This is a genomic window from Ruegeria sp. HKCCD4315, from assembly GCF_013112245.1.
Taxonomy (GTDB): Bacteria; Pseudomonadota; Alphaproteobacteria; order Rhodobacterales; family Rhodobacteraceae; genus Ruegeria.
The window spans coordinates 1-54,730 of the sequence record NZ_WVRN01000003.1 but is presented as its reverse complement, the minus strand read 5'-3'; the positions used below and the strand labels follow the sequence as shown (position 1 = coordinate 54,730).

Below are 54,730 nucleotides of genomic sequence, written 5' to 3'. Positions count from 1 at the left end.
TGTCCAGACACGCGCCCAAGCGCCAAGAAGCGATCGTGGACGTCAAAGTGCAGCTCAATCTCAAGTTCAATTACGCCCGCGAAGTTGATGAGCTCCGTCAGCCGGTCCTTGGCTCGTAGACCCAAAGCTCTCTCAGCATCGCACTGAGCCCGGAATGTCTCAGGCGTATCAAACCCAATAAGCCGGTATCGGTCGTCACCATGGTCGATCGTGTCACCGTCAACGGCAATCACCTCGGATGCGCCGAGAGTCTTTGTTTTCCTAGCTGGTTCAATCCAAACTGCAGCAATGAACAAGGACGCGAGTGCAGCGCTGAGAAACAAGAGCCGTTTCATGCGCCCTGCCCCAGCATTTTGATGAGCCGGGTTCTCGAACGTGACCGATCAGGTTTTGGATTTCGCGTCCAGGGCCTGAGCTGCTTCGAGACCCTCTGGGGTAATCGACTCGATCGTATAGTCTGATTTGACGCAGAGAATGCGCCCATCACCAAATTCCTGATGATGCTTGAAGAGGCCCGGCCAAAGATCGAACTCTCTGGGCTCAGCGCCCGCTCGAGAGATCTTCGACTTGCACAAGGCCCCGACATAGTTCGGCGAGCTGTAAATGCAGTGGTACTTAGGTCGTCCAAGGGAAGCGAGTCCGATAAATTCGTAGCGGCATGTAAAGGGAACCTGATCCTCTTTCAGGCCCCGGACCATCTCGATGGTTACCACAGTGTATTGTCTCTTGTTGTCCGCCATGACGACCCCCTATGGGCCGTCTTCTACATCCAAAAGTTGTGGACTAAAACACAATCTACGTCAATATAAGAAAACCCGCCAATATACGATATTGGATTGTCAGAAATATATTGGCCGGATATTGCTTAGGCGATTCGCAAGCAGGAGAGACCATCTTGAAACACTCAAAATCCGGAAATCGAACTCGCGCGAAGGCCCTTGCAGTTGCACTCGCTGCACTGCCAGCCACGCAGGCTCGTGCCTATCCAATTGACTGTGCCATATTCCTTTGCCTCGCCGGGGGTTGGCCAAGTTCGGCTGATTGCGTCGCAGCCAAGGCGGAGTTCATTCGGCGCATCACACCCTACCCGGTCGAACCGCCGCTTCAACTCTGGCGCTGTCCGATGAATACGTCACACAGCCCCTCGGACTTGGGTCCTATGGAACGGTTGGAAGCCATCAAGCGCACCAGTGCTAGCCCAGTTCCAGAGCTTCCATCGGATGACACCGCTAAGCCAATACTGGTAGACGCAGCGATCTCGATAGGAAGGATCGATGCACATCACGGCCAATACGGTGACGGTTTCCAAGCCACCCCGATCAGCGTCGATCTTTCTTCTTCCGATTTCGACGTTGTGAGATCCATCAGGGTTTGGGATGTGCGCCACTACAGCTATCGCCGTCGTTCAAGGGAGGGAGATTGCGAGCGTTCGCTTGATCTTGTGGTTGGCACCTACGACGATAATACGAATTTTCGCTGGTCCGAGCGCGCTCCTGCCCCAATCCCTTACTGGCTGCCACTGGGCAATCGCTGTGAACCTCCCAGCTACTTCCGCGGCGTTGGCGTCGAGTGGACCGACACATTCGGGTTCAGCGACTACGAACTCATCCGATATTGAGGTGCTGACCTGCGGTACAACGCGTTGCTCCTGGCTATGCCACCAAAAATCGCCAGCTGCATTTTTAAACCAGGCCGATTGGCCCGGAGGAAAAACTTAATCCCAGAAACAAAAACCCCCGCAAGGCGGGGCCTCAGCGGGGATCTTCTTAAGTCACGTTTGATCACCTGATTTATAGGAAACTCCAAAATTACTGACAAGGACAAACGCATCTGTGCGAACGGTTTTTCTGTGTCTTTTTGCTGAGGTTCGAGCCGCCTTGCTTCCCCAATGAGAAGCAGACCATGAGACCGTTGAACCATTCCGAACACCCTGCCCCGCGAAGCCGCGATATCAACACTGACCTTTGCCAAATGAGGCCAAATCCATGAGCTTTCGGCAGATCGCATCCGCCCATCACCACGATAATATTCGCTTTCACAACGGCCTTCCTGAGGGCTGGAACCGTGACAGGTTACGTCAGCTCTGCGTGGGATATGCGCAGATCAGAGGCGCATCAGCCCAGTGTATTCGCACCTTAGAGATCATCATCGATATGATTACGCCATGTGCTTTTCGAGACCCGTCTCAGGAACCCTTTTGCTACGCGCGCCAGGAAACCCTCATTGCCGGGCGAGGCGTGACAGATCGGACAATCCACAATCACGAACGTGAGCTGGAAAGGATTGGTCTGATCGAACGCAGGCTTGGCGCAAATGGCGCGCGCTGTAAGCGCAAGAAGCTTGGACTCTTCCTGACCCCTGCCCTGAACCTCATTCCCGAGATGCGCGATGCGGACGTGCGCAGCAAGGCCGAGAAGAAAGAACAGGACGAGCTGCGCGGGGATCGATCACGGCTTTACCGATATGTGAAACATAGTCTGGCCGTGCTTCTCTTACTCCCCTGCCCTCCTGAAAGTCTGGAAGGCATGAAGGAGGAACTTCGATCCTGGCCGCGCGCCGACAAGTTGAAATACATGACGCTGGAGGCGCTCAAGCTACATGTTCAGGCGGCTTACGACCTTTGGAGCCGGATCGAAGAGCATGTCGCAAAACCCGGTGAAATTTCGGGTGAACCCGAAGCTTGTTTCGGGTGCCATATACAAGACCAAATTGAAGAAACAATTCTGTCCTGTAACGCCGATGGCGAGAGTTCAATGTCCTCGGCAAAAGCCTCGGAACCAGATTGTTCCGGCTCCGGGCCTGACGGCCCTCCGCATTGCTTAGAAAGCAATCATCCGACAGATACGGCATCGCGCAAGGCCCAAAAACTACCGCGGGTGAATAACCGCATCCTATATGAACTGGCCTCACCCGAGCTGCGCATGCATATCGATATCGCGGGTGGCGGAGATCAGAATTCCAGCCCGTCGCTCTACGCGATTGAGACCGGCGTTTGGTCGCGATTGTCGGAGATCGGCGCCAATGCCTCGGCTTGGCGTACGGCGATTGACCGATTGACCGTGATGGGTGCAATCCTGGCCGGGTTGATCACAGACGCGAGGCTGAGCGATCCACGGTTGCCGCCAGTGGTTAATCCGGGCGGATATCTGCGCGGTATGGTGCACGCAGATGAGCGCGGTGAACTGAACCTGATTTCCAGTTTCATGGGGCTTTTGGCGCGTAGAGCCCGAGAGGAGGAAGACGGGCTTCCGCAAGATCACTGCAGCGGGTTTTAGCCGTGCCGGGTTATGAGCCGCCAGCTTCTCCAATTCATGTGTCTCATCGGCAGGTTTTCGCTCCGTTTCCGCCTCCAGAACAGAACTGTATTCAAATGCATGATTGGCTACGGGAATTCCCGAGTGGTTTGTTCAGCTTTAGGTTGCTAAGCGGCCTCGACGGCAACGCGGAACAGAAAGACGATCTATGAAAATCGCGGACATTGGCAATTCTGAACTGGATTTCAGGCAGACCGGGGAGGCGCGCCTTCAGGAAATTTGTTCGAGGTTCGGACTGGAGAATGCGTCCTACGCCCATATCGACAAGCATCACAACGTTGTCCACGGCTGCACCACGTTCCCGGCCGAATGGGTCAGGCACTACGTCGACAACGACATGGTCCTGGTCGATCCCCTCATCCGGTTTGGCGCCGCAATGATCGCACCAATTGATTGGGCTGTGTTTGATGATCAGCGTGAACACGCACCGCTATTCGATGCAGCGAGAAAATTTGGTGTGGGTCAGCACGGACTATCCATTCCGGTTATCAATCCGTTTGGGGAGCGTGGTGTCTTTACGGTTACCTCCAACCTGCGCCGATCCGACTGGGACGCCTTGGTCGGGAGTATGCTCCCTGCCCTTCGCCACGAAGCGCAGGTCCTGCATCTACTCGCGCTCGATGTGATTGATACAGTTTTCAACTTTCCTACGGATGCGTTGTCCGATCAGGAGATGGATGTTCTGAAGATGCTCGCATCAGGATTGATCCCATCCGTAGTTGCTGGCCAGACGGGGCTCTCCTCCAGGATGGTGCATGCTTTGACGTCTTCGATCGTCACAAAACTCAAGTGCCGGACAACGGAACAAGCAGTGGCGAGAGCTGTCAGCACAGGTATTCTTAAATGGACCGATTTCTTTGCCGACCCGGTCGCCGAACTTGCGGATGTTGAAGGACAGACCCTTTGCGGCGGGATCGTGCGTTGGTCTGGAAGATCACACGAGTTGATCACCTTTGAAGATGGTCGAACGGTGCGGAACTTGGATAGCTTTCAGGCGGTTCAGGTCCAGGAAATTGCCAAAGACTTCAATCTGGATGCTGAAAGGATCCTCGAAGAACTTGGACCCAACCGGGATCAATGCGTGTGGATCAGGCATCTCTGAGTTCGGCCCACGTGCACCGCTTGATTTGCAAAATTGTGAGCAGGGGCAAGTTTCACATAATTTCACTTCTGCGTTTTTGGTTTGAAGCAGGGGGTGCGTGCTATTTCCAAGTGCGACTTCTGTTAGAAACCAATGGGTTATCTAATGAGGAGAAAATGGCACAGGCGCAGTGTATTCGCAACTCGGCATTTAGAAACGGCGTAGGATTGAGCGCTGGAGGCATGCGAAGGTCCCTGTTCGAGAGATGGCACATGTGTTGAAACGCTCGAAGGCAACTATCCATCGCGAGATCAAATAAACGTCTTCTCAGAACCCTGTCATCTGAACGCGATGGTTACTACGGCGCGTCTGCGCACCGGAAAGCTGCAGATCGGTGATGGGACACCTCATGTCCTACTTCTCACCTGTTGGAGCATGAGACTTGCGGTCTGGCGACGGCAGAATTACGCGAGTTGATGTCGGAAAAGGATACAAATAACGTCCTTTATTGGACTCGTCGGCGGTGTTCATTCGTCCTGTCATCAATTTGCTTGCCCATAAGCATGTCATCCCACCGATGCTCGGCGCTGGTGGGATTGGGTTCTCAATCCAGACCTATATCCGTTTATCCGTTCGTCGAAACAGCGAGTGTGGCGTTGGCCGTGAAAGCTCTAGTAATAGCTTCTGCCCCCATCAACGTAGCGCTAAGGCAAATCCGCAATCGTTGTCTATTCGGAACCTGTCCCTCTATGAGTAGATTTCGATTGGCGTCCCGTCTTTGACCATAGCGTAGATCTCTTCAATCTCCTGATCTGTGACAGCGACGCACCCTGCAGTCCAGTCACGCTTGTTCGTGGGATCAATTCCAGGGCGAGGGCCGCCATGGATAAAAATATCACCGCCCGGAGAACGACCCCGAGCTCGGGCAAACGCAGAATCCGCCTCGTTCGGATAAGAGATTCCGATTGAAAGATGGAAAAGGCTCTCGGGATTGCGACGGTCAATTACATAGGAGCCTTCAGGTGTTCGCCCGTCTCCTTCGAATTGCTTGTGACCTTCGGGGGCAAATCCGAGTCCAATTGGAAAAGCCCGCAAGACACGCTCACTACCATCGAGGATAAGTAGGCGCTGCGCTTTGTATAGCCGAAGCCGAGTCACAACCGGCCCATTGTAAGTACGGAACTTGCTTGCACAGCCGGACAAAAAGGCGGCTATGAAGCCAGAGAGAAACAGACGTCTTTTCATAGGAACTGCTCGGCTCATTTTGATTTTTTCAAAAAAATATCACTAAAGGCCAGTTGAACAAAGGTATATTGGATCTCGCTAGGACAGGAACCGAAAACAAAGTGATCAGTTGTGGCCACCTCGTCAGAAGTGCAATGAGTAACTCTATGATTTCGACATATGTTATTCTTAAGCAATCTTTCAGTTTTCGCCTATTCAGTACGGAGATCGCTGCTGTAGTCAGGTTTTTTGCCGCTGGAAATCTTGACGCCGATTACTAAGTGAGCCAGATCATCTACCGAATTGGATTCTTGTTCTAAGGGCTCGTTCACTACGTCTGCACCTGTATCGATTTTCAGGTACCCACGTAGTTTCGCGCCGGGCCACCCACCCTCAGATAGCGTCACTGTCTAGCTGCAACTTAGGACAATCTCTGTCTATGTGAAATTAGATCTACCAAATTTCGCAACCATATTTGAGGCTCTTTTTGTTTCTACTTTGCTTCATCGGCCCGCCCAACGAACCGTTCAAACACTGCAAGAGTTTCTTCGCTTACATGATGCTCAATACCTTCAGCGTCATGCTCTGCCACTTCTGGTGAAACGCCCAAGGCGATCAGGAACTCCACGACAATCCGGTGACGCCTTCTACAAGCTTCCGCCAATTGACGCCCGGCATCGGTCAGCTGAAGTGAGCGGTAGGGTATTTGCTCAATGAAACCCTCTCGTTTCAAACGAGCCAAATTCTTGGAAACCGTAGGTTGGGTCACGCCCAATCGCTCGGCTATTTCGACCGGGCGCGCCGTGCCATTCTGATGGATCAGCTCCGCGATAAGTTCAACGTAGTCTTCAACCATTTCGCTTTGGTGGGCCTGTCGCACAGCCTCAAACCCACTCGCCTGGGTATCAATGCTACGATCTGAATTTACCGGTTTTGTTTCGGTCATCGGCTCACGATTACGTCGCTGGTCTAGTCTCCAGTGTATGCACCTGAAAGCCGAGCTTGACAATGAGCATGCCTTCATCATTAAATTAGACAAGGCTAACTTTGATAGACAGTGCTATGAAACACCTGATAGCGTCCACACTACTTTGCGCATTGCCCGTGATCGCGGATGCCACGGCGATTGAAGAATCTCCTTGGGCTCCGCGCGCTGCCGCGTATCGACTGACCTTGTTCATGGGAAATCTAACCCCGGTTCCCTGGGATGAAATTGAGAGGAGTTGGACTTCGCCCGCACCTGGCAGTGACATTCAGGTCGCTCCCTTGTCACGCGTCTCCGGCAACGAAGCGATTGCGATCAACCAAGCTATGAAAGCCGAAGATCGGCAGGCGCTGTTTGAAGCAAGCACAACTGCCATTGCTGAGGGAATTCTGCGCCATCTGGATGTCGCAAAGACCGCGCTGGGTCAGCCTGAAGCGGCACGCGAGGTCGCGCAAGCGGCTGCTCTGTTCCGCGCATTCGAGGATGGTATCAAGGCTGCAGACACGTCGGCGTCTCGCGATCTGGGCCGGGCATGGTTGGTTCTGAACTCCACCCTTGGCAGCGCAGGAGTACTGGGCAATGGCGCACAAACAGTGGATGTCGACCAATTTGCAGAAGCTCAGGCCACTATTGTTGCCTATATTCGTGCCAACTATCTGCCATCCGAGTATGCCCAACGCGACAAGTTAACACCGCTGCCTGAAACAGTAGTTCTTTCAGGCGAACAAATCACAATGCCCGCCACGCTGCCGCCAGGGTCGAACATCGGAGATCAGGCGCAGCTGCCGCGGCTGGTTCTTCAATTTGAAGAGGCGGGTGAGGATGAGGCCAATCTACCGCTGGTGGCCTATGGAGATATGCTGTTCGACAGCCCTGAAATCTTCGGCGGCCCGGCGCGCGAGTTGGGCATCGCCTGCTCGACCTGCCACAACCGCTCCGACGTGAACCGGGATTTCTTCATTCCGGGCCTTTCATCCCATCCAGGTGGGATGGATGTGGACGGTTCGTTCTTCAATCCAATGTTCAATGACCGGACCGATGATCACTTGGACACGCCTTCCATGCGTGGCATCCGCTTTACCGCACCTTATGGCCGCGACGGGCGCGAACCAAGCCTGCGCCGGTTCATCCGAAATGTGATTGTGACCGAGTTCGCGGGAAAGGAACCAACGCCGTTCCAGCTGGATGCGCTGGAAGCCTATGTCAAACAGTTCGACTTCCTTCCCAACCCAAAGATCGACCGGTACGGCAAGCTGACCGATCTGGCTTCGGACGACGCCAAGCGCGGAGAGGTGCTGTTCAACACCAAATTTGCCGGACTTGGTGACAAATCCTGCGCTTCGTGTCACACGCCTGACCGTCAGTTCCGCGATGGTCTGACCTACGACATGGGCAGCGCTGAACAACCATTCCCCGGGGGCACGGCTACGGCGTTCGAAACCCCGACACTGCTCAACGTCAATTTCACTGCACCTTACATGCATGACGGATCGCTGCCGACGCTGGCCAGCGTTGTTGACTGGTTCAATGACACCAAGAATTTGGGGTTGGACGAAGCACAGCGCGCAGACCTGACTGCCTATGTCGAAGCCGTTGGCGACGGTGAAGACCCCTATCAAGTATTCGAAGGCCGTGACAGCGTATTCCGCTTGTCCTGGGAAGAACTGACAACATTCGCCAGCACGCTCGATACCCTGCTGCCTATGCAGGATGCTGAAAACATAGCGGTTCTGATCGACACGGTAGCTCCTGATCTGGCGACGGATGCCAGTGTCATGGTCAATCAGAACGCCAAGCCCGAAATCTACGAATTCGCTGCCATCCTGCGAGCGGTTGGCGATGCCAGCGCCGAAGGAAACTGGACCGAAGCCACCCGCCAATGGGAGCTGTTCAAGGCCATGCAGGCCGAAATTGACGAGAGGATGTTCTGATGCTGTCGCGCCGCAATTTTCTGGTCGCTGCAGCCGCATCTGTAGCCCTGCCCGTAATGGCCGCAACTGATCAGGGGCTGAAGCTGGCCTTCATCCCGCAGGAGAACCCCGAAAAGCTGTTGGGTGATATCAACATCATCACAGGCTGGCTTTCCGAGCAGATGGGTGTTCCGGTCACGGGGTTTGTGACGTTTGACCACGCAGCCGCCGTCGAGGCGCTGCGCAACGGTGATGCCGATATCTCGTTCATGGGAGCGTTGCCCTTTGTGTTGGCCGAGGACCAGATCGGTGCCGTACCGCTCTTGTCCGAGGTTTATCGCGGGCAACCCAGCTATTCGGGCCGCGTCTTCGTGCGACGTGACAGCGGTATCGAAACGCTGGCCGATCTCCGGGGACGTGACATTGCCTTTTCCGATCCGGTCTCGGAATCCGGTTACATCTATCCGCTTGATCTGTTTGTGCGCGCCGGGCTGTTCTCGGGCACAGGCGATGCTGACAGTTTTTTCGGGCAGAAGTTCTTTGCCGGTGGTTATCAGCAAGCGATGCAGGCCATGGCCAACGGACTGGTCGATGCGGCAGGCGCAAGCCAGTATGCCGATCTCTATCTGACACCGGATCAGCAGGCCGAGGTCAAGGTGCTGGCGGAATCAGAACAAATTCCCAGCCACGCAATCATTGCCCGCCCTGACCTGGACGCTGGGCTGCAGGCGAAGTTCATTGAAACCATGCTGCGCCTCAACGAGAGTGAGAACCGTCACCTGCTCACCTACCTCTATGGCCCGGACGGCTATCTCCCTGCTGATCCATCGGTTTACGAAGGCGTACGCGAGACTGCGCGGCGGTATGGGTTTCTGAAATGAACCCTGTGATTTCACTCAACGCGGTATCGCAGCACTTTGCCAGTGCGGCAGCTCTTGCAGATGTTTCACTGTCGGTGCAGCCGGGTGAAAGTGTCGCGCTACTCGGTCCTTCGGGAGCGGGCAAATCAACGTTGCTGGCGTTGTTGGATGGTCGTTCGAGCGGTTGGCAGGGCGAGGCCCAGGTGCTGGGCAAGTCACTTTTGGCAACAGGAATTCCATCCCGCGAGGACCGTGCCAATATCGGCTTTGTCTTCCAGGAATTCGCATTGGTTGATCGGCAGAGTGTCTATCAGAATGTGATGAACGGTCGGATGGGCCGGATGAATATCTGGTCCTCACTCTGGGGGCGGTTCCGGGAAGAGGACCATATGTGCGTGACACGGGCGCTTCAGGATACGGGGCTGTCCGATCTGGCAAGCCGCCGTGCCGATCAGTTGTCGGGTGGACAACGGCAGCGCGTTGCGATTGCCAGATGTCTGGCACAAGAACCCGAGTTGATCCTTGCGGATGAGCCCGTCAGCAATTTGGACCCTGCTCACGCAGAACGCATTCTGAGCCTGATCACCAGCTCTGCACGTAGCCGCGAAATCGGCGTCATTTTCAGCTCGCATCAGCCCGACCTGTCACGCCGCTTTGCTGAGCGCATCATAGGCCTGCGAGATGGCGTGGTATTGTTCGACAAACCGTCGGCTCAGTTGACCAGCGGGGACATCGATGAACTGTATCACGGTGCCGGTGTCACATCGGGGCTGCGTGTAGTCAGTTGATGGGTCGATCCGTCATTTGGGTCATGCTGGTGCTGGCGATCCTGTGGTCGCTGACCAGCGGAGATATGGGATTGGGCAAGCTGCCAGGCGCGGGACCCCGTCTGGCAGAGTTTTTGGGGCGTATGATCCCACCTGACCTGTCCGTTTGGCGCGAGGTTCTGACCGGGCTGGCGGAGACTCTGAGGATCGCCATTCTGGGAACATTGTTCGCCGTGATCCTGTCGGTGGGACTGGCCGTTTTGGCCTCTGAAACTATGGTACCACCAGCGATCTGGCGTCCCGTCCGTGCCTTGCTTGCGGTTATCCGGTCGATCCCGCTGATCCTGGTCGCTATGCTAATGGTGGGCGCTGTTGGGTTGGGTCCGCTTCCCGGTATACTGGCAATCACATTTCACGCGACCGGCATGTTGGCAAAGTTCTATGCAGAAGCCATCGACAATGTTGCCACCGCTCCTGTGGCGGCGCTTGAAAGCGCAGGGGCCAACAGAATTCAACAGTTGCGTTGGGCAATCTGGCCGCAGATGGCGCCTGTGATCATGCGCGATACCGTATTTCGGTTTGAGCTAAATCTGCGCGAAAGCCTGATACTGGGCATTGTCGGTGCAGGTGGCATTGGGTTGTATGTGCAAACCTATGTACGGTCGTTTCAGTATGAAAAGGCTGCGACCGTGACGTTGGCAATCATTGTTCTGGTTTTATTGTCAGAGGCGCTGAATATGGCCTTGCAAAAACGGTTCAACTAAGCCGGAATTTCCCAATTCTCTAAAGAAAAGGCTCGTGTCTTTCCTTTTCTTCCATCGCGGTTGAAGGTTGGATGCTTCGCTTGAAACCGGGCCGGTGTAGCCTGCTACACACGCCCTCGCGCTGGTTTGTTAAGGCCTCAAGCTTGCTAGATTGAAAATCGCCTGCGTTGAGGAAAATTCTTGGTGCCAATCTAGCGTTCAAACGGATTCACCAGAGTTGCCATGGGAATGTGTTGCCGAAACATTTGCCACCAGCCTGCCAGTGCGTAGTGCTCTTACACGTGCGTTCATCCAATGCCTCACGACGACTCGGTACATCAGTTCACGAAAAAAGCCAAAGTTCTGCCTGTGACGGACATAAAAGGAGTCAGGTGAGTCAAAGTCCCCAAAATCCTGCACGATGCCGTTTCTTTGAATGTATGTGTCACGGCCTTCCCATTCGACCTGGGGATCGCTCAGGCAATCCGTCCCCACACCATACCCACACAGGCTTTCTGTTTTGGGAAATGTCTGCTGCAACACGCGTAAGAAAAGCTCATCCAGAATAAAGCCTTCCAGCTTTAGCCACGTACCCTCTGCTTCGACTTCAACCCATGAATGCACAATCTCCGTCGGCGCCATCGGATAGAAAAGCTCGGGAACCACACCCCTCTGCAACTCTTTGTGGATCGTAAAGCCATGCAAACGGCATCGGATACCGCTGCCGCGAAACAGTGCCATCAGAAGAGTGCCCTTGGTATTGCATTGCCCATAGCCATTGGCGAGTACCTCTGATGCCGGGATATCGTCTGCACGGTTGTAACCAAAGGCAATCTCGTTACGCACGAAATCATAAATAGCGCCAATTCGATCCAAGACAGGCAGATCGGGCCAGCGCCGTTCCGTTATGAGTCCCAAAATTGCGGGTGTTTCAAAATCAAGCAGAGGTGTGGCGGTTAGCAACGGGTCTCGGTTCAGCATTTGGTCTCTCGTCGAATCAACTCAGAAAGACTTGTAATTGCTACAGTGACTATAGCTTCAAGGGGCTAATTCCAGTTCGCAACGACGCTGCCCAGGGTTACGCGCCGATTTCTTCGTGATCAGTAAGACATTCGGAATGATCGCGCAGAACTTCGAGTACACGACAATCCGAGGTGTTGCCGCCACTGCATTCATGCACCATGCGCTCCAGCTCGGTCCGCAACGCTTCCAGCCGCGCCATTCTTTGCTCAATCTGTTTGAGTTGCCGGCGCGCGATACTGTCGGCTTCATGACAGGGGCGATCCGGATCGTCGGACAAATCAAGCAGTTCGCGTATCGCCTCAAGCGAAAACCCCAGTTGGCGGGCGTGACGGATAAAAGCCAGGCGATCCAATTCGGTATGGCCATAACGCCGCTGGCCACCTTCGGTGCGCCCCGGTTCCGGCATAAGTCCGATCTGCTCGTAGTAGCGGATCGTCTGAACCTTGGTTCCGGTCTTTTTTCCAAGCGTTCCGATCGTCAGCATCTGGGTCTCCTTGCAAAGTTACAGCTTATGTAGGTTCAGGTCAGCACCGCACAATAGCACCTTCCAGCCGGTGGACCTGTGACACCCAGCCGCAGGCTCGAAATCACCTTTGAACCTCTAGCAGGTAGAGGGTGTACACGCCGTTCTGAACCAAGAATCGCAGGCGGACGGCTAACTTTGAAACTGACTGTATTTCAGAAAATCTTATGGGTGCTGGCTGGTGTCGCAACGGCGGCATTTGCCTATCTGATGTTGTGGTCAGATAACAGATCCGTACGGACCGAAGAAGGTTCTGTCCCGTTCGAGGCCAGGTTCGAACTGACAGATCACTCTGGTGTTGTCCGTACTCAGAACGACTTTGCGGGCAAGTGGATGTTGGTGTTTTTTGGGTTCACCAACTGCCCGGACGTTTGCCCTACAACACTGTCCGAGGTGGCAGCAGTGCAGGAAGGCCTGGGAACCCAATCAAACCAAGTGCAACCCATCTTCATTTCAATTGACCCCGAACGCGACACTCCGGCCGTCTTGGCCGAGTATGTACCACTTTTCGATGCGGGGATCATTGGACTTACAGGCACGTCAGAACAGATAGCGCAAACGTCCAAGACTTTTCCGATATTCTACGAACGGATCGAACAAGCCGCTGCACCGGACGGATACACGATGGGGCATACCTCTCATCTGTTTCTGTTCAATGAGGACGCTGGATTCGTTCAGTCCTGGTCATATGGCACGCCTCCCGAAGAAATTCTTGCGGATCTGAAACAGAGACTCTGAGCACCATGTCCTGGTTTTCCAAAGATACACTTCTCGGCCTGGCCTGGGCGATTGCCCTGGTTGCTTCTCTTTCTGTTCTGTTCATTGGAGAGATCCTGGGGCAGACGCCCTGTGTGCTTTGCTGGTTCCAGCGCGCGTTCATGTTCCCATTGGCGATCGTACTGGGGCTTGGCCTGTGGTGGCAGGACCAGAACGTGGGCCGTTACGGGATAGCACTGGCATTGGGGGGCGCTGCTGTCGCCTTGTGGCACATGGGCCTGTATGCCGGTCTGATCCCCGAAAAAATCCAACCATGCTCAGCTAGCGGTCCGTCCTGCACGGACGCAAATCAAACTGTTTTGGGCGTCCCGATTCCGCTGATGGCGCTCGTTTCATTCGCGCTAATCGGCGTTCTGTGCGCCCTTTCACTCAAGGAGAAACAAGTATGAACAGACGAGGCCTGATTTTGTCCGTTCTCGCATTTGGTGGCGCTGGTTTTGGAGCCGCCTCCTGGTACGTGAACCGCCCGGCTGCTTCAGGCAACACCGAGCCTGTCGCACCCGAAATCGCTGAAACACTTATCCGTTCTTACTCGCCTGTTCTCGGCCCTAAAGACGCACCGGTTACAATTGTCGAATTTTTCGATCCGGCTTGTGAAGCCTGCCGTGCCTTTCATCCGGTCGTGAAGGACATCATGGCACAGCATGGAGACGCCGTGCGCGTTGTGATCCGGTACACCCCTTTCCATGGCGAAGGCTCAGAGGAGGCGATCCGCGTGCTTGAAGCGGCACGCATGCAGGGGGTCTTTGAACCGGTCCTGGAAGCCGTGCTGCGAGAGCAGCCCAAATGGGCCGCGCATGGTGCGCCTGAGCCTGGTCTTATTATTCGAATTGCAGCAGCGGCGGGACTGGATGCCGATGCAGCGCAGGCACAAATGCTCGCGCCCCAGACAGTCGGTGTTCTTAATCAGGATCGCGCTGATGTCGAAGCGGTCGGTATACGGCAAACTCCGACATTCTTCGTCAATGGCAAATCTCTGGATCCGTTTGGTGAGGCTGAATTGAGACGTCTGGTCGCTGCAGAAGTTGCAGCACTGCAAAGCTGAGCAGTAGCGAGAGGTACTATGAGACTCACTACAAAAAATACACTTCTGGCAGGTGTGCTTGCCGCATTCGGCACCACTGCCATTCTATCGGCACCGGTACTGGCAGGGGGCGACGATGTTGTCGTTGAAGATGCCTGGTCGCGGGCCTCTATCGGCACCAACCGGCCGGGTGCCGCGTACATGACGATCCGCAACACCAGTGATGAGGTCGTCACACTGACCTCTATCCGCACCGATCTTGCGATGATGCCCGAGATCCACCAGACATCGACCAATGCAGAGGGCGTCAGTTCCATGGCACCAGCTGGCGAGCTGGAAATTGCGCCCGGTGGTTCCGTCGCGCTTGAGCCCGGCGGGCTGCATGCAATGCTTATGCGGCTGCAACGCCCGATGACTGAAGGCGAGAGTTTTGCGCTGACCCTGATCTTTGCCGATGGAGCAGAAAAGACCGTCAACATACCGATATTCGGTATTGCTGCACGAGGCCCAGAGAACTGATGCAGCGGCGACGTGTTCTCACATTTGGGGCTGCTGGAATTGGCGCAATCGGCCTGACACTCTTTGTCGGATGGTGGCAAGTGGATGGGCCGGGAGCGGCTCAATCAGTTCGCCTTCGTCCCCTTGCGTTGTCGGGCATGAACTTTCGCATGGTTGATCACGAAGGGACCCCCGTCACCCCGCAATCGCTGGTCGGACGTGCAACAATGGTGTTCTTCGGCTTTACCTACTGCCCGGATGTTTGCCCGACGACTCTTTCGGATATTTCCCTCTGGCTGGATGATCTGGGCAATGACGCGGACGAATTGAACGTCGTGTTCATAACCGTAGACCCTGAAAGGGACACGGTCGATGCCATGACCGATTATGTCAGCTACTTTCATCCAGCTATTCGCGGTTGGGTCGGCGTTTCGGACCAAATCGCGCAAGCCGCAGACGACTTTCGCGCCACTTATGAAAAAGTTCCTATGGAAGATGGCGACTACACAATGAACCACACCGCAAGTGTTTTTCTGTTTAACCCCACAGGCGAATTTGTCAGCACCATCGACTATCATGAGCAGAGAGAGTTTGCTGTACCCAAGATCCGCCGCGCTTTGAAAAGTGGAGCGGATACAACATCATGAGCGCACGGTTTCTAGCAACCTCGGCGATCGCGATCAGCAGCGTCTCGATTGCTGCGATCATGTTCATTGCCTCGAACAGGTCTGAAATGACGGTGCCTGCGCCCACGGTCTTTCAGGTGCCCAAACTTCCTGCGGAACCGCAGACCACATCGGCTCTGTTGCTGAACGTACCATCGGCAGAACTCGCTCCAAGCCCCGTTTCGTTTCGACCTGTTCAGCCGGAACCCATTCAGGCAGAGGAACCTTTGCCTCCTGTTGAACCACCTTCACGAACATGGACGCGCGAGCTTGCGGTGGGTGACACACTCGACAGTATGCTGTCTGACGCGGGGATTGACGCAACCGATCGCGCTGAAATCGCACTTGCACTTGGCGCTGAATACGACTTGCGGCGCTTGCGGCCGGGTCACTCGATAACAGTCGTTGCAACGGCAGCGGATCAACTGCGGAGTGTGGAGCTCGCCGTGGAAGATGGCGTGAGAATTGAAGTGACACTTAGCGAGACATTGTCCACGCGCGTGGTCTCACCGGAACCCGACACTGTCATTCTGGCCCGCAAAACAGAGATCGAAACTTCGATCTCAAATGCTCTGAGCACCGCAAAGATCCCGGTTCGTTTTGCGGTGGATCTCGCTCAGATGCTGAGCGGCACAGTGGATTTTCGACGCGATCTGACCGGTGGCGAAAAACTCCGTCTTCTCTGGCGCGAAGAAAGTATCGACGGCGAGAAGGTAGGCCAGCCGCAACTCATTTTTGCAGCACTGGAAGTGGATGACCAACTTTACGAAATAGCATGGCCAGACGCCGAAATTGGCCGCGCCGCAATCTATGTCGATGGTGAGCTTCTTCGCGTCTTCTCGCAACCAGTTGAGGGCGCGCGCCTGAGTTCTGTCTTTGGTCGGCGGAAACATCCGGTCTACGGCAATGTGCGGATGCACACCGGTGTCGATTTCGCTGCCGCACGTGGTACTCCGGTACATGCGACGGCTCCGGGGCGCGTGTCTTATGTAGGTTGGCGCGGGGGGTATGGGCGTGTGGTGGAAATCGCTCATGGATCGGACACGGTCACGCGATATACGCATCTTAGCGCAACCGCCGATGGTCTGGCCAAAGGTCAGCGCGTGGAGGCTGGCGAGGTGGTTGGTCGTGTCGGGTCGAGCGGCACCGCGACCGGCCCCAATCTTCATTATGAAGTATTGGTCGACGGGCGACCAACGGACCCGCTTTCTGACGACCGACTTGCTGCCGCTGCGAACAACGAGGTTGAAAACGAAGCAGCGCGAAAACGCTTAAGAAATGCTCGAGCACAGCTTGAGAAACAGCTGGGCAATCCCGTCGCCAAAAAACGCGAATCTAGTTCGTGAGAGTTTCTTAAAACGGCTTCAGGTGCGCGGCTATCAGTTTGCGGGTATGCGCGCCTGAAGCGGACTGCACTCCAGAAGAACCAAATCAGAGGATGTAAAATGATGGCAATCGCGGGGGCCTTGGTTGGCGCCGTTTGGGGTGGGGTCTTGGCAAAGCGCCGGAATGGCAACAGCCTTGATATTCTTCAATACGCTAAAGGATATGCCATCGCTTTTGGCCTGGTGGCGTTTTTTCTTTCAATCGCAGTTGTGCGCCTGATGTAACGCGCCAGTAAGCAAGGCGAAAGCCGGACACCTTGAAGTCCGGCTTCCACTCTTATGTGGTCGCAGCGCCTATTCCTTGCGAGCCAAGGGTATTTGCCTTAGTCTGGGCGCTATGATCTTCCGGAGCTTTCAGAAGCCGTAAGGCATTGGCCACGACCAGCAAGGACACTCCGACATCCGCGGCGATTGCACCCCACATGGATGCCAGCCCAAAACCCGTCAGAGTGACAAACAATGCTTTGGTCGCAAGTGAGAAGCCGATGTTCTGACGGATGATCGACATGGTTCGACGTGAATGGTCGATCAGCCAGGGTACTTTACCGATGTCGTCGGTCATCAGAGCAATATCTGCGGTCTCGATAGCAGCGTCGGACCCAACTGCACCCATCGCAACCGCATAATGTGCCCGAGCCATCGCAGGTGCGTCGTTGACGCCATCGCCGATCATCGCAACCATCTCGTGCTGTTCTGCCAGTTCCTCAATCGCAGCGACTTTGTCTTCCGGCAGAAGCTGGGCCCGGACTTCGTCGATACCGACTTCGGCTGCTACCGCTCTCGCGGTTTGTTCGTTGTCACCCGTCAGCATGATGATCGACTTCACGCCCTGCGCGTGAAGCCGGGCAACGATGCTTCGGGCTTCGGGTCGAATGCGGTCCCGCAGCTCAAGCAAACCGGCGACTCCGTTCTCATCCCCGACAACCACAAGTGTGCTTCCCGCGCTCTCGATTTGGTTGCGCAATTCGGCAGGGATGGACGCGCCAAAGCCCTTTTCTTCAGCGAAGCGGTCGGAGCCAAGCCAGATATCTCCGCGCTCGATGCGGCCTTCAAGACCCCGACCGGGAACGGTTCGGATGTCTTCAGCCGCAGATATCGAAATGTCGGTCTGTTCTGCCCGGGTCAAAATGGCGCGGGCCAGCGGGTGTGAAGACCGAACCTCGAGGCTGGCAGCGCTCGCCAACAGCTCCTGCTCGGATGGGTCGCCCAGCGGATACACATTGGCGACTTCAGGCTCTCCCATGGTGATCGTGCCGGTCTTGTCCATGGCCAGTGCGGTGGTACGCCCGGGAGCCTCGATATATGCGCCGCCCTTAATCAGAACCCCAGCCCGGGCCGAAGCGGTCAAAGCCGCAACGATTGAAACCGGTGTGGAAATGACGAGCGCACAGGGGCAGGCGATAACCAGAAGAACAAGTGCATTGTAAAACCAGAAACCCGACGATGCGCCAAATGCAAGCGGCGGGATCAGGGCGATAGCCACTGCGACGACCATAACGATGGGCGTAAAGATCCGCGCAAATTTTGTAACCCACTGCTCAACCGGCGCACGGCGAGCATGAGCATCACCGACCATCCGGATGATCTTGGCAAGCACGGTATCGGACGCTGTTTTCGTCGCACGTATTTTGAGGGTGCCTTCACCATTGATTGTGCCGGCATAGACCTCATCATCCAGCTCTTTGGGAATCAACGCGCTTTCACCTGTGATTGGAGCCTGGTCAACGGCACCGGCCCCTTCGATGACTTCCCCGTCAAGTGGAATGCGATCCCCACCCCGAACGATGAAGCTGTCACCGACAAAGACATCCGCCGCCGGGACCGTTGCCTCTGAGCCGTCAGCACGAACCAGCCGAACCGTCGGGGGGGCCAGATCAAGCAGCGCGGATACCGCGTTCCGAGCCCGTCCGACACTCCAGCTTTCCAGATAAAGCGAGAGCGAAAAGAAGAATGCCACCGTTGCCGCTTCGAAGAACTCGCCCAAAGCGATAGCGCCACAGACGGCAACCACCATCAGCAGGTTCATATCCGGTGAAAGGCGTCGCGCCGAAGACCAGGCCTTGGGCGCCACCAGCCAGACGCCAAACAAGATCGCGACCGCGAACAAAGCTGCCTCGGGCAAAGGCATCGGAACCTCACCATGTCCCGAAAACAGCCCGAGCGCACCGCCCATGCCTGTTTCGAAAATGTGCCAGCCAAAACCCGCTGCCCAAAACCCTCCGCTGAGGATGGTGAACCGCCGCTGACGTGCAATATGCGCCGCCTGGTCCTGAGCGGCATTTCCGTCATCCCATGGTTTGGCGGTCATACCAGTACTGGCAACCAGCAGCATGACATCTTCGTCAGACATCTTGGCAGCACTTTCAAGAAGCGTCATTCGACCGTTGATGACATCAAAAGCGAGATGCTCTTCACCACCAACTTTCGGGCCGATAACCCGGTTCAGGATCGCAACCTCTTCGGCGCAATCAAGGCCAGAGACCTGAAAGCTTCTGCCACCTTCGGGAATCGGACCGACGGGCGCGATGTCACCACACCCGCTACTGCCGCACGCGTTGTGACCTTGTCTATTTTCGTGGTCATGGTCGTGGTTGTGGGTATCGGATGACATAGTTAGACCTCAAGAATCTCTGCGGTCCTTTGCAAATAGTTCCTACAGCAACTAGAGCTTCAATACCTTTTTCAATTTTTTTTCAATCCGGTTCGTTGCCCGCGATATTGATGCTTCATTCCTTCTTGCGGGCTGGCCGCGTGAATGCAATCTAGTCGCAGAAGACGTAAAAAATTTGGAACAGGTCAATGCAGAAACGGATCGCAATTACCATCACGTTAGTCTCGATTACTGCCGGTTGCTCAGCCCAGTTCACAGGGGGCAAAAGCAAAGCATTCGAACCAGGTAACCTGCCAGATTCGGTCGTTGCACTGGCAGGGCCGGGGCAGGATCTGGCTACGGCACGCCTTTTACCAGATGACAATTGCTTCTGGTATGAGCACAGCGGACCTGTCGAGACGACATTGGTACCATTGCGCGCGACGAATGGCGCTCCGATCTGCGCCGCGCGCGACGCCTGATAAAAAAAGAGGGCAGCGACGTCCACCTACGCTGCCCAAAATTTATGAGCGGGCTGTGACGCTATCTTCGGCCGAGTATAAGTATGCGGTCGAGCCGATTTTTACATGTGGGTAGAGATCATTGATATGGGCCATGATCATTCTAACACATCCAGAACTTGCGCGACCACCGATGCTTCTGGGCTGAGGTGTACCGTGGATTCTGAGATAAGTATCTCGATCCCCAACGTATAGATAAAGGGCTCGAGAGCCGAGAGCATTACTTGGCCCGGGTTCCATGCCATCCCGAAATTCCGCGTATTCGGGGTTGCGCTCGATCATTGAAGCCGTTGGTGTCCAATGTGGCCACTCGACCTTGCGCCGGATAGCATAGGTACCGGGCTCGTAAAGGTTCCCACGCGCGATCGCTACGCCATAGCGCATTGCTGTCCCGCCTTCCTCGATATGGTAAAGATAGCGCGCGACGGCATCGACATGGATGTCACCAGGAACCAAACCATCATTTGCTACGACACGTCGTGGTAAAAAACGGTCATGAACGCCCCATGGATTTGAGGTCGCTGGATCGTAATCAAATGGCGTGACCTGGCTGTCCCAATAGGTCTTTTGCGACGAGGTTGGCCATGTTTTGGCGATCAATGGACTGGCCGCAGACGCGGAGAACAGCGCAGTGGTTGATTGAATGAAATGGCGCCTTGTCAGCATAGATCTCGTCCTGGTTCACAAGTTTAATGTATTTGCATCGCATTTTCGCGATCAAATTCGAGTCTTAAAGCCTCTAGCAGCTAGAGCTTCAAGAGGCTTCAGGTAACACTTGGTTTACCTAGTCGACCATGTCGCCGGTTGCGTGAACCCTACTTCGGTCGAGTCTACTTCGGACTAGGTCGCAAAGACAATTGACAGAAACGAAGCCGCCATTGTAGCGGTGAATTGTTTTCGGTTCCTGATGGCGGAAGCCAAAAGGATTAAATGGGAATACGGTTCGGTGTTTTTAACGGCGCCAATTCCGTAACTGCCCCCGCAACTGTGAGCGGAGAGCGATGCCAAGACACCACTGGTTCGTAATGGAACCGGGAAGGTTGGCGGAGCGAGCACCCGCGAGTCAGGAGACCTGCCGTAAAACGCCGGGCTATGCCCAGACTGTATCTGTCGGCCTTACGGCCGATTCAACCTGACAAGCCGCCGGGTGAGGCGGTAGGGAGAAATAAAATGCACATCGAACCGGGCATCGTGAATGGTGCCAAAATCGCGCTTTCCTATGTTACCGCCGCAGGCGCGGCTACTTACGCAGCGAAAGAAACGTTTTCCACATTGCGTGCGAATGGACCTGCATCTTTTGTCATGCGCTCGGTGCTCGCCACCGTTGGTGTCTTCCTTTTCTTTGAAGTCCTGCCACACTTCCCGGTTGGTGTCTCTGAAGTCCACTTCATTCTGGGGTCGACGCTGTTCCTGCTTCTCGGTGCTGCACCCGCGGCTTTTGGATTGGCAGCCGGTCTGCTGATTCAGGGGGTGTTTTTTGCCCCGTTCGATCTTCCGCAGTACTTCATCAACCTAACCACTCTGCTGGTGCCGCTATTTGCGCTACAAGCATTGGCCAGCCGCATCATTGCACCCGGTACAGCATATGTTGACCTCAAATATGGCCAAGCTCTTGCCCTGAGTGCGATGTATCAGGGGGGAGTAGTCGCATGGGTTGCGTTCTGGGCTTTCTACGGCCAGGGATTTGGTGCTGAAACTATGGCGTCGGTTCTGTCCTTTGGCGGTGCCTATATGCTGGTAATAGTCATCGAGCCGATTGCTGATCTAGCAGTGCTTGCGGCAGCCAAGGCGATGCGCGGTTTGAACAGCACAGGTCTGGTGACTCCGCGCTTGTACAACGCTGCGGAAGCTTGACCAAAGTTTGAAGCGGTGCCCTAAACTGGGGTTGCCGCGAAACAACTGGTAGTCGCAGGACCAAAGCTTATCGTGGCGCGTCTCGAGGGCGCGCCACATTTGCTTTTAGCCGCTAAAAACCTGCACCCAACGGTCAGGGTGTAGTGGGTCCTGTATTCTTAGGAATAGATACCTGGTTTCCTTCCACGTTTTGATCCTGTTGGTAACATTGTCCAGAACCAAGTCGCCTTCACTCGAGCGATAGACAAGAACAGCATGGCCATTGCGATTGGTGTCCAAGACAGTCGCAATTAGTAGCTTCGTAGGATCCAAACCATTCTGCACAAGTTCAAACTTCTTTTGCAAAGCGAAGTCTTCGCAATCTCCTGACCCTTGCGTCGGCAGTGTCCAGTACTCCTTTGTCCCATATTGGCTTTGATCCGAAACGGCACGAATCCTTCGATTGACGCGCGTGTTGATCGTTTTAACGATCTGATTTTCTTGCGCCACGGAGAGACCAGAACTACGAGCGCTCGCGCACGCCCACGAATAATCTTTGCATAGTGTTTTGGCACCCGATGGCGCTTCAATCTTTCTATCAAGACCGATCGAGGGAAGCTCAGATGCTTGCGACGCAGCGGCAGACACAAAAAAGCTGCATATAAAACAGACCATTGGGAGATAACCCAGCAGGTTTTTCGATAACACTCCCTGAACTAAAGTGGGATTTGTCATATCTGCCTTCTCCATGCTCGTTCCTCTAAAGTATCCAAACTTCCCCGGCCAATGTGTTTTATTCCAAGCCTTCATGTGCTTAGGGGAATTGCAACAGCTTCTTAGCCTCTAGGGGTAAAGCGGCAAAAATTTGCAGATTCTTTGGTATTTCTTCCTTAGTTGACAGCATCAGAGCATCCACGCCATCACCAGCCCGGCATAGCTAACAGAGCGAATTAGAGGGTAAGCTGATCGCAATTCTCTCATTCAACAAAAATACAACAGAGATCGGCCGTCATCGCTGAGGGTTACGGAATACCGGGACAATGAAGCCGCTCCTCCGCAAGCTGAGATAGCCAGTTTCGGTTTTCCAGGCGCTGCAATTAGTGGCCGCTAATGACATCTTTGACGAAAGGCTCGTTGAGCAACGCCGTTAGCAGGGGGCATGAGGCCGCACCCTCGGTGCAGGTCTGCACAAGTTCTGCCAGTGCTTGCTCCAACCGTTGGAGGGCGGCGATTTTTGACCTGACGTTGTCGAGATGTCTTGTTGCAACGTCTTCGACGTCACGACAAGCTTGCTCGGGCGCTTTGGACAATTCGCGAAGTGCGCATGCATCCTGAATGGTAAAGCCAAGATCGCGGCAGCGTTTGATGAATCTGAGCTCGGAGATTTCCCGTTCCGTGTATGCGCGGCGTCCCGAGGCGGTTCGACCGGCTTTCTCGACTATGCCTTCCCGTTCGTAATAGCGGATCGTCTCGACCGACAGACCGATCAATCTCGCCGCTTCGCCAATCGCAATCATGTGATGACCTTTCCCTTGAACCTGTAGCTACTACAGGATGCATGTTGTCGGTCATGATGTCGAATTTCACAAACCGCGCGAAGCAAGAATCGAGGAAGTCGAACCGGCTTCCGTTCGAGTTCGTCAAAGCCGGAGAAAGCTGACCATGAGCAAGTTTGTTGGCGCGAGTTTTATTGGATCGTTTACCGCACTTGGCGTTGCGACCTGCTGCATCTTGCCGATGGCCTTGATTTTACTTGGCTTGGGAGGGAGCTGGCTGGCCGTATTCGGCAAGATCGCCGCCGCGAGTTATTACGTGCTCGGCGGTTCGACGGCCCTGCTGTTTCTCTCTGGCATCGTCGCGTATCGCCGTGGTTCGCTCGACCGCCTCAAATGGTGGCTGACAGGCAGTTTTGCGTTGACGGCCATCGCTTGGGTTATCGTGCTCAACGAAATCCGAATAAATGATTTCCTGATAACCTTGATGTGACGCCATGAGTGAAAAGCGCCCGAACCTTGTCAGCACGATCATCTGCCCGGAATGTGGACATTCAAGGCCTGAAACGATGCCAACAGACGCGTGCCAGTGGTTCTACGAATGCACATCTTGCGGAAAAGTCCTGAAGCCACTTCCCGGCGATTGCTGCGTCTACTGTTCCTACGGATCGGCTCCATGCCCGCCAATTCAGGCGGGCTACAAATGCTGCGGTTGATACGGCGGCCGGGATGTCGGTTTTGTCCGCAAAGCCGGTCATCAGGCTTTGCGGACGCGGGTATTTTTTCACCGTAAGCTGGAACTTGCCCGGTAGGACAAGGCAGGCGTGAAGTCACGGATCAACTGGTTTGCCGTGAAGAATGTCACGTAAACCGGGCAGAAGAAGCGAGCGCCGCGTTTTTCAGGATCTTGCCAGCGCCATCGGAACTTCATGCGGCCGGGTATCTGGCGAACACCTCTGTGGTTCCATCCTTGCGGATCAGGAAGACGTCAAAAGCTTCGCGTTCGCTTTCCGGCCCCATGCCTGGCGAGCCGAAAGGCATTCCCGGAACCGACAGTCCGACGGCATCCGGGTGTTCGCCCAGCAGGCGCCGAATGTCAGCGGGCGGGACGTGTCCTTCGATCATGTAGCCCTCCACGCGGCCCGTGTGGCATGACATCATGCCCTCCGGAATCCCATTGGCAGTTTTGTAAGCGTTCAAGGCCTCCCAAGCACTGTTTTCCACGCCTACTTCAAAACCTTCCGCCCGCATGATTTTGATCCACGATCCGCAGCACCCGCAATTCGGATCCTTCAGGACATGGATTGAGGGACCGATTTTCGCTAAGGCGGGAAGCGCCGCGCTGCACGCAATTGCCGCGGCTCCTTGCATCAAGCGGCGGCGGCTCAGGTTATTCATTGTCATGTTCCCTCTTGGGTAAACTTGTTTTAAACCGACATAAAATCGCACCGGTAGGATTAAAGCTGGACCGCATTTACAGGGCCGACTTGTCCGTCACCCTCCGATACTCATCAGATATGGCTTTCTGGGCGACGCAGGGATTTCTCACAATGATCTGACGCAAACTCTGCTCGGAAACGGAACCCTCGCTCTCCTTTTTTCGCTGCACCTGCCGCTCTGGGTCCTGCTTGGCAATAACCCGGTTCGCAAGCAACTCCGCTACCCTCCGTTCAAGGCCGGAATTGCGCCTATTTCTCACTGCTGCGTTCTATGGCACCCACGATCGAACAGTTCTGAATTCCACCACGCCCCGGACACGCCGCGATCAGCTCGTCCAGATTGTTCCTCAACCGTGCAAGCCCGTCGATCCGTTCCTGAATTTCGTCCCGCTTTTTGCGCGCTCTGGCCTGCATCGCGACGCACTCGGTATTTGGTGCCGTGCGCAACTCCAGAATTTCCGCGATTTCTGCCAGCGAAAATCCGAGCTTCTTAGCGCCGGATATGAATTTCAGCCGCCAAAGCGTGTCACCACCATAGTCCCGCGCGCCGCCGTCAATTGGGCGCGGCGGCTGAGTGACAAGGCCCTTCCTTTCATAAAATCGGATCGTCTCGACGCCTATCCCGGTCTCGCGCGCGGCCTGGCCGATCTTGAGTGGTTGCATCGCGGTCTCCCTCCGTCACCGTCATCTTGACACCGTATCATGATACGGAGGTTAAAACATTGGGGTCTTGGTAGTTGCGAGGATGTCAAATGCGGACCTTCCTGAAACGGTGGCTGCTGCCGATATTCGGCTCCGCCCTGGCGCTCTATCTGGTGTTTGCGCTCTACGGCAGCCTCGATTTTGCGCTGTTTCTGCAGGGCCTGCGCGGAGCCAACATGTTCTGGATCGCGATTCTTGCCGCCACCATCCTGCTGGAGCAGCTGATGAGCGGCTGGAAGTGGCGGCAGATCCTGTTCGACGTGAAACCGGTCGGCACCCTGCGGCTGACGGGGGCGCTACTGGCAGGTTATGGCGCAAATGTCCTTGTCCCGCTCGGCATCAGCCCGCTGGTCCGGGCCTGGCTGGTTGCCCGGCTCGACCGCCTGAAGATGGCGACCGTGCTTGCAACCGCGATCATCGCCCGGTTCCTCGACGGCGTCGTTTTCGCCCTTTTTGCCGGAGCGGTGGCCGCCGCCGGCCAGATTCCACAGATCGAGGGTGACCTGCGGCTGGGATTGAGCGTTGCGGGCCTGTTGAACCTGATGCTTTTCGGCAGCCTGCTTTGGGTTCTGTTCCGGTTCCGCGCGTCACTTCTCAGCGAGGACCCTCTGGTCTGCCGACTCTTCGACTGGGCTGCCGCCCGCATCGGGGCCGATGGCGCGTATCTGCGCACCGCGCTCGGTGAAGGGATCGTCTGGCCACAGGCACGGGCCCGCCGCATCGCCGCCATTGCCGCAGCCATTGCGGGTAAGCTGGTGGCGACAACCCATTTCCTGTGGGCCGGGCTGGCGGTTGGCGTGGTGCTGAGCGCGTGGGATTACCTGTTCTTGATGGTGTTTGCCGGGTTCGCCATGGTTCTGGGTCGTTTCGTGCGCATCCCGGCGAGCTTTGTCTTTGGGGCGGGGTTCGCGCTCAAGGTGCTTGGCGTTCCGGACGAAACCGCCCTTCTGATGATCCTGTTCAACTATGTGCTGACGATCCTTCTGGTGGTCGGGATCGGCCTGACGGTGTTGTGGCAGAGCGGCATCGACATCCGCCGCGCCCGGGCGGAGGCAGAGGCGGCGAATGGCAAGGCGTAATCCCGAAGACACGAGATTTTGGCGCATCGCCGGTGCTGGTGCGGTGTTTCAGGGCGGGTCGGCGGCGGTGGACAGCGCGACGGTGGTGGCCAGTCTGGTGCATATGCTGACCGGTAGCGCGCTGGCCGTGGGCTATGCCAGCACGGTCCTGCGTCTTGGCTGGCTGCTGCCCCAGTTCGCGGTGGGCTACCTCGCCGAGCGCACCGATCGGCGCATGCCGTTCTACGCCCTTGGTGCCTATGGGCGGGCGATCACGGTCGCGATGATCGGTATGCTTCTGTGGTGGGGGGCCGACTGGCCGCAGGTCGATTGGCCTCCGGTTCCGCTGGCGCTCGGGATGCTGGGGCTGTGGACAATCTACGCCTTTGTCAGCGGCGTGGTCGCGGTGCCCTACAACGACATCGTCGGCCGGGCGATCCCGTCCGAGCGCCGCAGCCGTATGTTGGCCTGGCGCTTTTTCGGCGGCGGTGTTCTGGCGGTTCTGGTGGCGGGCGTTCTGCGACTTGCGCTCGACGTGATGCTGCCGCTCAGGGCCTATGCGCTGATCTTCTGGCTCGGCGCGGTGCTGATGATCGTCTCTGCGACGCTTTTTGTCGCCGCGGGTGAGCCCGCTACCGCTGCAAGGGCGCCACGGGACCGCCCGGCCAATCTGTCTGGATTTCTGCGCGAAGGGGTCTCGACACTACAACAGGATCGCCGGTTCCGGCTGTTCCTGATCTTCCAATGGCTTGGCGCAGCGACGCTGATGGCGTTGCCGTTCTATGTCGTTGCCGCCAGCCGCAGCGGCCTCGGGGCGGCGGATGTCGGAACGCTGTTGGCGGCGCAGACCGTCGGCGCGCTGGCCTCGAATCCGGTCTGGGGCCGTATCGGCGACCGGATGGGCAAATTGCGCCTGCTGGGGATAGTGGCACTGGTGCGTCTCGGACCTCCGGTGCTGGTGTTGCTGCTTGTGGTCTCGAGTTCGGGGCTGACCGGTTTCGCGGCGCTGTTCTTCCTGATCGGCGTGATGATGAACGGGGTGACCATCGGCTATCTCGGCTACCTGCTGGAGATCTCGCCCGACGACCGCCGTCCGGCCTATTCCGCGTGGTTTAACAGCTTTGCGGCCCCGGCGGCGCTGGCGCCACTTGTGGGCGGCGTGGTGGTCAGCATAATCGCCATCGAAGCCGTGTTCATCGCTGCGATCCTGGCCGCGCTGGGTCAGGTCGTGATCGCGGCGCGGCTGTCCCAAGTTTGATATAGCACTTTGTTTCACCACGGTCGCACAATTCGCTGTTCCTCTGTGGGGAACTTAAGATGGGTCAAGGCGAACTTTCTGTTTCTGGCCTAATATTTTGGCATCGTGAATGGAGGCAATAATGGCCAATGCAGAATCAACAGCGCGCGTGAAAACCAAGATTTCTGGTAGGGCCATGGCTGTGTTCGGTGTGACCTTTTCCTTTTTGGCCATGCTGGTCAGCGGAGGCATTTTGTTTTTCGCTCCAATAGGTAAAATCTCCAATGCCACCGACTGGCAGGTGTTGGGCCTTGACCGGCAAGGGTGGGATGACGTCCACATCGCCTTGGCGTTGCTGTTTGTCGGATTCTCCCTGTGGCACGCGGCGCTGCATATTCGAACCTTCAAAACGCTGATCCTCGGCAACAGGATGTGTCCACAGGGGCATCGGATCGAAGCGATGATCGGAGCCGCTTTCGTGATCGCTTTGGTCACATTGACGGTGTTTGGGCTTCCGCCCGCGAATTGGCTGCTCGATCTCAATGAGTTCTTCAAGCACGAGTTCTGGGCAGGCTGACCCAGAATGAACGCCCCCACAGCGAGGCTTCGCCGTGGGGGTCAAATCATCACAAGAAGTTTCGATTAGTCGTCGCCTTTCTCGCTGTAGTCGTCATTCGTATCGGACATGTGGGGAACCGGTTCGCCAGTCGCTGCGTCCAGGTAGGCTTCGACTTCGTATCCATATACGTCGCGCATTTCGACTTCGTAGTAGCGGTCGTCATCGCGCTCAATTTCCAGAATTTGGTAGCCCTGCGCTTCAAGCTTGGCGGCAACCTCGCCAACGGGCATCCAAGTGACGGTCTCAGGTGACGCCGACGTGACCGTATCGGTGGCGGCGTTGACAGCAAAGGCCGCAGCGGTGGCGGTAAGCAGGGTGGCGGCAAAGAGGATTACTTTCATGTAGGTCTCCAAGATGAATTGGGCGGGATTGCCCTGTCGATATTCCTTTTTCTCAAATGTCGCCTGATGCCGGTCTGACAGCCCGTGTCAGTGAACTGTCAGTGGAAAGACGGTAGTTTGCCTACATGAAACACGCTTTGATCGTTCTGATATGCACACTTGCCAGCACTGTCCTCGCATCCGAGGACCACGATGCGGCACGTGATGCAGTGCGCCAACATAAGGTCATTCCGCTCTCGAAGATTGTTCCGGACGTTTTAGAGAGATTCGATGCGTCGCTGCTCGAAGCAGAGTTCGAACGCGAGCATGGCGCGTATGTCTATGAACTGGAGTTGATCACGGGCTCGGGCCGAATGATCGAAGTCATGGTGGATGCCACCACGGGTGCGATACTCGAAGTTGAGCAGGAAGGCTGGCAGGAAAGGGACGAATAATGCGGCTTCTCGCGGTCGAAGACGACCCGATCATTCGCAAGGACGTGCAATCTGCTTTGGAAGCCTCTGGATTCCGCGTGGAAATCGGCGAGGACGGCGAGGACGCATGGTTTCTGGGGGATACCGAAGATTATGACCTCGTCGTTCTTGATCTCGGATTGCCGCACATGGACGGATTGAGCGTGTTGAAACGCTGGCGCGCCAACGGCCGGCAGATGCCCGTTCTGGTCCTGACAGCGCGCGGGGCTTGGCACGAACGGGTCGAAGGGATCGAAGCTGGGGCCGACGACTATCTGCCCAAACCGTTCCGGATGGAAGAACTTGTGACCAGGGCTCGGGCGCTGGTGCGCCGGTCTGCCGGGCATAGTGCTCCTGTGCAGACGTTGGGCGATTTGACCATCGACACGAACAGGATGTCCGTAGCTGTTCGAGGAGTGCCGATAACGGTGACCTCCCTGGAATACCGGCTTTTGTCCTACCTCATGCTGCACCGAGACCGCGTGGTGCCGCCAACCGAGCTCTTGGAGCATCTATATGGTGATGACGACGCCCGTGAGGCCAATGCGGTGGAGGCCATTCTCACCCGACTTCGCAAGAAGCTTGGGGCCGGCATTATCGGCACCAGACGCGGGTTTGGATACTTTCTGGAGGCAGTGGAGGGCGATGGGTGAAAACGGGCTCTCTCCGCTTTCGGTTGTTCGTAGCCACTGCGCTGTCGGTTTCCATCGCGCTGATGCTGGCGTTCTGGGGGCTGGGGCTGCTCTTTGCCTCGCATGTGGAACGGCGTGCAATTGATGACCTCTCCGTCCAGCTCGACCAGATACTCGCAGGAGTGGAGCGGGATGAAAAAGGGAAAATTCGGATTGGATCGGCTCCGGCAGATGCCCGTTTCTCAAAGCCTTTTGGGGGCCTCTACTGGCAGATCGAAGTTGAGGGGCTTCAGTTACGCTCAAGATCGCTATGGGATTTCGCTCTCGATCTTCCTCCGGATCATCTGAAGAGCGGGACCGTCCATGTGCACTATCTCTCCGGGCCCGGGGAAAACCAGCTGCTTGTCATGGAGCGGAGCATTGTGCTTTCCACACGCCTTGGAGGCGTTCCGATGCGCGCTGCCGTGGCCATGGATGCCTCTCAGCTTGAGAAAAGCACCGAAGAATTCCGGGAAGATCTTGTGCCTTTTACGCTTCTTCTGGCGCTTTTTATTGTCTTCGCTGGGGCGGTTCAAGTCATTGTCGGTCTTCGACCGCTAAATTCCGTCGAGCGGCGGATATCAAGGATCCGAACGGGAGACGTGAACCGGGTGGGCGAGGATTTCCCTACGGAAATTCGTCCCCTTGCAGCCGAAGTGGATGCCCTGCTCCTACAAAGGGAAAAGGACATCGAGCAGGCAAGGCACAGAGCGGGCGATCTCGCTCATGGCCTGAAAACCCCACTTCAAGCATTACTTGGAGATGCGCGCCGTGTTCGCGAGGCCGGATTGACTGATACCGCAGCGTCAATCGAAAGCACCGTCAAAAGCATGCATCGCCATGTCGAGCGTGAATTGAACAGGGTTCGTATTGCGACGCGAGCCGCCACGTCGAAGGCCGATCTCACCGAGGCTGCAAGTCGCGTTATTGCAGTAGTTCAGAAAGCCAGTTTGAACGACGCATTGAAATGGGATTTGGACGCGCCAGCGAATCTCGTGGTTGCGGCAGATATGGAAGATTTATCCGCAATTCTGGGTGCGATTACGGAAAACGCATCTCGCCATGCGAGGCGGCAAGTCAGGATATCAGCACGCAAACAGGCGACGCATGCAGTTCTGAGCGTTCTTGACGACGGTCCGGGCATTCCACCAGACAAGATCGATACTCTCATGCGCCGGGGCGTGCGCGAGGACGAAACAGGAACCGGGCTTGGCCTGGCGATCGCGCGGGAATTGACCGAGGCACTGGGCGGATCGCTGGAATTGATCTCCCGCGATCCGGGACTGATGGTTCGGATCACTTTGCCTCTGGCTGCTACCTGACAATCACCTGACAGTCCCCATCAGGCTGACATCAGTGCGCTTCTGACAAACTTCTGGTGAGATTGATGAGAGGCAGAAGCGATGAGAGAAGTTCCCGCGCCATTTGATGGGCTGGCCTATGACGGACATCTCGTCTGGGATCGATTCACTCGTGTATTTCATTGGGGGCTGGTAGCGTGCGTTTCCACCGCGTTGGTGTCTGGGTTCCTGCTGGACGCATCTTGGATTCGCCTACACCTGGTTTCCGGTTCCCTTGCCATTGCATTGGTTACTGCCAGAACTGTCTGGGGATTTACCGGCCCTACCTACGCGCGGTTTTCGCAGTTCTTACCAAGCTACCGGCAGGCTATCAGCCATCTGAGGGCCGGAGCGGCTCATGCGCGCCACATCGGGCACAATCCACTTGCTGCCTTGATGGTCTTTGTATTGCTTACCCTGATCGTCGGGCTTGGTTTGACAGGTGTCGCCAGCTTGGGCAGCGGTCTAAAATCAGGGCCGATGGCTGCCTTTTTGCCAGCATCACAGGGCCACATCTGGAGCAAAATTCACGAGTTGGCCGCTTTCGCGCTGTTGAGCTTCATTGCCCTGCATATCGGCGGTGTCGTTCTGGAAAGCCGCCGCAGCCGAGAGAACCTGGCCAGGTCGATGATAAACGGGCGCAAGGAGATGCGCGCCGGGGATTTGACTGCGCCGCCACGGCCTGCGCAGCGGGCGCTTGCCGCCCTTTTCATCTCGGGTCTTGTCATCATCGCCACCGGCGCGATCAACAGGATGTCACAGAGCCCACTGCCGCTCCCGCCGGTTGGGAGTATGGCACTGGTCTACAGCGATGAATGCGCCGCCTGCCACATGGCTTATCACCCGTCCCTGCGTCCTGCCGCATCCTGGCAATTGATGATGGACAAGCTGGACAGTCATTTCGGTGAGGACGCCACTCTGCCAAAGGAGACCGGTGACGAGATTACCGTTTGGCTGGTCAAGCACTCCGCGGAAACTGTGGACAGCAAGCCCGCGACCCTCTGGACGGGTTTGCAAGAAACCCTGCCGGTTGCCCTACCGAACACAGACATCTGGCAACGTCTTCACGGGTCGCTCGCCGATGGCACATTCACCCGCCGCACCATCCATAGCCGCTCGAACTGTTTCGCTTGTCACAGGGATGCCGAGAGCGGCTGGTTCAGCCCTTTTCAGATTTCCGTTCCGAAGGAGCCTAAGCAATGAAACCAGTTCTTGTTCTTTCCGCCATCCTGTTGTCCCAGCCTGTCTTGGCGCAAGACACTTCCCCGCAGGCCTTGGTCGATCAATACAGTGCCGAGGCGGGTGCTGCCCCATCACCGAAAAACGGACGGGCGCTGTTCACGGTCAACCATGCAAGCGGAAAACCCCATACGCCCTCCTGCGTCACCTGTCATTCGGCAGACCCTACAAAAGGCGGTCAGGCCCGCACCGGAAAGCCGATCGACCCCCTGGTTCCGCGCGTGAATTCAGAACGGTTCACCGACATGAAATTTGTCGAAAAATGGTTTGGGCGAAACTGCAACTCTGTTCTCGGCCGCGACTGCAGCGCGCAGGAAAAAGCCGACATCATTTCTTGGTTCATGAGCCTCTGAGGAAAGGACACCACCATGAAACGAATTCTTGCTGTAGCTGCAATAGCTCTGATTTCGGCGCCGGTTCTTGCCAGCGAAGGTGAGTTTATGCGGCCCGTAACTCACGCCGCAACCAAGGCCGAATGCAGCGAATGCCACATGGCCTATCCGGCAGGATTCCTGCCCAGCCGGTCGTGGACAAAGATCATGACCACGCTTGATGACCATTTTGGCGAAAACGCCATGCTGGACGACGCAACTCGCACAGAGATCGAGGCTTACCTGACCCAGAATGCCGCCGACGTCGGAGGGCGTTCGTCCAGCCTCCTCTACCGGATTGCGCCAGAGGATACGCCTCTGCGGATTTCCGAAATGCCCTGGTTCCGCTCGGAACATGACGGCGAGGTCTCGTCCCGAAAACTCCAGAAAGCAGGTTCCATGTCGAACTGCGCCGCATGTCATCGCGGCGCTGATCGAGGGATATTCGAGGACTGACAAACGAGCTTGGCGGGCATTTGCCTTTGGACAGAGTTAACCGCGCCGTCACCCAATTTTGACCCGCGTGTCGGTGACGAACTCGTAGGGGGGCAGATCGAGGTTGCGGGGCGCCGGGCCTTTCCGAATTCTGCCCGACGTGTCGTAATGTGAACCGTGACACGGACAGAACCAACCGTCCCAGTCTCCGGTGGGTTCGCTGCCGCCCTGCCCGAGTGGTATGCATCCCAGATGGGTGCAAACGCCAATAACTACCAGCCATTCCGGTCGCTGTACGCGCTCGGCGTCAGGTTGCGGGTCGATCATTGGTGCATCGTCTTCTGCTATCGCCAGCGCGATCCGCTCTTTAGTCCGGTGGTCTATAAAGATCGGCTTGCCTTTCCATTTGACAGTGATCCTCGTTCCTGGTCCGACACCTTCAAGATCTATGTCGACAACGGCTTGGGCGGAGATGTCTGCACTGGGGTTCATGCTGTTAACAAGTGGCCAGACCGCAGCACCCGTGGCCACTATGGCTGCACTGCCGGTGACATAATACAAGAAATCGCGCCGAGATTCGGGCTCTGAAGGTACCTTTCTTTCAGAAAAATCAGACATTTTGTTCCTCCCGTGCGTCAGTACCGGGCTCATCGAATGATAGGACTCGGACGAGGTGGATCAGTCGCCCTGGTCCTCTTCTTCTTCATCGCGATGCCCCATTCCCTATTCATCAGAGTGATCTTCGTCGGTGTCACCGTGCGAAGCCATTACAGGCAGTGCACCGGCCGTCAGGGGCAGTGCAATTGCGGCTATCCGTATTGGAGCTGCTAACATGGCAATTTCCCTTCCTTCTTGGATTACGTATTTGCTCTGCTCAGTTGGCCGTTCCTACTCCTTGTTGCGCAGTGTTCTTGCCGCAAAGCCGCCAGCTATACAGGGCGCCGTTCTCAGTGTTTGCCGTGGCCGCGATGCATTAAGAAATGCATGCCCACGCAGACCAGCAAGAACAGCAACGGAGAACTGAGCAAAGGATAGAGTGTCTCGCGGTATTCCCAGCCCAGAACAGCGGCGCCCAACGCGATCGCAATGACAACCGGGAGCCAATTACGCTTGGCACCGTTGGCCGTCTGATCTTCGGTTTTGGGCGCTTCGGGCGTTTCGTCAGAGCTGACCCTTTCGGTCGTCTCCTGTGTGGCGCGAGTTTCGTCGAAATTTGATTGGGTCATAGCTGATTTGCCTCCTTTTCGATGATCCATTGTTTGAGAAAGATGCGCTCGTAGGCGAAGACCAAGCCGACGCCAGCAAGGGCATATACCACGATCATCGGGTCGGAGCGCAGCTTGAGTATTGTGAACGCGGTCAGGACTACGCAGTCCAGCGCCAGGGCAGTTAACAAGACCCAACCCCGAGCGTTGATCTGACTGCGCAGCCGGTGCCAAACGCCCCAATGCACGGCCATATCCATCACCAGATAAAAGAAAGCACCAAGCGAGGCGATGCGCGACAGGTCGAACAACACCGCAAGCAGACCCGCAATCACGACCGTGTAGATCAGCGTGTGAGACTGGATGCTGCCCGTCATGCCGAAATGGCTGTGCGGGATCATTTTCATGTCGGTCAGCATTGCCAGCATCCGTGATACGGCGAACACACTGGCAATCAGTCCTGAGGCGGTGGCAACCATCGCCAGCGCAACGGTCAGGTAGAAACCACCCTGCCCCAAGACTGGTCGGGCGGCTTCTGCCAAGGCATAGTCCTGTGCGGCACGGATCTGGTCGGGTGGCAGGCTGGCACCCACGGCGAAGGCGACCAACAGATAGATCACTGCGCAGATCGCGATCGAGATCATGATGGTGCGCCCGACATTGCGGTGTGGGTCGACGATCTCGGCACCGCTATTAGTGATTGTGGTAAATCCCTTGAACGCAAGGATCGAAAGAGCCACGGACGCGATGAAACCCAGCGGCCCGGCGGGGGCGGTGCCTTGCGCCTGCCAGTCGCCGCCCGCGGCCCACAGCGCGGCAACGCCAAACACTGCGATCCCACCGATCTTGAGCACAGACATGACAATGGACCACAACCCCACCGAGCGGTTCCCCGACCGGTTGACCGCGTAGGCGAAGACGATCAGCGAAACCGCGACCATCGGCACCAACGGCCCATCTTCGATGTTGAATGGGCGGAGCGCGTAGGTTGCGAAGGTGCGTGCGACGAGGCTTTCGTTGATCACCATCGACAGCGCCATCAACAACGAAGCCGCTGCCGCTACAGCACCCGGACCATATGCTTTTGTCAGGATCATCGCGATCCCGCCCGAAGACGGCCAGGCGTTGGACATGGCAATATAGGTGTAGGCGCTGAACGCCGTCACGATGGCTCCGACTACGAAAGACAGCGGAAACCATGGCCCAGCAAGCCCAGCGATCTGGCCTGTCAGCGCAAATATCCCCGCACCGATCATGACACCGGTGCCCATGGCGACCGCACCCGTCAGCGATATCGAACCTGATTTCAAGTTGCCTACGCCCTCGTGCGTCATATGCTTGTGCGCGCTCATACCTTCGTCCCCCTCAGGCGCAGCGCATTCAACACCACTGAAATCGACGAAGCACTCATGGCGAAGGCGGCGAACATCGGACTTATCAAGATGCCGAAGAGCGGAAACAGAAGACCTGCCGCCACCGGAACGCCCGAGGCGTTGTAGACCAGGGCAAAGAATAGGTTCTGCCGGATATTGCGCATGGTAGCGCGGGCCAGCCTACGGGCGCGCACGATGCCATCGAGGCTACCGTTGACCAGCGTGAAGCCTGCGCTTTCGATCGCCACGTCGGCACCGGTCCCCATTGCAATGCCCACATCGGCCTGCGCTAATGCGGGTGCGTCGTTCACCCCGTCACCGGCCATGGCGACCTTGGCGCCTTTCTCCTGCAGTTCGCGAATTATGCGGGCCTTGTCCTCGGGTAGAACGTCGGCTCGAATCTCATCGATACCCAGACGTTCGGCCACCGCCTTTGCAGTGCGTTCGTTGTCACCAGTCGCCATGATGATTCGGAAACCCAGCTCGTGCAGCGCCTTGAGGGCGGCGGGTGTTGTTTCCTTGACCGGGTCGGCGACGCTGACCAACCCCGCCACTGAACCATCAAGCATCACGAACATCACCGTTTCGCCGTCATCCCGACGCGCATTGGCCTTGACCGTTAGTTCGGTCGCCTCGAGTCCGAGATCGGTGACCAGTTTCAGGTTGCCGAGCGCGACGGGGCGGCCATCCACCGTGCCTTTCACGCCTTTACCAGTCACCGCCTCGAAGTCACTGGCGTCGGACAGGGCCACGCCACGTTCCTCGGCTCCTGTGACGATTGCCTCAGCTAACGGGTGCTCCGAGCCCTTCTCCAGCGTTGCGGCCAGCCGCAGCACCTCGACTTCGTCATGGCCAGGTTCGGGTATTACGGCCACAAGCTTTGGCTTGCCCATGGTCAGGGTGCCGGTTTTGTCGACGATCAAAGTATCGATCTTCTCGAACCGCTCCAGCGCTTCGGCATTTTTGATCAGCACTCCGGCCTGCGCCCCGCGCCCCGTGGCCGTCATGATCGACATCGGAGTGGCCAGACCAAGCGCGCACGGGCAAGCTATGATCAGTACCGACACCGCTGCGATCAAGGCGTAGGAGAGTGCCGGAGCCGGTCCCCAAACCGCCCATGCAATGAAGGCCAATACAGCGATGCCAATGACCGCTGGCACGAACCATCCGGCAACTTTGTCGGCGTATTTCTGGATCGGTGCGCGCGAGCGTTGCGCGTTGGCCACCATTTCGACAATCTGGGACAGCATTGTGTCAGAGCCCACTCGGGTTGCTTCGATTACAAGACTACCGGTGCCGTTGATTGTGGCCCCTGTGACCGGCTCGCCTTGTACCTTTTCGACCGGAACCGGTTCGCCAGAGATCATGCTTTCGTCAACAGATGAGCGCCCGTCGAGTACAATGCCGTCTACTGGCACCTTGTCGCCGGGGCGTACGCGAAGGCGGTCACCTACCTGTACTTCTTCAAGCGGAATTTCCTCTTCACTGCTGTCAGGGCGGATAATGCGGGCGGTCTTTGCGGCCATGTCCAGCAAAGCGCGGATTGCCTTTCCTGTGCCTTCGCGTGCCCGCAGTTCCATCACCTGCCCGAGCAGAACAAGTGTAACGATAACTGCGGCAGCCTCGAAATAGACCCCAACATGGCCTTCTGAATCTCGAAAACCGTCCGGAAATATGTGGGGCATCAATACGGCGACAACGCTGAACAGCCACGCGGCCGAAACCCCCATGGCAATCAACGAGAACATGTTCAGGTTCATGGTGCGAAACGAATTCCACCCTCGTTCCAGAAATGGCCAACCGCACCAAAGAACGACCGGAGTGCCAAGTATCAGTTCAATCCATAGGGTTGTTCGCTCACCAAAAATCTCTCGCACACCAGACAGCCCAACGTAGGGGCCCATCGTGAAAACCAAAAGTGGAAGCGTCAGAACCGCACCTACCCATAGGCGCCGGGTGAAATCCACCAGTTCCGGGTTCGGCCCCTCGTCCACCATCGCCGCGCTTTCCAGCTCCAACCCCATGCCGCAGAGTGGACAGGACCCGGGATGGGTTTGCCGCACCTGCGGATGCATCGGGCAGGTATATACGGGTCCGTCATAGCCTGTCGGAACGATGTCATATTCACCGTTCTCGTCCGCCGCGCCATGATGCGCGGAATGGTGGTGATGCGCATGCGCATCCACCTCGCCCTCGGGCACAAGGTGCATCCCGCATTTGGGACAGTCGCCGGGCCCAGATTGACGCACGTCAGAATGCATGGGGCAGACGTAAGCGACCTCGGTCGGGCCGTTCGCGTGGATTCTGATGTCGTGGTCTTCTGTCATGTTCTGCTCCCTGGTTTAAGCTTTGGTCGTAGAGCCGTTTAATTACACAATGCCGGGCACAGTCCTTCAGGGCAGAACAACCATCTGGTGGCCCTCACCCAGTATCGGCATTTCGGTAATAGCCGTCAGGCTGACTTGATCGACGATCCAGACCTTCGGTTCGGTTCGGCTTGATACCATCACTTTGCCTGAGTTCGGTATGGTCGTCAGGTGATAAGGTGCCGGTGACAGGTTGGTCGAGCGCTGTTTGCCCGTAGCAAGATCAATCGACAACAACCGGTCGGTGCCTTTGGCGGCCACGAACAGTACGCCCTCGCGGTCGGACAGGCCGATCCCGTGCAACTCGCCTCCAATGTCATAGGTTTCGGTGACAGAACCGCTGGCAAGATCTACGCGGAAGGCCTTGCCACCATCACTGTCGGCTACGAAGGCGACGCTGCCGGTGGCGTTAAGTACAAGATGCTCAGGGCCTTCGCCGACGGGCATGTTGCGTACGACGAAGCCTTTGACGACATCCACTTCGCTAAGTGTACCATTGCCGGTATTGGTGACATAGACCCTGTCGCTGTCAGGCGCGAATACCGCATAGTTGGGCATTGGCCCGGTTGCTACGAAACCAAGGAAGCTGAGCTTATCGAGATCGACGATCGAAATACCGTCACCGCCCGGATGGGTCGCCACCGCGAACCGCCCGTCGGGCGACACCGCAGTGTGATGCACCGCACCTGGAACCTCGATCTGGCGGACGACCTCGCGTGTTTCCGCATCAAGGATCGTCAGCAGGCTCCGCCCCTTGTCTTTGGGCAACGCGGTGACATCGCGCTTGGCGTGGTGCGCAGCGTGTTCATCCTCGGACATACCTTCGGGTTTTGGTGGCGTTGTGGCCTCGGTTTCTGCGTAGCTGCCCGCGACCAGGTACTTAAAGCCGGGCGCGCCGGCCAGCCCATGGACCGCCACGAGCCTCGGCAGCCGCTCGACGGTCTTGCCGGTTTCGGAGTCGATCACCAGAACCGAGTCCGCGCTGCCTTCGGGAATGAACACGGTTGCCGCCAGCGTGAGCGAAGGCGCAGTCAAAGCTGCGACGGACAGGCCTGCGGCCAGATTGAACAGGGTCATTTAGGTTTCCTTTCGTCAACTGAAACGCGCACATTGGCGGGCACGTGCAGAAAAATCCGGTAGATGACGGCCATCAGGAAGGGCGTCAAAAGCAGGGTCAGAGCGATGGCCTTCATGGCTTTGTCCTTTCAATCAGTTGAGTTTTGTGCGAGCCGCAAAGACATTGAACAGTCCGCCGAACAGCAACGCGGCGTACCAGCCGTAGAGAAACGCCCATAACAGTCCCAACAGGAATGAGGGCAGGCTGAGCCAAGTCATTCCGGGCATCAGGCCGATCCAAGCCCGGTACATGGCAAAACTTGGAAAGATCAGGTCAAAGGCCACGCACAGCAGGTAGGTTGCGGCCAGAAACAGGCTGAGCGCCCAGCCAAGGGTTGTCACCGGAACACCGGGATGATGTTCTTGTGTCCCCATCACACAGGGGCCACAGGTCAGGCGCAACAGTGCGAATAGCACCACGCCCGTGACGAAAAAGTACAGAATGGTAAGCATGGTAAGTGTCCTGAACTGAGTTGGGCCGCAATCAACGGCTTGGGGCAGACCCCGGAGCGATTCCGGAGCCATTGCCGGTCACGTTCAGGACAGGTTTGGCGGATGTGGTAGTGGTGCGACCGGCAGGCTTGCGCGTGGCCGGAACCGTTCTGGCGCCACGGGCGTAGCAATACGCATCGAGAGCAATTCAGGTGCTGCCATAACTGCCATCGCATAACAGCCCGGGTGCACTGAGCAGTCTAATTCTTCTGATGGATGAGACGCGGGATACCCACCGCTGTCATCGATAACGAGCTCGGCCTGGGTAGCGGCCTTCGCGATGTCATGCCCGGCATGGGACGGCACAACAGAGATCAGCATCGAAACCACCAACGCACAGATCAACAGGACCTGCAGCCGGCCCATGGCTCGGGCCGTCCGTGTCGCAGTTGATATCCATTGTGCGCGGATCACTTAGGGTTTCCTCCATTCTCCAACAGTTTAGGACCGCTTGGATCGGTCGCATTGATCTGGCTCAATTCGTGGTCTGAAGAGCCAACGGGCATCTTGCGTTTCCAAGCCAACCAAATAAGTGGCGCCCCCGTCAACAGCCCAATCCCGATAACCGCAAGGCTGGTGCCGCCTGTCGCGGTTTCGGTAATCTGGCTGCCCAGATGGGCCAAAACGAAACTGGCCGGCAAGAGTCCAGCCAAGGTGGCCAGTGCGAACCGCCAAAATTGAAGTCGGGTCAGACCGGCGGCGTAGCTGAGCATGTCGAAAGAAACGAAAGGCATCAGGCGGCTGGTGAACACGGTCAACATCAGGGCATTCTGCGATCCAAGCAACCCTATGTCCAGCTTGTCGCCGAACCACCGGCGCAGCGCGTCGCGCCCCAACCAACGGGCTATCAGGAACGCCAGCAGCGCCCCCAACTCCGCCCCGATAGCAACCAATGCGGTTCCCAGCCCATGCCCATATGCCACCCCGGCAGCGACAGCGATCGGAGCGCTGGGGATTGGGCTGGCAACCACTGCGGCTGTCATGAAGCCGATGATGACAATGGGTCCGAACGGGCCGGCCCAATCCACCCACGCAGTAATGACTTCGCGCGATAGTCCTGCGTCCAACGCGCCAGACAGCCACAACCAGATGGTGGCGATCAGCAACGCGATCAAAGCCGCGATGAAAACCAAACGGCTATTGCTGTGCAGGCCTTCCAGCTTTCGTTCCTCCTATGACATAGCCCTCCACCCCTATACGGGAGTGACGGATTCCGAGGTCACTTAGCGATGTATTTGACCAGTGCCACGATCGCCAGAACGATCAACACTGCAATCAGCAACATCCAGATCATGCCAAACCCCATTCCAGCGCCATACCCCATCATCGCTTTGTTCCTCAGTGGTTTGTGGCCGAGTGCGATAACCCGGCTACACGGTTGCGTTTCAGTTGTTGGTTTCAGAAGACTTTGTCACAGGTTTCGAGGACTTCATGCCGTGTTTCGGCGACATCGTCTTTGCGCCTTTCTCGATTTCCCCTGTGGTCACCGCGCCATCGCCATTGGCATCCAGATGCTGAAATCGGTCCACCATGGTTTCGCGGATCAGCCCGGAATGCAGCGCTTCGAACTCATCAATCGACAGGTTGCCATCTCCATTGACGTCATGCGCCTGCATCCGGGCCTTCAGACCTTCGGCGATCTCAGATTCGCTCGGGCGACCGTCCTCGTCCATGTCCAGAACCGCCAGCCAGTTGCCGCCCATCATACCCTTGCCATGCATACCACCCATCATCTGGCCATGCATTTTCACCATCATTTGCATCATGCCTGCGTGATCGCCCATCATGCCGCCGGGCGCACCCTGCATCATGCCGCCCTGATGGCCCTGCATCTGCGCGCTGCTGCCATGCTGACCGGCGGCAAACGCGGGCAGCGCCATCAAAGTCGCGGCAATGGCTCCAGCGGCCAGCGTGAACGTGCGTTTCATGAATCTCACCTCTCGGTTTTTTGTTGCGACACCAATCATATGGCTCCTGACAGACCCACCACTACCCCCCTGCCCAGCCTGGTTTGTATCGCTTTGTCGCAATCCACCTGCATGATACAAAGCGATACAAAAAAGCCGGGATTTGCTCAGAGCCGGGGCTTATGATTGAACCATGACAGAAACACCGCATATCTTGATTGTCGACGACCACCGCGAAATCCGCGATGCGGTCAGCCGCTACCTTGAAAAGAACGGATTACGGGCCAGCACTGCGGGCGACGCTGTCGAGATGGACGCGCGATTGGCCGCCGGACGGTACGACTTGATCGTGCTGGATGTCATGATGCCGGGCGAAGACGGGATTTCAGTTTGCCGCCGCCTATCCGCTACCGGAGGACCACCGATCCTGATGCTGACCGCATTGGGTGAAGACACCGACCGTATCGTAGGGTTGGAAATCGGGGCCGACGACTATCTGCCCAAGCCGTTCAACCCTCGTGAATTGCTGGCTCGGATCAAGGCCATCCTGCGACGCACCGAAACCGACGCGCGCCCAGTTAGAGGTCTGGCGGGCAAACGGATCGCATTTGGGGACTGGGTTTTAGATACCGACCGTCGCACCTTAACTGCAGCGGATGGAACCGAAGAAATTCTGACAACTGCCGACCTTAAGCTGTTGGCCGAGTTCCTTCAACGGCCGCGCAAGGTGATGTCGCGAGATGCTCTACTGGACTTGACCGCAGGTCGCAGCCCGCATCTATTCGATCGTACAATCGACAACCAGGTTAGCCGCCTACGTCGTAAGATCGAAGCTAATCCAGCGCGGCCGAAACTCATCACCACCGTAAGGGGTGGCGGTTATTGCTTGTCGACTGACGTACGCGAGCTTACGGGATGAAAGCCTTTGCGCAGAGTTTACGCGGTCAGCTTATCCTTTTGATCATCGCGGCGTTGGCTGCGGCGCAACTGGTCAGCCTGTGGCTCTTCGTTGATGAACGTTCGATGGCAGTACACATGGCCCTTGGACTGGAAACCGCTGGTCGCGCTGCAAATATCGCGCGACTGATCGAAGAAGCTCCGCCCGAGATGCACGATGCGATCTTGCGGGCGGCGAGCTCTCCGCTTGTGCGTTTCAGCCTTACAAATACACCAGCGGTCGACCACACTGGGCACAACGCTGATGGGACGGTCGAAAATACCATTCGCAGAATTCTGCCAGGCTATGAAAACCGACCGATTAGGGTCGAACTACATGAGTTCTCGCCTGATATGCTGCCGGTCGAAGGATTTCCGTCTACGATGGCTGAAATGCACATGGCAATGATGCGTGATGACGTATCCGCAGTAGAAATGCAGCTGTCGATCGCTCTGTCGACTGATCAATGGCTCAACGTGGATACCCGGTTCCACAACCCACCATTGCAATGGCCTTGGCAATCCTTTGTCAGCTTCGGTTTCACAGCAACTCTGATTCTGGGTGCTACCATTTGGTTTCTACTGACACGGCTGACCGGCCCGTTGCGCCGCCTGTCACTGGCTGCAGACCAGTTTGGTCGCGGTGAAGACGTCCAGGAACTGAAGGTTTCTGGTCCGACCGAGGTGCGAGATTTGACACAGGCGTTCAACCATATGCGTGACAGGCTGACTCGCTATGTTGCCGATCGGACCAGGCTATTGGGGGCGCTGGGTCACGATTTGCGGTCGCCACTGACGGGATTGCGGGTTCGCGCCGAACTGGTGGAGGAAGAGGACACCCGTGACCATCTGATCGAGACCATCGAGGAAATGCAGGAGATGGTGGACTCCACCCTGTCATTTGCCAAGGGCGTAGCCACGCGCGAACCTTCCAGTACCGTCCCAATTGGTGAATTCGTAACCAAAACGACCGAAGACATTGTGCAAGCCGGTGACACGGTTGAGGTATCGGTCGCAGACAATCCGGCCGTCACGCTTCGGCCGATACTGATGAAGCGAGCTCTGCGCAATATCATTGAAAACGCCTGCCGGTATGGTGCCCGGGCCAACGTCTCGGTCATGCAAGAGGGGAATGAGGCAAAAATATTGATCCAGGATCAGGGGCCCGGCATCCCCGAGCATATGCTCGATGCGGTATTCGACCCATTCGTGCGGCTTGAAACATCCCGCTCGCGAGAGACTGGCGGAACCGGTTTGGGGCTGTCGATCGCACGTACGATCATCCAGTCGCACGGTGGCACGATAGAATTGCTAAACGGGGAAACTGGCGGCTTGTGCGCTAAGGTGGTTCTGCCAGTTTTTGAGGGCCAAACGTAACTTGTGAACACAATCGGCACGTTCTGAAAGCTTATTGGAAGCGCACCGCCTTGGGCCAGTTTCAGGTGTGGGCTCAATCGCAGCGGCGGAGAACACTGGCCTGGAAAGACTGACTTTCCCCCCAAGGGGTTTGGTGCAGGTGATGGCGATGCGCGACGAGTTCAAAGTGTTCCTCGAAAAGCATGGCGATATCGCTCGGACTATAGCGGGCGACCGGGAGACCACTGCAAGTCTCCGGCCCATCAAGTGCAAACGTAGCAATGATCACATGGCCGCCAATTTTTACCCCTCTCTTCACGCTTTCCAGATAGGCCGCGCGTTGCGATGTATCCACGAGAAAGTGAAAAACCGCCCTATCATGCCAGACGTCATATCTGCGATCGGGGACCCAAGAAGTTATATCTGCGGAAATCCAAGTGACTGTTTCAGCGGCGCGCCCCAACCTTTCCCGGGACGTGTCCAACGCGACCTGCGATAGATCGAGAACTGTCACGTCATGGAGCCCCTTCGCAAGCAACGCTCCAGCAAGACGAGATGTACCTCCACCAATGTCGATGACGGATGAAGGCTTAGACACTCTGATCAACTCGATGAGTTCAAGCGATATCTCTGGATCATCCTCGAGCCAACTCAATTGGGTGTCAAACTTCTCGCCATAGACATCGTCCCAGTGCTCTCTTGTGTTAGCTGTCATGTCGTATCGTTTTCCCAAGTCGTCGCCCTGGAGATATCCTCATTTTGACCGCTCCGCGCTGCGTTTTCGACTGAAGCAAAAACCAACAAGGCAACGCCCCAGACAATTCGACGCTGGTCCGTTGAATGGCCGCGTGAAGTCATCTCTGCGACAATGTAGTACACACATTCCAATTGTGAAATGTTTTATGTGGGATTTGCTTGTCGGTCAGACTTCCACTGGGCTGCGCAAGCAACTCCAGAATTTAGCGCAAGTTTAACTGCAGTGGCGCGGGGCGGAGATACCGAAGCGTTGGCAGTTTGTGTACTGCTTGCCTGGATTGCTCTGTTCCTTCAGAACAGCCGGAAGATTTTCTGAGCTTTGGAGCTTCAATCAGTCAACGAATTGCTTATAGCGCCTTTAACCGACAATGGACTGATAACTTATGAGCAGAGCCACAGATCGTTAAAATACGATTTGGTTCTTGAGTGGCTCCTACTCCATTTCTCTTAGTTCATAGAATTTCCTACGGTCCTTGAAACGGCGAACAATCACATCATTGGTGAATAGCTGCCGCATCAACAGACTCAGTTTTTCATGATTGCGCCGATCGCATACATACCACCATCGCTTTTGACCAACATCAGTGTGACTTCGTCACCGGCGCTAATCTCACCCATCATCTGGGCATTCTCAAGAAGCTGCAAATCCATCGTCATCGCGGGCCACCCGATCTCGGGGATCGGATCATGGCTGACGTTGGCGGTTTCGTCGCCAATTGAGTTCACCAAAGCTTTTGCGTGAACCGCCCCTTCCATCTGTTCGGACGACATGGACATGTTGGAATGGTCCATGTCGTGGTTCGTTTGCGCGAAGCTGGTTGTCGTAGACACGGCCAATAGGGCCACAATAGCAGTCAAAGTTCTCATCAGATGCTCCTGTTTCAAGGTTGTGAGTATTATTCTGCCGGAAGCGCAGGGGGCACTTCCTGGATCGTGTGGGAGATCTCTCGGTTCACGCGATTGAGCGCGAGCCGTTTCCAAATCACGAATATTGCGGGAATGACGAAAAGCGTAAGAAGGGTCGCTGTCACCATGCCCCCAATCATCGGCGCAGCGATCCGCTGCATGATTTCAGAGCCTGTACCGGTGCCGTACATGATGGGTATCAATGCTGCAAAGATCGTGGCTACAGTCATTACCTTCGGCCGAACCCGAAGAACGGCTCCTTCGAACACCGCGTCTTCGATATCGTCACGTGTCAGCTTTCGCTGTTCCGATTGCGCCAGCCCTCGACGTTTCTCCCAAGCAAGATTGAGGTACAACAACATGACAATCGCTGTTTCCACCGCAACTCCCGCCAGCGCGATGAAACCCACGAGTACAGCTATCGAAATATCGAAGTTAAGATACCACAGGAACCAAACCCCACCTGCCAATGCGACCGGAAGCGCCGCAAGAATTATCCCGACCTCAATCACCCGATTGAACGCCAAGAAAAGCATGAGCGTGATAATTAGTAGGGTTGCAGGAGCAACGATCGTCAGCCTGTCCTGCATTCTCTCTATGTACTCATACTGCCCCGACCAAGTCAGCGAATAACCTGGAGGCAGGTTGACCTTTTCTGCAACCGCCTCTTGTGCTTCGGCTACATATCCGCCCAGGTCGCGCCCCGCTATGTCGATGAACACGAACCCGGTTCGTCGAGCGTTCTCCGATCGTATCATTCCCGGCCCGTCAACTATTCGAATATCGGCGAGAGCGGACAGTGGCACATGAGCACCCGACGGTGTGACGACAGGAAGATTTTCGAGCCGTTCCGGGCTGTCTCGCCATGCTTGAGGGTACCGTAGGTTTATCGGAAACCTCTCCAGCCCCTCCACAGATTCCGACACTTGCATACCGCCAATTGCAGTCTGAACTACGTCCTGAACTTCTCGAACACTCATCATGTATCGGGAGGCGGCATCTCGTTTGACGTCGATTTCGATGAAACGCCCGCCAACAGGTCGCTCTGCGTAGGCGGAAGCCGTTCCATCAATATCAGCGACCGCACGTTCTACTTCGATCCCGATATCTGTAATGACCTCCAAGTCGGTGCCGGAAATTTTGACACCGACAGGAGTACGGATACCTGTCGCAAGCATATCGATGCGGTTCTTGATAGGTTGGATCCAAACATTTGTAACGCCCGGAACCTGAACGATACGATCGAGCTCATTCCGGATTTTCTCCATTGTCATGCCCGGTCGCCATTCTTTTTCTGGCTTGAGTTGGATAGTGGTCTCCACCATTGTTAGTGGTGCTGGATCGGTTGCAGTCTCCGCACGCCCAACTTTACCGTGAACAGTTTCGACTTCAGGCACGGTCGCGATCAGGCGGTTGGTCTGCTGCAGCACCTCACGGGCTTTTCCCGTCGAGATCCCGGGGTAGAAGCTCGGCATGTAGAGAAAATCGCCTTCGTTCAACTCGGGCATGAATTCAGAGCCGATTCTCTGGTACGGGTACCACATGGACGTCACCAGAACGCCAGCCAACAGTGTTGTTGCCCATGGCCAGGCAATTGCCGCATCCAGAAATGGGCGGTACAGGAACACGACCAAGCGATTAAGCGGATTTTTTCGCTCCGGTAGAATACGCCCCCTTACAAAGTAACCCATTAAAACCGGAACCAGCGTTATTGAAAGGATGGCGGCTGCAGCCATGGCGTAGGTCTTGGTATAAGCGAGTGGCGAGAAGAGCCTACCTTCCTGATTTTCCAGCACGAAAACAGGCAAAAAACTAACCGTGATAATCGCCAGAGAATAAAAAAGGGCTGGTCCCACCTCAGAAGCGCACTCTTGCACAATCCGCCATCGGTTCTCTGCTGTGAGCTTTTCTTTTTCCAACCGCCTGTGCATCGCCTCGATCATCACAATCGATGCGTCGACCATCGCACCAATAGCGATGGCTATGCCGCCGAGCGACATGATGTTTGCGTTTACTCCTTGCGCCTTCATCAGAATAAATGCGGCAAAGATTCCCAGAGGGAGCGACAGAAGAATTACGAGGGATGACCGCAGATGAAGTAGAAAAGCCGCGCACACAAGAACAACGACGATGAATTCCTGCGTCAGTTTCTTCTGGAGGTTATCGATAGCGCGCTCGATCACACCAGATCGGTCGTAGGTCGTTATGATTTCGACCCCTTCCGGCAGGTTTGAGCGCAACTCTTCGATGCGCGCTTCCACCGCTTTGATCGTCGCCAACGCATTCCCACCCCATCGCAGAATGACTACTCCGCCAACCGCGTCTCCTTGCCCGTCGAGTTCTCCGACACCGCGCCGCATTTCAGGCCCCAGACGGATTTCAGCGACGTCTCCAAGCGTCAGAGCGGCGCCACGGTCGTTGACCATCAATGGTGCGCTTGCGAGGTCTGACAATTCGTCAATGTAGCCCGAGGACCTGACCATGAATTCGGCTTCACCCATCTCAATGACGCTGCCGCCCGTCTCGCGGTTGGCCGCCTGAATAGCCGTCCTCAATTGTGCAAGTGTTATGTCATAGGCTCGTAGTTTGTTTGGGTCGACGACGACCTGGTACTGTTTGACCATTCCACCGATGGTGGCGACTTCTGAGACGCCTTCCACGGCTTGTAATTCATATTTCAGAAACCAATCCTGCAGAGTCCTGAGCTGAGCCAGATCATGATTTCCGGTTCTGTCAACCAGCGCATACTGATAAATCCACCCGACCCCTGTCGCATCGGGGCCAAGTTGTGGAGACACGCCCTCAGGTAAGCTACCGGTAATCTGGCCCAAGTATTCGAGCACACGCGACCGAGCCCAGTAGAGGTCCGTCCCGTCCTCAAAGACGACATATACAAAGCTGTCTCCAAAGAACGAGAACCCGCGAACGTCTTTTGCACCGGGTACGGCCAATAGGGCTGTCGCAAGTGGGTATGTGATTTGGTTTTCGACAACTTGAGGTGCTTGCCCGGGATATGGCGTGCGAACAATTACCTGGACATCCGACAGATCCGGGATTGCATCAACCGGCGTCTCACGAATGGCCCAAATACCCGCAACTCCTATCATGAATGCGAGGGCCAAGATGACGAACCTGTTGGCGAGCGAAGAACGAATGATGGCCGTGATCACTGCGTAACACTCCCATCAAGCGCGACCTCTAACAGCGTCATCGAAAAGTCGGGATTGCGGCGAAGGATCAAAGAAACATCAACCCCTACAGGCAAGTTAGAAACCTCAATCCCCTCCGCAACCGGGAAATCCATGGTCATGCCCGGCATGCCGATCTCAGTCATCGGACCGTGTGTTACGTTCGCAGTACGCGCGTTCGGGTCGATACTGTTAATCCGGCCAGAAACCTGAAGCGGCGGCGCAATAGGCGTTGCCGCGGCCAAGATCATTGTCATGCCATCTGCACGCGCGAAAGTCAGAGTCATTTCAGAACCGACTTCGAGCATGTTTGGGTCCAATGTTGGCTCTATTGGGAAATCCATGGTCATGCCCGGCATCCCAATCTCAGTCATCGGCCCGTGAGTGATGGTTGCAGTTCCTGCCTCAGCATTAACGAGGTTGATCGTGCCGGTGACTACAATCGGTGGAGCAGAAGGCGTGATGGTTTCTTCGGGTTCAACTGAATCCGTCGGCGGCGAGCCCTCTTCGCGAACTGCCACAATCGAGAACAGCCCCCCTTCTCCCTCAGCCAGATCAAACTCAATTGGCATGTCGATTGGCACGGTAGTGAGATCTACTCCCACAACAGGCAAATCCATTGTCATGGCGGGCCAACCGAGCTCGGGGATCGGTCCGTGCTCAAGCGTCAATTTGCCGTCTGAAGTGACGGCGCGCGCGATTCCGGCTCCAGTTCCGGCAATACCATCGTCTGGTGCAAGCTCCATCAAGCTCAGAAGCCCATCCGCACCCCGCGCGATCACGAAAGCAACCGCGTCGCCAGCATTCAAACGGTCGAGCGAAACACCAGACCTCACCGGAAACTGCGAAGTCATTGCGGGCCAATCAAGGCTTTCGAGAACGTCGTGACGAACAGTTGCCATACGATTTTGGGCATCGAGTGAAACCAGGGTACCTGCCCCGCGTGCTGGTTCGGTGTCCGTTGGTGCCATACGCGTGAAGCCGGCGCTCAAAGCACTTTCACTGTCGATTAGAAACTGTGCGGATGCGACAACTTCCTCGCCGGGTTCAAGCCCTTGTAGAACTTCTGTTCGTCCCCCCTCGCCGAAACTGTCTCGAAGACCTGTAGTCACCAGTCTCGGGCGAAAAGTACCATCGCCTGTTTTCAAGATGACGCGTTCCGCCGAACCAGTACGAATTAGCGCCTCTGAGGGAACAGTGAGAACATTCCGGCTTTCATCCGGTATAAGGCTAACACTGCCAAACATGCCCGGCCGCAGCACGCCGTCGGTGTTATCGAAACTCAGTCTGACGGGAAGAGTTCGGGTTTGCGGATCAAGCTCAGGGTAAACATAGTCGATTTCGCCTTCGAAGGTGCGACCGGGTAGGTGCTCGAACCTTGCTATTGCGCGCATGTCCTCCGACAAACGTGCAATATCTCGTTCGAAAACATCGACGATCAACCATACTTCGGAAAGATCGGTGACCGAAAACGCAAGCGTGCCTGGCTGCAGGTACATGCCATCGGCGGCATTCAGAGCTATGACGACACCGTTTTGAGGCGCCTCAATCTCCACATTTCGAACCAACTCACCGCCCGCCTCAATCTCAGCAACCTGACGAGCGGACATACCGTGGCTGATCAACTTATTGCGCGCCGCGTCCAAAATCCGCGGGTCACCAGCTTCGACTGCGCGTACAAGATCGCCGGTCGCAGCTGCGATCAGTGGTGAAAAGAGTTCAAATAAAACTTGCCCCTTCTCAACCCGATCACCGACCGCTCGAACTTTCAGTTGCTCAATCCAACCTTCAACACGCGTATGAACGTGATTGGTCAGGTGTTCGTCAAAGCCGACGAAACCCACCGTCTCGATGCGAGGTTCGATATCAGTCATGCGTGCAACCGCAGTTCGAACACCAATTGCGTTGATTTCCGCAGCGCTCAGGGTGACTTCTTCAGGGTCGCCGGTAGGTTCCTGCCCAGAATAAACCGGGATCAAGTCCATACCCATCGGCGATTTTCCAGGTCCAGGCTGCCGAAAATTCGGATCCATCGGTGCTACCCAATAAAGGACCTCTGGTTCGTTCGACTGGCCCTGATCAATTGGATTCAGGTACAGTCTTTCAAGAAAGACACCTCCACCCAGGCCAAACGCCAAGGCAAGTACTGATAGTGCCGCATATCTTCCACGCATAATAATCTCCTGACGGTCGCATTGCATGCTCGAACCGAAACAACATGAAAACCCGCGCTGACGGGCGTGTGGATGTTAGGAGATTTGTGGAGGACGATCGGGCGTCAGAGGCGCTTGAGAGTTGTGGATGTCGGAATCCATGTTACGGTTTTTCTGGCCAAAAGCTTCAGCCAAAACCGCAAGTCCTACGTGGGTCGGATATTCACCAACACAACAGATACCGGAATGACATTCCCCGCCATGGTTCACGTAGTCATCCGCGTGACGTTGATCAGTTGAAGAATGTAAACGGCTATGGTCGTGTTTGAATTCTGTTGCTTTTGAAGCGATCGAAACATCGTGTTGGTTGTGTGTGTCTGCGGTCTTAAAATCATTGTTTGCATAAGCAACCGTGCCGACGAATGCCACCGTCAAGCAGACGCTTGTCAAAAACGCCATTCTCAAAACAATGATCAGCTTCCGCACCATTAGGCTCAAGTAGTGCGATCGTGGCTATCGTGCAAGTCGGTAGTCGATAAAATTATGTGTTGTAGCCCGGTGCACATTAAAACAGGCGGATTGCTGTGAATGAGCTCTTTAGTGCGCCAATAATTGAGGCAAAAAAGTACAGCAAGCACCTAATGGGATGCTTTCAGAGAAACCATTTCTTTTTTGGGTAAGTGCTCTTTCGTCTTAACTTTGACTGAAGGACCAAAGCTTTGGACTATGCGTGCCATCAGCATTGTTGCTTCTAGAACTAAAGACAAAACTGATTGTTGCTGGGTTTCAATAACAAACGCAACACTCAAACAGCTTGACCTTCCATCGCGGGAAGGCGTTACCAGAGGTCTCAAATCCCAAATTTGGAGTTGAGCGTGAAAGACAATCAAACCGTAGATACGCCTCAGGCGGCAGCACCGCTTGCCGGTCGCAAGATCATGAAATGGGGCATGATGGCTTGCTGCATTGCCATGATAACGCCGATCGCTCTCTACTTGATCGCCGGCGGGACGGTTGGCGGGCTTTCTGAATCCTTGGGTCTTTTCGCACCGTTGATCCTGTGCCTCGGAGCCCATTTCTTTATGCACAAGGCGATGGGAAAATCCTGTCATTCGAACAAATCTGAATCGGAAAGACCAAAGGCAACAGACGCCGCGGTCGGACCGAACCCAGTACACCGGCAATAATCTTCAATCATGAAGCTTTGGTACTCAAGGTTGGCCGCCATGTCGCTGGCCGCTCTTTCGCTGGCGGCTTGCGCACCACGCCCTAAACTATGCCCGCTGCAACCGCCGCAGCCTGAATACGCCCTGCCCCAAGGTTGCCGGGTTCAATGGGAGGGCGCGGATGGCGGGGCCTATTTCATCTGCGAAGACGGGCGCGAAGGTTTCGTGAGCTGATCGTGGGGATGTGACATTCCGGCTCGTTGACCCTCCAGCGCTGGAATCTGGCAGAGACGGGTGCAAAACAACCGATGGCAACGCGCAATGGCGAGAACACTCCTAAATTTATGTATTATGATCTTGGGGTTAATCTTCGGCCAGACTTCCGCCGGGACAAGCCTTGCAGCTACATCCCAAGCGTATGAATCAGAGCCCCTGGTCGCACACATAATTACCGCGCAGGACAGGATCGCGCCTGACATCAAGACGATCACTGCAGGACTGCATCTGAAACTGGGCGAAGATTGGAAAACCTACTGGAAATCGCCTGGTGAGGTGGGAATTCCGCCCAAGATCACTTGGAACGGCTCGCAAAACGTCAGCGACGTACAGTTTCACTGGCCCGCGCCGATCCGTTTTCGCGCCTTCGGGATCGAGAATTTCGGGTACAAGGACGAAGTGGTCTTTCCACTGACCGTCACACTCGAGAACCCCGGAGCGCCAGTTGACTTGAAGGCCGCTGTGACAATGCTGATCTGTTCCGATATCTGTGTGCCGGTCGAGTTTTCGCTGGACTTGTCGCTGACTCAGGGAACGGGTCGGGATCAGGACTCGGCCCGGCTTATAAATGCCTTTCTGTCGCGGGTGCCAACCACGGGAAACACAAGCGGAATGAAGTCCGACGCCGCGACCCTGGATACCGAGTCCGAGATGCTGACGCTGAATTTCACCAGCGACCTGCCCTTTGATGCGCCTGATGTCTTTCCCGACATGGGACGTGACACCGCGTTTGGTGCACCCGACATCCGGCTCGCTGGCGACAGGCGTCAGCTATGGGTGCAGTTTCCGGTCCTCGCTCTGGCACAGGACCCCACCGCCTTGTCCGTCACGGTTACCGACACCAACCGCGTGGCCGAGTTTGCGCCCCGTACCGACGCACCCCCTACCCCGCCACCATATGAAATCGCGGCCGCCGAAACTTCGACCAGCGCGCTGGTCTGGATCATTCTGCTGGCGGTGGGCGGCGGGCTGATCCTGAATGTCATGCCCTGCGTGCTGCCGGTTCTGTCGATCAAGCTTTCCTCGGCGGTAAAGGCTCGCGACCGCTCTGCAGCGCAGATTCGCGCCGGGTTCCTGGCTTCGGCAGCCGGAATCCTGGCATTCATGTGGCTGTTGGCGGCTATCACCATTGCGGCGCGGTCGCTGGGCTATTCCGTCGGCTGGGGCATCCAGTTCCAGAATCCGCTTTTCCTCGCGGTGATGATCGTGGTGCTGGCGGTTTTTGCAGCCAGCCTCGCGGGCTTGTTCGAGATCACGCTGCCGCAGTCGCTGAACACCCGGCTGGCCCATGTCGAAAAGGGCCGAGTGTCGCTGGTCGGGGATTTCCTGACCGGAACTTTTTCAGCAGTTCTGGCGACGCCCTGCTCGGCCCCCTTCCTCGGCACGGCGGTGGCCTTTGCCCTGACCGGCCGACCGGTGGATATAGTGGCAATCTTCACCGCAATGGGGGTCGGGCTGGCCATTCCTTACTTGCTGGTTGCAGTGCACCCGAAACTTACCGCCGCTCTGCCTAAACCGGGGCGTTGGATGGTGGGATTAAAATGGGCCCTGTCGGCGGCACTGCTGACCACGATCGGCTGGTTGGTCTGGGTGATGGTCGGGGTGGCCGGAGACACTGCTGCAACTGCTACCGTGCTGGCTGCAACTGTGCTGGTCCTGTTGATCTGGAAAAGTACGATGATGCCACCCGTTTTGCGCTGGACAGCCCTGTTGCTGACGCTGACCGCAGCGTTTGCTGCACCGGTTGCGATTGCCGGCAAAGACCGGTCCAGGCTGCTTGAGCCAGCCGGAGAGATCCCATGGATTACCTTCAGCCGCTCCGAAATCGCCCGCCTTGTATCGCGCGGCGAGGTGGTTTTCGTCGATGTCACAGCCGACTGGTGTCTGACCTGCAAGGCCAACAAAGCGTTGGTGCTGGAACGCGGCGAGGTTCTGGCAACGCTGCAATCGGACAAAGCAATTCCGATGCAGGCCGACTGGACCCGCCCCGACGATGTGATCGCCCGGTTCCTTGAGGACAATGGCCGGTTCGGGATCCCCTTCAACATCGTCTACGGCCCGTCGGCCCCCGAAGGCATCGCCCTGCCTGAGATCTTGACCACGAACGCCATTCTCGACGCGATGGAACAGGCCGCGCCGATTGCGGGCGGAGCTGTGGAAAGCGGATCCTGACCCCGGAGTTCACATATCCCGGATGCGATTGCTCTGCTGCGCCAAACGCATGGTCTCGTGCTCTTCCATTTCCAGTAGTGCTTGAAGGAGTTCGCGTGCTTCGGGTATTTCGGCACGCCCTTGCAAATACCGATATAAATCGATCACCTGATTGTGAAGATCGAAGACCGCTTCGCAGATCTCATCGATGCTCATCTGTGCGAGCGGTCTGTCGCAGGTGCGATGTGGGTCGACAGGCTCAT

General features: G+C 56.3%; 60 protein-coding genes, 1 pseudogene and 1 riboswitch (1 of these 62 cut by a window edge). Of the genes and pseudogenes, 33 read left to right on the top strand and 28 right to left on the bottom strand.

From position 1 onward, the window contains the following. Together GS646_RS22150 and GS646_RS22145 are read right to left on the bottom strand one after the other, a co-directional pair. A protein-coding gene (locus tag GS646_RS22150) for a thermonuclease family protein (RefSeq protein WP_170417964.1) crosses the window boundary here: on the bottom strand, positions 1–335 show its 5' portion. The gene continues 79 nt to the left of window position 1, outside the view; 335 of the gene's 414 nt are visible here — the first part of the coding sequence; it begins with the start codon at positions 333–335; its stop codon lies off the left edge, out of view. 48 nt (positions 336–383) lie between these two features. Then, complete coding sequence (locus GS646_RS22145) at positions 384–740, bottom strand: hypothetical protein (RefSeq protein WP_142638830.1); 357 nt, start codon at positions 738–740, stop codon at positions 384–386. A gap of 155 nt (positions 741–895) precedes the next feature. On the opposite strand from GS646_RS22145, the gene GS646_RS22140 reads away from it, so the two are divergent. The 4 genes from GS646_RS22140 (at position 896) to GS646_RS23275 (ending at position 4,714) form a co-directional block, all read left to right on the top strand. Continuing rightward, positions 896–1,618 (top strand): hypothetical protein, encoded by a 723-nt coding sequence (locus tag GS646_RS22140; protein ID WP_170602107.1) that lies wholly within the window; start codon positions 896–898, stop codon positions 1,616–1,618. Between the two features lie 367 nt (positions 1,619–1,985). Further along, on the top strand, positions 1,986–3,275 hold the full coding sequence (locus GS646_RS22135) for a helix-turn-helix domain-containing protein (protein WP_170417959.1): 1,290 nt from the start codon (positions 1,986–1,988) through the stop codon (positions 3,273–3,275). Positions 3,276–3,462: 187 nt separating this feature from the next. Next, positions 3,463–4,416, top strand: a complete 954-nt coding sequence (locus tag GS646_RS22130) for a LuxR family transcriptional regulator (protein WP_170417956.1) — start codon at positions 3,463–3,465, stop codon at positions 4,414–4,416. 205 nt (positions 4,417–4,621) lie between these two features. Beyond that, on the top strand, positions 4,622–4,714 hold the full coding sequence (locus GS646_RS23275; RefSeq protein WP_152460845.1) for a helix-turn-helix domain-containing protein: 93 nt from the start codon (positions 4,622–4,624) through the stop codon (positions 4,712–4,714). 428 nt (positions 4,715–5,142) lie between these two features. On the opposite strand, the gene GS646_RS22120 is transcribed toward GS646_RS23275, so the two are convergent. Together GS646_RS22120 and mntR are read right to left on the bottom strand one after the other, a co-directional pair. After that, positions 5,143–5,640 (bottom strand): murein L,D-transpeptidase family protein, encoded by a 498-nt coding sequence (locus GS646_RS22120; protein ID WP_152460735.1) that lies wholly within the window; start codon positions 5,638–5,640, stop codon positions 5,143–5,145. A 472-nt stretch (positions 5,641–6,112) separates the two neighbouring features. Further along, positions 6,113–6,565 (bottom strand): manganese-binding transcriptional regulator MntR, encoded by a 453-nt coding sequence (mntR, locus tag GS646_RS22115; protein WP_152460736.1) that lies wholly within the window; start codon positions 6,563–6,565, stop codon positions 6,113–6,115. 116 nt (positions 6,566–6,681) lie between these two features. Between mntR and GS646_RS22110 the strand changes: the two genes are divergently transcribed. The 4 genes from GS646_RS22110 to phnE are packed head-to-tail and all read left to right on the top strand — an operon-like array spanning position 6,682 to position 10,905. Next, on the top strand, positions 6,682–8,535 hold the full coding sequence (locus GS646_RS22110; protein WP_171648682.1) for a cytochrome c peroxidase: 1,854 nt from the start codon (positions 6,682–6,684) through the stop codon (positions 8,533–8,535). Continuing rightward, positions 8,535–9,395: a phosphate/phosphite/phosphonate ABC transporter substrate-binding protein gene (locus GS646_RS22105; protein ID WP_152460738.1), complete on the top strand. Its 861-nt coding sequence runs from the start codon at positions 8,535–8,537 to the stop codon at positions 9,393–9,395. The genes GS646_RS22110 and GS646_RS22105 overlap by 1 nt, the downstream gene beginning before the upstream one ends. After that, complete coding sequence (locus GS646_RS22100; RefSeq protein ID WP_152460739.1) at positions 9,392–10,162, top strand: phosphonate ABC transporter ATP-binding protein; 771 nt, start codon at positions 9,392–9,394, stop codon at positions 10,160–10,162. Before GS646_RS22105 ends, GS646_RS22100 begins: the two co-directional genes overlap by 4 nt. Then, entirely contained in the window at positions 10,162–10,905 is a 744-nt protein-coding gene (phnE, locus tag GS646_RS22095; RefSeq protein WP_152460740.1) for a phosphonate ABC transporter, permease protein PhnE, read from the top strand. Before GS646_RS22100 ends, phnE begins: the two co-directional genes overlap by 1 nt. Before the next feature lie 198 nt (positions 10,906–11,103). Here phnE and GS646_RS22090 read toward each other — a convergent pair whose 3' ends face one another. Beyond that, positions 11,104–11,865: a transglutaminase family protein gene (locus GS646_RS22090; RefSeq protein WP_152460741.1), complete on the bottom strand. Its 762-nt coding sequence runs from the start codon at positions 11,863–11,865 to the stop codon at positions 11,104–11,106. A 97-nt stretch (positions 11,866–11,962) separates the two neighbouring features. After that, positions 11,963–12,391, bottom strand: coding sequence for a helix-turn-helix domain-containing protein (locus GS646_RS22085; RefSeq protein ID WP_152460742.1), 429 nt, complete (start codon positions 12,389–12,391; stop codon positions 11,963–11,965). Positions 12,392–12,604: 213 nt separating this feature from the next. Between GS646_RS22085 and GS646_RS22080 the strand changes: the two genes are divergently transcribed. The 7 genes from GS646_RS22080 (at position 12,605) to GS646_RS22050 (ending at position 17,004) form a co-directional block, all read left to right on the top strand. After that, positions 12,605–13,168 (top strand): SCO family protein, encoded by a 564-nt coding sequence (locus GS646_RS22080; RefSeq protein ID WP_152460846.1) that lies wholly within the window; start codon positions 12,605–12,607, stop codon positions 13,166–13,168. A 5-nt stretch (positions 13,169–13,173) separates the two neighbouring features. Further along, positions 13,174–13,596, top strand: coding sequence for a disulfide bond formation protein B (locus tag GS646_RS22075; RefSeq protein ID WP_152460743.1), 423 nt, complete (start codon positions 13,174–13,176; stop codon positions 13,594–13,596). After that, positions 13,593–14,252, top strand: a complete 660-nt coding sequence (locus GS646_RS22070; RefSeq protein WP_050605686.1) for a DsbA family protein — start codon at positions 13,593–13,595, stop codon at positions 14,250–14,252. Before GS646_RS22075 ends, GS646_RS22070 begins: the two co-directional genes overlap by 4 nt. A gap of 18 nt (positions 14,253–14,270) precedes the next feature. After that, entirely contained in the window at positions 14,271–14,750 is a 480-nt protein-coding gene (locus GS646_RS22065) for a copper chaperone PCu(A)C (protein WP_152460744.1), read from the top strand. Continuing rightward, a complete protein-coding gene (locus GS646_RS22060) occupies positions 14,750–15,376 on the top strand; it encodes an SCO family protein (RefSeq protein ID WP_171648684.1) in 627 nt (208 codons plus the stop codon). The genes GS646_RS22065 and GS646_RS22060 overlap by 1 nt, the downstream gene beginning before the upstream one ends. Further along, positions 15,373–16,740: a M23 family metallopeptidase gene (locus GS646_RS22055; RefSeq protein WP_171648686.1), complete on the top strand. Its 1,368-nt coding sequence runs from the start codon at positions 15,373–15,375 to the stop codon at positions 16,738–16,740. The genes GS646_RS22060 and GS646_RS22055 overlap by 4 nt, the downstream gene beginning before the upstream one ends. A 99-nt stretch (positions 16,741–16,839) precedes the next feature. Continuing rightward, a complete protein-coding gene (locus tag GS646_RS22050) occupies positions 16,840–17,004 on the top strand; it encodes a hypothetical protein (RefSeq protein ID WP_171678585.1) in 165 nt (54 codons plus the stop codon). A 52-nt stretch (positions 17,005–17,056) separates the two neighbouring features. Here the strand turns inward: GS646_RS22050 and GS646_RS22045 are convergent, their stop codons facing one another. After that, complete coding sequence (locus GS646_RS22045) at positions 17,057–19,390, bottom strand: cation-translocating P-type ATPase (protein WP_171648688.1); 2,334 nt, start codon at positions 19,388–19,390, stop codon at positions 17,057–17,059. 188 nt (positions 19,391–19,578) lie between these two features. On the opposite strand from GS646_RS22045, the gene GS646_RS22040 reads away from it, so the two are divergent. Beyond that, positions 19,579–19,851 carry a hypothetical protein gene (locus GS646_RS22040; RefSeq protein ID WP_171648690.1) on the top strand — a complete coding sequence of 91 codons (273 nt, stop codon included), beginning with the start codon at positions 19,579–19,581 and terminating at the stop codon, positions 19,849–19,851. A gap of 42 nt (positions 19,852–19,893) precedes the next feature. Here the strand turns inward: GS646_RS22040 and GS646_RS22035 are convergent, their stop codons facing one another. Then, positions 19,894–20,556, bottom strand: a complete 663-nt coding sequence (locus GS646_RS22035) for a L,D-transpeptidase (protein ID WP_050605692.1) — start codon at positions 20,554–20,556, stop codon at positions 19,894–19,896. Positions 20,557–20,771: 215 nt separating this feature from the next. Next, positions 20,772–20,985, top strand: a riboswitch (cobalamin riboswitch). Between the two features lie 75 nt (positions 20,986–21,060). Here GS646_RS22035 and GS646_RS22030 point away from each other — a divergent pair. Then, complete coding sequence (locus GS646_RS22030; protein ID WP_171648692.1) at positions 21,061–21,744, top strand: energy-coupling factor ABC transporter permease; 684 nt, start codon at positions 21,061–21,063, stop codon at positions 21,742–21,744. A 105-nt stretch (positions 21,745–21,849) separates the two neighbouring features. On the opposite strand, the gene GS646_RS22025 is transcribed toward GS646_RS22030, so the two are convergent. Continuing rightward, positions 21,850–22,473, bottom strand: a complete 624-nt coding sequence (locus GS646_RS22025; RefSeq protein WP_253746771.1) for a transglutaminase-like cysteine peptidase — start codon at positions 22,471–22,473, stop codon at positions 21,850–21,852. A 347-nt stretch (positions 22,474–22,820) separates the two neighbouring features. Further along, positions 22,821–23,240: a MerR family transcriptional regulator gene (locus GS646_RS22020; RefSeq protein WP_171648694.1), complete on the bottom strand. Its 420-nt coding sequence runs from the start codon at positions 23,238–23,240 to the stop codon at positions 22,821–22,823. Between the two features lie 145 nt (positions 23,241–23,385). Between GS646_RS22020 and GS646_RS22015 the strand changes: the two genes are divergently transcribed. Both GS646_RS22015 and GS646_RS23070 read left to right on the top strand, forming a co-directional pair. Further along, positions 23,386–23,709: a hypothetical protein gene (locus GS646_RS22015; RefSeq protein ID WP_152460748.1), complete on the top strand. Its 324-nt coding sequence runs from the start codon at positions 23,386–23,388 to the stop codon at positions 23,707–23,709. Between the two features lie 4 nt (positions 23,710–23,713). After that, positions 23,714–23,932, top strand: a complete 219-nt coding sequence (locus GS646_RS23070; RefSeq protein WP_152460749.1) for a GDCCVxC domain-containing (seleno)protein — start codon at positions 23,714–23,716, stop codon at positions 23,930–23,932. Positions 23,933–24,143: 211 nt separating this feature from the next. On the opposite strand, the gene GS646_RS22010 is transcribed toward GS646_RS23070, so the two are convergent. Together GS646_RS22010 and GS646_RS22005 are read right to left on the bottom strand one after the other, a co-directional pair. Continuing rightward, positions 24,144–24,620, bottom strand: coding sequence for a DUF411 domain-containing protein (locus tag GS646_RS22010; RefSeq protein WP_152460750.1), 477 nt, complete (start codon positions 24,618–24,620; stop codon positions 24,144–24,146). 284 nt (positions 24,621–24,904) lie between these two features. After that, the gene (locus GS646_RS22005) at positions 24,905–25,318 is read right to left on the bottom strand and encodes a heavy metal-responsive transcriptional regulator (protein ID WP_152460751.1); all 414 of its coding nucleotides are present in this window, start codon (positions 25,316–25,318) and stop codon (positions 24,905–24,907) included. A gap of 89 nt (positions 25,319–25,407) precedes the next feature. Between GS646_RS22005 and GS646_RS22000 the strand changes: the two genes are divergently transcribed. The 3 genes from GS646_RS22000 to GS646_RS21990 all read left to right on the top strand — a co-directional run bounded on the left by GS646_RS22000 (position 25,408) and on the right by GS646_RS21990 (position 28,229). After that, the gene (locus tag GS646_RS22000) at positions 25,408–26,436 is read left to right on the top strand and encodes a lysylphosphatidylglycerol synthase domain-containing protein (protein ID WP_152460752.1); all 1,029 of its coding nucleotides are present in this window, start codon (positions 25,408–25,410) and stop codon (positions 26,434–26,436) included. After that, on the top strand, positions 26,423–27,673 hold the full coding sequence (locus tag GS646_RS21995; RefSeq protein WP_152460753.1) for an MFS transporter: 1,251 nt from the start codon (positions 26,423–26,425) through the stop codon (positions 27,671–27,673). The genes GS646_RS22000 and GS646_RS21995 overlap by 14 nt, the downstream gene beginning before the upstream one ends. Positions 27,674–27,794: 121 nt before the next feature. Beyond that, the gene (locus GS646_RS21990) at positions 27,795–28,229 is read left to right on the top strand and encodes a DUF4405 domain-containing protein (RefSeq protein WP_171648695.1); all 435 of its coding nucleotides are present in this window, start codon (positions 27,795–27,797) and stop codon (positions 28,227–28,229) included. A 65-nt stretch (positions 28,230–28,294) separates the two neighbouring features. On the opposite strand, the gene GS646_RS21985 is transcribed toward GS646_RS21990, so the two are convergent. Beyond that, positions 28,295–28,612 (bottom strand): PepSY domain-containing protein, encoded by a 318-nt coding sequence (locus GS646_RS21985; protein ID WP_171648696.1) that lies wholly within the window; start codon positions 28,610–28,612, stop codon positions 28,295–28,297. Between the two features lie 125 nt (positions 28,613–28,737). Here GS646_RS21985 and GS646_RS21980 point away from each other — a divergent pair, with 125 nt between their 5' ends. From GS646_RS21980 to GS646_RS21955, 6 genes are all read left to right on the top strand, one after another. Then, complete coding sequence (locus GS646_RS21980; RefSeq protein ID WP_152460756.1) at positions 28,738–29,046, top strand: PepSY domain-containing protein; 309 nt, start codon at positions 28,738–28,740, stop codon at positions 29,044–29,046. Further along, complete coding sequence (locus GS646_RS21975; RefSeq protein ID WP_171648698.1) at positions 29,046–29,717, top strand: response regulator transcription factor; 672 nt, start codon at positions 29,046–29,048, stop codon at positions 29,715–29,717. Before GS646_RS21980 ends, GS646_RS21975 begins: the two co-directional genes overlap by 1 nt. Positions 29,718–29,779: 62 nt before the next feature. After that, positions 29,780–31,057: a HAMP domain-containing sensor histidine kinase gene (locus tag GS646_RS21970; RefSeq protein ID WP_171126941.1), complete on the top strand. Its 1,278-nt coding sequence runs from the start codon at positions 29,780–29,782 to the stop codon at positions 31,055–31,057. Positions 31,058–31,138: 81 nt separating this feature from the next. Next, positions 31,139–32,278, top strand: a complete 1,140-nt coding sequence (locus tag GS646_RS21965) for a cytochrome b/b6 domain-containing protein (protein ID WP_171648699.1) — start codon at positions 31,139–31,141, stop codon at positions 32,276–32,278. Further along, on the top strand, positions 32,275–32,667 hold the full coding sequence (locus GS646_RS21960; RefSeq protein WP_171648701.1) for a DUF1924 domain-containing protein: 393 nt from the start codon (positions 32,275–32,277) through the stop codon (positions 32,665–32,667). The genes GS646_RS21965 and GS646_RS21960 overlap by 4 nt, the downstream gene beginning before the upstream one ends. Positions 32,668–32,682: 15 nt before the next feature. Beyond that, positions 32,683–33,141 (top strand): diheme cytochrome c, encoded by a 459-nt coding sequence (locus GS646_RS21955; RefSeq protein WP_152460761.1) that lies wholly within the window; start codon positions 32,683–32,685, stop codon positions 33,139–33,141. Positions 33,142–33,189: 48 nt separating this feature from the next. Here the strand turns inward: GS646_RS21955 and petA are convergent, their stop codons facing one another. The 9 genes from petA to GS646_RS23065 all read right to left on the bottom strand — a co-directional run bounded on the left by petA (position 33,190) and on the right by GS646_RS23065 (position 41,600). Next, the gene (petA, locus tag GS646_RS21950; protein ID WP_152460762.1) at positions 33,190–33,738 is read right to left on the bottom strand and encodes a ubiquinol-cytochrome c reductase iron-sulfur subunit; all 549 of its coding nucleotides are present in this window, start codon (positions 33,736–33,738) and stop codon (positions 33,190–33,192) included. 329 nt (positions 33,739–34,067) lie between these two features. Next, positions 34,068–34,346: a DUF2933 domain-containing protein gene (locus GS646_RS21945; RefSeq protein ID WP_170515721.1), complete on the bottom strand. Its 279-nt coding sequence runs from the start codon at positions 34,344–34,346 to the stop codon at positions 34,068–34,070. Then, positions 34,343–35,677: an APC family permease gene (locus tag GS646_RS21940; RefSeq protein WP_247744404.1), complete on the bottom strand. Its 1,335-nt coding sequence runs from the start codon at positions 35,675–35,677 to the stop codon at positions 34,343–34,345. The genes GS646_RS21945 and GS646_RS21940 overlap by 4 nt, the downstream gene beginning before the upstream one ends. Then, positions 35,674–37,959 carry a copper-translocating P-type ATPase gene (locus GS646_RS21935; protein ID WP_171648704.1) on the bottom strand — a complete coding sequence of 762 codons (2,286 nt, stop codon included), beginning with the start codon at positions 37,957–37,959 and terminating at the stop codon, positions 35,674–35,676. The genes GS646_RS21940 and GS646_RS21935 overlap by 4 nt, the downstream gene beginning before the upstream one ends. Positions 37,960–38,091: 132 nt before the next feature. Next, positions 38,092–39,141: a YncE family protein gene (locus GS646_RS21930; protein WP_171648614.1), complete on the bottom strand. Its 1,050-nt coding sequence runs from the start codon at positions 39,139–39,141 to the stop codon at positions 38,092–38,094. A gap of 132 nt (positions 39,142–39,273) precedes the next feature. Beyond that, complete coding sequence (locus GS646_RS21925; RefSeq protein WP_152460765.1) at positions 39,274–39,633, bottom strand: hypothetical protein; 360 nt, start codon at positions 39,631–39,633, stop codon at positions 39,274–39,276. Positions 39,634–39,717: 84 nt separating this feature from the next. Beyond that, on the bottom strand, positions 39,718–40,086 hold the full coding sequence (locus GS646_RS21920; protein ID WP_157054266.1) for a hypothetical protein: 369 nt from the start codon (positions 40,084–40,086) through the stop codon (positions 39,718–39,720). Beyond that, positions 40,083–40,805: a TVP38/TMEM64 family protein gene (locus GS646_RS21915; protein WP_247744405.1), complete on the bottom strand. Its 723-nt coding sequence runs from the start codon at positions 40,803–40,805 to the stop codon at positions 40,083–40,085. The genes GS646_RS21920 and GS646_RS21915 overlap by 4 nt, the downstream gene beginning before the upstream one ends. 252 nt (positions 40,806–41,057) lie before the next feature. Next, complete coding sequence (locus GS646_RS23065; protein WP_171648616.1) at positions 41,058–41,600, bottom strand: calcium-binding protein; 543 nt, start codon at positions 41,598–41,600, stop codon at positions 41,058–41,060. Positions 41,601–41,772: 172 nt separating this feature from the next. Between GS646_RS23065 and GS646_RS21905 the strand changes: the two genes are divergently transcribed. Together GS646_RS21905 and GS646_RS21900 are read left to right on the top strand one after the other, a co-directional pair. Next, the gene (locus GS646_RS21905) at positions 41,773–42,498 is read left to right on the top strand and encodes a response regulator (protein ID WP_171648618.1); all 726 of its coding nucleotides are present in this window, start codon (positions 41,773–41,775) and stop codon (positions 42,496–42,498) included. Then, positions 42,495–43,892, top strand: coding sequence for an ATP-binding protein (locus GS646_RS21900; protein WP_171648620.1), 1,398 nt, complete (start codon positions 42,495–42,497; stop codon positions 43,890–43,892). The genes GS646_RS21905 and GS646_RS21900 overlap by 4 nt, the downstream gene beginning before the upstream one ends. Positions 43,893–43,965: 73 nt before the next feature. Here the strand turns inward: GS646_RS21900 and GS646_RS21895 are convergent, their stop codons facing one another. The 5 genes from GS646_RS21895 to GS646_RS21875 all read right to left on the bottom strand — a co-directional run bounded on the left by GS646_RS21895 (position 43,966) and on the right by GS646_RS21875 (position 51,360). Continuing rightward, positions 43,966–44,586, bottom strand: a complete 621-nt coding sequence (locus tag GS646_RS21895; protein ID WP_171648622.1) for a trans-aconitate 2-methyltransferase — start codon at positions 44,584–44,586, stop codon at positions 43,966–43,968. Between the two features lie 566 nt (positions 44,587–45,152). Next, the gene (locus GS646_RS21890) at positions 45,153–45,494 is read right to left on the bottom strand and encodes a copper-binding protein (protein WP_050605745.1); all 342 of its coding nucleotides are present in this window, start codon (positions 45,492–45,494) and stop codon (positions 45,153–45,155) included. Between the two features lie 29 nt (positions 45,495–45,523). Beyond that, positions 45,524–48,703: an efflux RND transporter permease subunit gene (locus GS646_RS21885; RefSeq protein WP_171648624.1), complete on the bottom strand. Its 3,180-nt coding sequence runs from the start codon at positions 48,701–48,703 to the stop codon at positions 45,524–45,526. Further along, positions 48,700–50,895 carry an efflux RND transporter periplasmic adaptor subunit gene (locus GS646_RS21880; protein WP_171648626.1) on the bottom strand — a complete coding sequence of 732 codons (2,196 nt, stop codon included), beginning with the start codon at positions 50,893–50,895 and terminating at the stop codon, positions 48,700–48,702. Before GS646_RS21880 ends, GS646_RS21885 begins: the two co-directional genes overlap by 4 nt. A gap of 75 nt (positions 50,896–50,970) precedes the next feature. Further along, positions 50,971–51,360 carry a hypothetical protein gene (locus GS646_RS21875; RefSeq protein WP_171648628.1) on the bottom strand — a complete coding sequence of 130 codons (390 nt, stop codon included), beginning with the start codon at positions 51,358–51,360 and terminating at the stop codon, positions 50,971–50,973. Between the two features lie 389 nt (positions 51,361–51,749). On the opposite strand from GS646_RS21875, the gene GS646_RS21870 reads away from it, so the two are divergent. The 3 genes from GS646_RS21870 to GS646_RS21860 all read left to right on the top strand — a co-directional run bounded on the left by GS646_RS21870 (position 51,750) and on the right by GS646_RS21860 (position 54,488). Next, on the top strand, positions 51,750–52,061 hold the full coding sequence (locus GS646_RS21870) for a DUF2933 domain-containing protein (protein ID WP_371732127.1): 312 nt from the start codon (positions 51,750–51,752) through the stop codon (positions 52,059–52,061). A gap of 39 nt (positions 52,062–52,100) precedes the next feature. Continuing rightward, positions 52,101–52,274 carry a hypothetical protein gene (locus GS646_RS21865; RefSeq protein ID WP_170417885.1) on the top strand — a complete coding sequence of 58 codons (174 nt, stop codon included), beginning with the start codon at positions 52,101–52,103 and terminating at the stop codon, positions 52,272–52,274. Between the two features lie 87 nt (positions 52,275–52,361). Next, positions 52,362–54,488, top strand: coding sequence for a protein-disulfide reductase DsbD (locus tag GS646_RS21860; protein WP_253758744.1), 2,127 nt, complete (start codon positions 52,362–52,364; stop codon positions 54,486–54,488). Between the two features lie 9 nt (positions 54,489–54,497). Here GS646_RS21860 and GS646_RS21855 read toward each other — a convergent pair. Then, positions 54,498–54,730: pseudogene (locus GS646_RS21855) on the bottom strand (ATPase); the annotation flags it as partial.

What these genes read in the sequence shown, in the direction of transcription:
- GS646_RS22145 (WP_142638830.1), bottom strand. Translation starts at nt 740, where the DNA reads ATGGCGGACAACAAGAGACAATACACTGTGGTAACCATCGAGATGGTC.
- GS646_RS22135 (WP_170417959.1), top strand. Translation starts at nt 1,986, where the DNA reads ATGAGCTTTCGGCAGATCGCATCCGCCCATCACCACGATAATATTCGC.
- GS646_RS22130 (WP_170417956.1), top strand. Translation starts at nt 3,463, where the DNA reads ATGAAAATCGCGGACATTGGCAATTCTGAACTGGATTTCAGGCAGACC.
- GS646_RS22120 (WP_152460735.1), bottom strand. Translation starts at nt 5,640, where the DNA reads ATGAAAAGACGTCTGTTTCTCTCTGGCTTCATAGCCGCCTTTTTGTCC.
- mntR (WP_152460736.1), bottom strand. Translation starts at nt 6,565, where the DNA reads ATGACCGAAACAAAACCGGTAAATTCAGATCGTAGCATTGATACCCAG.
- GS646_RS22110 (WP_171648682.1), top strand. Translation starts at nt 6,682, where the DNA reads ATGAAACACCTGATAGCGTCCACACTACTTTGCGCATTGCCCGTGATC.
- GS646_RS22105 (WP_152460738.1), top strand. Translation starts at nt 8,535, where the DNA reads ATGCTGTCGCGCCGCAATTTTCTGGTCGCTGCAGCCGCATCTGTAGCC.
- GS646_RS22100 (WP_152460739.1), top strand. Translation starts at nt 9,392, where the DNA reads ATGAACCCTGTGATTTCACTCAACGCGGTATCGCAGCACTTTGCCAGT.
- phnE (WP_152460740.1), top strand. Translation starts at nt 10,162, where the DNA reads ATGGGTCGATCCGTCATTTGGGTCATGCTGGTGCTGGCGATCCTGTGG.
- GS646_RS22090 (WP_152460741.1), bottom strand. Translation starts at nt 11,865, where the DNA reads ATGCTGAACCGAGACCCGTTGCTAACCGCCACACCTCTGCTTGATTTT.
- GS646_RS22085 (WP_152460742.1), bottom strand. Translation starts at nt 12,391, where the DNA reads ATGCTGACGATCGGAACGCTTGGAAAAAAGACCGGAACCAAGGTTCAG.
- GS646_RS22075 (WP_152460743.1), top strand. Translation starts at nt 13,174, where the DNA reads ATGTCCTGGTTTTCCAAAGATACACTTCTCGGCCTGGCCTGGGCGATT.
- GS646_RS22070 (WP_050605686.1), top strand. Translation starts at nt 13,593, where the DNA reads ATGAACAGACGAGGCCTGATTTTGTCCGTTCTCGCATTTGGTGGCGCT.
- GS646_RS22065 (WP_152460744.1), top strand. Translation starts at nt 14,271, where the DNA reads ATGAGACTCACTACAAAAAATACACTTCTGGCAGGTGTGCTTGCCGCA.
- GS646_RS22060 (WP_171648684.1), top strand. Translation starts at nt 14,750, where the DNA reads ATGCAGCGGCGACGTGTTCTCACATTTGGGGCTGCTGGAATTGGCGCA.
- GS646_RS22055 (WP_171648686.1), top strand. Translation starts at nt 15,373, where the DNA reads ATGAGCGCACGGTTTCTAGCAACCTCGGCGATCGCGATCAGCAGCGTC.
- GS646_RS22050 (WP_171678585.1), top strand. Translation starts at nt 16,840, where the DNA reads ATGATGGCAATCGCGGGGGCCTTGGTTGGCGCCGTTTGGGGTGGGGTC.
- GS646_RS22045 (WP_171648688.1), bottom strand. Translation starts at nt 19,390, where the DNA reads ATGTCATCCGATACCCACAACCACGACCATGACCACGAAAATAGACAA.
- GS646_RS22040 (WP_171648690.1), top strand. Translation starts at nt 19,579, where the DNA reads ATGCAGAAACGGATCGCAATTACCATCACGTTAGTCTCGATTACTGCC.
- GS646_RS22035 (WP_050605692.1), bottom strand. Translation starts at nt 20,556, where the DNA reads ATGCTGACAAGGCGCCATTTCATTCAATCAACCACTGCGCTGTTCTCC.
- GS646_RS22030 (WP_171648692.1), top strand. Translation starts at nt 21,061, where the DNA reads ATGCACATCGAACCGGGCATCGTGAATGGTGCCAAAATCGCGCTTTCC.
- GS646_RS22025 (WP_253746771.1), bottom strand. Translation starts at nt 22,473, where the DNA reads ATGGAGAAGGCAGATATGACAAATCCCACTTTAGTTCAGGGAGTGTTA.
- GS646_RS22020 (WP_171648694.1), bottom strand. Translation starts at nt 23,240, where the DNA reads ATGATTGCGATTGGCGAAGCGGCGAGATTGATCGGTCTGTCGGTCGAG.
- GS646_RS22015 (WP_152460748.1), top strand. Translation starts at nt 23,386, where the DNA reads ATGAGCAAGTTTGTTGGCGCGAGTTTTATTGGATCGTTTACCGCACTT.
- GS646_RS23070 (WP_152460749.1), top strand. Translation starts at nt 23,714, where the DNA reads ATGAGTGAAAAGCGCCCGAACCTTGTCAGCACGATCATCTGCCCGGAA.
- GS646_RS22010 (WP_152460750.1), bottom strand. Translation starts at nt 24,620, where the DNA reads ATGACAATGAATAACCTGAGCCGCCGCCGCTTGATGCAAGGAGCCGCG.
- GS646_RS22005 (WP_152460751.1), bottom strand. Translation starts at nt 25,318, where the DNA reads ATGCAACCACTCAAGATCGGCCAGGCCGCGCGCGAGACCGGGATAGGC.
- GS646_RS22000 (WP_152460752.1), top strand. Translation starts at nt 25,408, where the DNA reads ATGCGGACCTTCCTGAAACGGTGGCTGCTGCCGATATTCGGCTCCGCC.
- GS646_RS21995 (WP_152460753.1), top strand. Translation starts at nt 26,423, where the DNA reads ATGGCAAGGCGTAATCCCGAAGACACGAGATTTTGGCGCATCGCCGGT.
- GS646_RS21990 (WP_171648695.1), top strand. Translation starts at nt 27,795, where the DNA reads ATGGCCAATGCAGAATCAACAGCGCGCGTGAAAACCAAGATTTCTGGT.
- GS646_RS21985 (WP_171648696.1), bottom strand. Translation starts at nt 28,612, where the DNA reads ATGAAAGTAATCCTCTTTGCCGCCACCCTGCTTACCGCCACCGCTGCG.
- GS646_RS21980 (WP_152460756.1), top strand. Translation starts at nt 28,738, where the DNA reads ATGAAACACGCTTTGATCGTTCTGATATGCACACTTGCCAGCACTGTC.
- GS646_RS21975 (WP_171648698.1), top strand. Translation starts at nt 29,046, where the DNA reads ATGCGGCTTCTCGCGGTCGAAGACGACCCGATCATTCGCAAGGACGTG.
- GS646_RS21970 (WP_171126941.1), top strand. Translation starts at nt 29,780, where the DNA reads ATGCTGGCGTTCTGGGGGCTGGGGCTGCTCTTTGCCTCGCATGTGGAA.
- GS646_RS21965 (WP_171648699.1), top strand. Translation starts at nt 31,139, where the DNA reads ATGAGAGAAGTTCCCGCGCCATTTGATGGGCTGGCCTATGACGGACAT.
- GS646_RS21960 (WP_171648701.1), top strand. Translation starts at nt 32,275, where the DNA reads ATGAAACCAGTTCTTGTTCTTTCCGCCATCCTGTTGTCCCAGCCTGTC.
- GS646_RS21955 (WP_152460761.1), top strand. Translation starts at nt 32,683, where the DNA reads ATGAAACGAATTCTTGCTGTAGCTGCAATAGCTCTGATTTCGGCGCCG.
- petA (WP_152460762.1), bottom strand. Translation starts at nt 33,738, where the DNA reads ATGTCTGATTTTTCTGAAAGAAAGGTACCTTCAGAGCCCGAATCTCGG.
- GS646_RS21945 (WP_170515721.1), bottom strand. Translation starts at nt 34,346, where the DNA reads ATGACCCAATCAAATTTCGACGAAACTCGCGCCACACAGGAGACGACC.
- GS646_RS21940 (WP_247744404.1), bottom strand. Translation starts at nt 35,677, where the DNA reads ATGAGCGCGCACAAGCATATGACGCACGAGGGCGTAGGCAACTTGAAA.
- GS646_RS21935 (WP_171648704.1), bottom strand. Translation starts at nt 37,959, where the DNA reads ATGCATTCTGACGTGCGTCAATCTGGGCCCGGCGACTGTCCCAAATGC.
- GS646_RS21930 (WP_171648614.1), bottom strand. Translation starts at nt 39,141, where the DNA reads ATGACCCTGTTCAATCTGGCCGCAGGCCTGTCCGTCGCAGCTTTGACT.
- GS646_RS21925 (WP_152460765.1), bottom strand. Translation starts at nt 39,633, where the DNA reads ATGCTTACCATTCTGTACTTTTTCGTCACGGGCGTGGTGCTATTCGCA.
- GS646_RS23065 (WP_171648616.1), bottom strand. Translation starts at nt 41,600, where the DNA reads ATGAAACGCACGTTCACGCTGGCCGCTGGAGCCATTGCCGCGACTTTG.
- GS646_RS21905 (WP_171648618.1), top strand. Translation starts at nt 41,773, where the DNA reads ATGACAGAAACACCGCATATCTTGATTGTCGACGACCACCGCGAAATC.
- GS646_RS21900 (WP_171648620.1), top strand. Translation starts at nt 42,495, where the DNA reads ATGAAAGCCTTTGCGCAGAGTTTACGCGGTCAGCTTATCCTTTTGATC.
- GS646_RS21895 (WP_171648622.1), bottom strand. Translation starts at nt 44,586, where the DNA reads ATGACAGCTAACACAAGAGAGCACTGGGACGATGTCTATGGCGAGAAG.
- GS646_RS21890 (WP_050605745.1), bottom strand. Translation starts at nt 45,494, where the DNA reads ATGAGAACTTTGACTGCTATTGTGGCCCTATTGGCCGTGTCTACGACA.
- GS646_RS21880 (WP_171648626.1), bottom strand. Translation starts at nt 50,895, where the DNA reads ATGCGTGGAAGATATGCGGCACTATCAGTACTTGCCTTGGCGTTTGGC.
- GS646_RS21865 (WP_170417885.1), top strand. Translation starts at nt 52,101, where the DNA reads ATGTCGCTGGCCGCTCTTTCGCTGGCGGCTTGCGCACCACGCCCTAAA.
- GS646_RS21860 (WP_253758744.1), top strand. Translation starts at nt 52,362, where the DNA reads ATGGCGAGAACACTCCTAAATTTATGTATTATGATCTTGGGGTTAATC.